Consider the following 57,671-nt stretch of genomic DNA (forward strand, 5'->3'; position numbering starts at 1 on the left):
CCTCTCCCTAGCCTTTCCTCTATTAAACACCTTTATTAAACACCTCACCCCAACCCTCTCCTGAAGGCGAGGGAGTTAGCCCGAAATGAAAATACTGCGCTGTGGTCATCCTGAACGGAGGAACGCAGTGAAGGATCTCATCCATTTTGATTTTTCGTCAGTGCTTGTTGAAACACCTCTCCCTAGCCTTTCCTCTATTAAACACCTTTATTAAACACCTCACCCCAACCCTCTCCTGAAGGCGAGGGAGTTAGCCCGAAATGAAAATACTGCGCTGTGGTCATCCTGAACGGAGAAACGCAGTGAAGAATCCCATCCATTTTGGCTTTTCGTCAGTGCTTGTTGAAACTGAAGGTGAGGGAGTTCAAATGTGCAATCAGAGGAATCTCCCTTTCTACTTTAGCTACTTTTTATACACAAATATTCGCTTTCCCAGACAATTGTTTAATTGTAAACATAAACACCCCTCTGCCTGTCGGCATCTCCCCTTAAAATGGGAGAATTCACTTCTTTAACTTTTGCATGTATTTTCAATCGGCTTCGTTGCCGAGCTTGCGGGATCACTGAAAGTAAAGACAGCATTGAATTGTATTGAAACAGATCCCTCTCCCGATTCTCGGGAGAGGGATGACAGCCCGACGGATGGAAGAATCTGAAGTTTGAGTCCACTCCGAAAAGTCTAAAACCCCTAAATCCCCTGAAGGGGACTTTGAGGAGCAGACTCAACTTTGATCCTTGGAATTTAGAATTTGGTTGTTGGTGGTAAATGGTCAGTGGTAAATGGTCAATGGTCAATGGACAATAGTCAGTGGTTGGGCTTTGGATTTTAGAATTTGGTTCCTTGAAATTTGGAATTTCTCCTTTCTCCTTGGAATTTAAGCACCCAACACCGCCGCCCGAAACTCTTTAATTCTTTGCTCTTCTTCCTTTTTACAAATCAACAAAACCTCATTATCTTCCACTACAATATAGTCGTCTAAGCCTTGAATGACCACTTTTTTATCCTTTGGCATGTTCACAATACAATTGTTCGATTCAAATACATGAACCCTATCGCCTACCACAGTATTCCCCTGTTCACAGCGTTCGCGTTTTTCCCAAAGTGAGCCCCAGGTTCCCAAATCGGACCATCCAAAATCAGCCGGCTGCACATAGATATTATCTGCCTTTTCCATCACCGCATAGTCAATGGAAATGTTGGTGCAAGTGGGGAACATTTCATCAATAAAGGCCTGTTCTTTTTCTGTATTGTAGAAGACCTCTCCTTTTTGAAAGATACCTGCGACTTCAGGAACAAAAGATTCAAATGCAGAAAGAATACTCTTAAGAGACCACAAGAAAATTCCTGAATTCCAGAAATAGTTTCCTTCTGACAAATATGTTTTTGCCGTTTCCAGATTTGGCTTCTCTCTAAACGAAGCAACTTTACAGATACCCCCTTCGGTTCCCTCTGAAGGGGAGAAGTTGCCACACTGATCATCAGAAATACCCCTCTCGGTCTCCCCTGAAGGGGAGAAGTTGGTAGGCACATCGGTCATTTTCACATAAGAATTACCTTCAGAACCAATTTGAGCTGAACTATTAATTCTTTCCCGATAGCTATCGGGATCATCATTATTAATTAAAGGTGAAGCCGATTGAATGTATCCATAACCCGTTTCCGGGCGATGAGGTTGTATCCCCAAAGTGAGTAAAGTGTCATTAGCAACAGTGAAATCCAAGCCATTTTCGATGATGCGAATAAACTCCGCCTCATTGGTAATCAAATGATCCGAAGGAGCGACTACCATATTGGCATTCGGATTTAATCCTTTTATTTTATAAGCTGCATACGCAATACAGGGCGCGGTATTTCGCATGCATGGCTCCAGCAAAATATTGCTTTCCAGAAGCTCAGGGCACTGAGCTATTACTAGTTCCTTATATTTCGAAGATGTTACGATCAGAATGTTTTCAGCCGGAGCAATTGTTTTGAAACGGGCTACGGTTTGCTGCAACAGCGTTTTGCCAATTCCCAAAACATCTAAAAACTGCTTTGGCTTTTCTTCTGTACTCATGGGCCAAAAACGGGAACCGACTCCCCCGGCCATTATTACGATGTAGTTGTTGTTGTTCATTGTCTGTTGCTGTTATTACTTTTTGAGACTTCTGTCTTTTTTAACCACGAGCTAAAGCATCTTGCAAGGAATCAATTTTCAACCACGAGCTAAAGCACGTGGCAATTGCTAGGCTGCAGTTCTCTTTTTTGTTTACTTTCTACTTTATCCTTGTTCCTTGTTCCTTGGAATTTGGAATCTTGTCCTTGTTCTTTGTATCCACGAGCTAAAGCACGTGGCAAAGGATCAGCTGCGGATTTCTTTCTTGTTACTTGATACTTTTTACTTGATTTTCTCACCTCACCCCAACCCTCTCCTGAAGGAGAGGGAGCCGGCTCCCGCACCAACTGCAGTGTTCCTTTTTATCTGTCTTTGCGAGGGAGCCTCCGCCAGTTTTTCTGGTTCCGAAAATCGGGAACTGAAGCAATTTGTCAACTATTGGTAGCCCCCTCCTTTTTTTGTTTGCCTGTATGCGAACAGATTGCCACGGCTTTCCCGATTCTCGGGACAGGCTGTACCTCAGACTCGCAATGACAGCATTGAATAGGGTAGTACGCCGAAGGTTTTATTTTTCACTCAATTTGAGCACCTGTTTTTTCAAACTTGCAAGATATAACTCACAAGCATCACTCTCTGAATGTTCCGGTGCCCAGGGAGCAAATTCCATACCTGCATTTGGTATGTAGGGTCCTTGCTTTATCTCGTAAATTACCGATCCTGACTCCTCTGCTAAAATGGTGTGCCAAACTCCTGTTGGAATTTCTACGCCATGGTTTCCAACTAATGGATCCAATTTCTGTGTTTCAATAATATTCCCAAAATCATCAAAAAATACCACTGTAAGCTTCCCTCTCAACAAAAGAAAAATTTCTACTTGTTTTGTATGCCTATGAGGAGGCAAATAAGTTTCAGGCTCCAAAGCATTGAGCATTCGTTGTAATAATTCATCACCAGTTTTGTGAAAATTGTAATTCATTCGCTTTCGGGGACTGTTTTTTGCCTCCGCAGTTAGCGTATTCAGTAAATCGGTATTGATGTATTTCATTCTAAAATAAGATGTATATCCAATAAAACCACGGAAGAAGTAAAAATTTCATCTCTCCCTCTTGTTGGCATTTTATCGGCTGATTAGTCCCTTTACGACAATTGGTGCAAATGAAAGTACTTTCGCTTTACTGCAGTATATACAAATGCCAGTAACAGAAGAATTCCAATCACAATTAGAACTGTTGTGACAGCAGAAAAATCAGATTGCAACAAATACAATGCTAAAAAATTTAAGCCTATCTGCACAAGCATATAGCCTGCAGAAACTATCAAGTGCGGAACTTTTGCCTCATTTGCCAGTATTTGATACAAATGTTTACGATGTGCCTGAAATATATTTTCTCTTAAAATCAATCGATGTACAATGGTTAAAACAGAATCCACGCCATATACGGCTAAAAGTAACAGCACAACAAAAGAAGGTTCCAACAAGATCAACTTCCCGATCATAAACAAGAGAATAAAGGCGATGGCGATGGATCCAACATCTCCGGCAAAACATTTTGCCTTTTTTCTGAAATTGTAGAAATTAAAAACCAAAAGCCCCAAAGCCGTACAGTAAATCAGTTCGTTCTCCACAAAATTTACATGATAGTTATTAATCATCCACAAACCAGAAAGAACAGCCAAACTGTAAGCTCCTGTTATGCCATTGATCCCATCCATAAAGTTGTAAGCATTGGTGATACCAATAAACAGAATGAAAGCGATTATAATCCAAACCCATTGCAAGTCAAACAAGTTCAACTGATAAAATAACAAGCCCATAGACACCAAATGGACAGTTAGGCGCAATTTATTGGAAAGCGTTATTACATCATCCAAAAAACTTACTAAAGTGATTAGTGTTAATCCCATAAAAAACCAGGGATAAACAAAACCTGAAGAAATAAAAAAGGCCAAAGCACCAAAATAAAAGATAATCCCTCCACCACGCAAAGTGATTGAAGTGTGAGAACTTCTTTGATTGGGTTTATCGATGATATTGAAGTGATCGGCAAGCTTAAAATAAAATACAATAATTATGAATAAGCTTATTAAAACAAGAAGATACTGAGAATAACACATTTGAGATTCAATTACGGTTTATGAACTTAAAGCTATTTTAGAAAATGTAAAAAATAGCTCTAAGTCACCCAATTACTTTCTATTTGGAATACATCTCTTCGTAGTACTTTTCGTACTCACCGCTGGTGATGTTCTCCATCCATTCCTTATTTTCCAAATACCATTTTACAGTTTTCTCAATTCCTTCTTCAAACTGAAGTGATGGCTCCCAGCCCAATTCATTCTTTAATTTGGTAGAGTCAATCGCATAACGCAAATCATGGCCGGCACGATCGGTAACATAGGTAATCAATTTTTCAGAAGCACCTTCTTCCCGACCCAATAATCGGTCAACGGTTTTAATCATCACCTTAATCAAGTCGATATTTGTCCATTCGTTAAAACCACCAATATTATAGGTATCTCCTTGCTTTCCCTTGTGGAAAATCACATCAATGGCACGCGCATGATCTTCTACATACAACCAATCGCGAACATTCTCCCCTTTCCCATAAACCGGAAGAGCTTTGTTGTTGCAAATATTGTTGATAAATAATGGAATTAATTTCTCAGGAAACTGAAAGGAACCATAGTTATTGGAGCAATTGGAAATTACGGTTGGTAATCCAAAAGTATCCTGAAAAGCTCTCACAAAGTGATCCGAAGAAGCTTTGGATGCAGAATAAGGTGAATGAGGATCGTAAGCTGTCGTTTCCAAAAAGAAACCTTCTCCCCCTAAAGAGCCATATACTTCATCTGTAGATACATGATAAAACAATTTTCCTTCGTAATTACCTTCCCAGGCAAATTTTGCAGCTTGTAATAGACTCAATGTTCCCATTACATTGGTTTGAGCAAAGGAAAACGGATCTTTTATGGAACGGTCAACATGAGATTCTGCCGCCAAATGAATAACACTTTCGATCTGATAATCTAAAAATACTTTTTGAACCTTTTCAAAATCACAAATGTCACATTTTACGAATTCGTAATTTTCTTTATTTTCAATATCTGTCAAATTAGCAAGATTTCCTGCATAAGTCAAAACATCCATGTTTACGATTCTATAATCAGGATATTTATTAACCAGCAAACGAACTAAGTGAGATCCGATAAACCCGGCGCCACCTGTAACTAATATACTTTTCATTGTTTATGTGTTTTTTATAGTTTAAATATTGTAGATGAAACATGGGTAAAGTTATAATAAGGATAAAGGAAAACAAGATGAAAGATGAAAGGAAAGACAAGGTTAAAAACCAAATTAACTGCACTTTATACTTATTCCTTTACACTTTCTACTTTACACTTTATACTTTTCTCCTTTAGACTTCCTCCTTTATCCTTGAGATACATTCCTTTAAAGAATCTCTCCAGTAAGGAACCTCTATTCCAAAATCAGCTTTAATTTTCGCCTTATTCATCACTGAATAATGAGGACGCTGAGCTGGTGTTGGATAATCTTTTGTTTCGATTGGCTTCACAAGACAATCCACCATCCCAATCTCCATAATAGCCTTCGAAAAGTCGTACCAGGAAGCCACCCCTTCGTTCGAGAAATGATAGATTTTCCCTTTTTGGTCTAATTTTTCTTCTTTAGAAAAAATTTCCAGACAAGCTTGTGCCAAATCTCTCGCATAAGTTGGCGTTCCCACCTGATCGAAAATAACGCCCAACTCATCTCGCTCCTTCCCCAAACGTAACATCGTTTTCACAAAATTGTTTCCAAAAGAAGAATACAACCAGGAAGTACGAATTACAATGGATTCTGATTCCGAATTAATCACATACTCCTCCCCTTTTCGTTTCGTAGCCCCATATACTCCAATTGGAGAAACCTCATAATCTTCTGTATAAGGAAAATGAGCAGTTCCATCAAAAACGTAATCAGTAGAAATGTGAATCAACTTCAAATTCTGCTCTTCAGCTACAAACACCAAATTACCAACTGCCGTAGCGTTCACTAATTCTGCCGTTTCAAAATCTTCTTCTGCTTTGTCCACAGCAGTGTAAGCAGCACAATTGATGATTGCTTCGATTTTATTTTCGCTTACGAACTGAGATAGTTTCTCTTTATTACAAATATCCAATTCCGGCAAATCAGAAAACACAAAATCCAAATTTGAATAAGAATCGGCTAGTCCATTTATTTCTGAGCCCAACTGCCCATTGGCTCCTGTTACTAATATTTTCATTTCCTTATTTTTTTCCACAAATTACTCAAATGACACAAATTTAAAAGTTTAACTGGGAGGTTAAGACCTTTAGATTATCATCATAAATAATTAGTGGTCATTAGTGAAAATTAGTGGTTCCTTATAATTTAGAAAGGGTTTTCAGTTTGTGACAATGGCTTCAGCTCCTTATCTTTTCCAGACAATTGAACTTCATTAATAGCAATTTGCCAATCCACAGCAATCTCTTCATCATTCCAGACAATGCCGGAATCATGATCGGGAGCATACCAATTGTCCACCTTATAGGCAAATGTTGCTTTTTCACTCAATACCACAAAACCATGTGCAAACCCTCGTGGCACAAACAATTGCCGTTTATTATCTCCGCTTAAGTTTACCGCCACATATTTTTTATAGGTAGTAGAACCTTTTCGAAGATCCACTGCTATATCCAAAACTTCACCTTCAATACAACGCACCAGTTTGGCTTGATTGAAAGGTGGTTTTTGAAAATGAAGACCTCGAAGCACTCCTCTTGAAGACTTCGATTCATTGTCCTGAACAAAATCGACTTTCCCAATGTTTTCTTCGAATTCCTTCTGATTGAAAGATTCAAAAAAGTAGCCCCTGTCATCCCCAAATACTTTTGGTTCAATGATGACTACTTCGGGTATTTCTGTTTTTATAAATTGCATTAATTATATTTTATTAACCACAGATGACACAGATTTTCACAGATTAAATTACAAAACGTTTATATTCTAGGCTTGTTGCTCCAAAATTGATCAGATAACCGACTTGCATTCCTGTCGCCTTTAAATAATTCATCAACTGTGCGATATGAACATCTTCAATTGCTTTAACTGATTTTAACTCTAAAATGATCTTATCATGACATATAAAATCGGCATAGTACTTCTTATCCAAGATAATTCCCTTATAATTGATATCAATTTGAGCTTCTCGTTCATAAGAAATACATTTTCGCGAAAACTCATACTCTAAAGCCTCTTGATATACTGCTTCTAGAAAACCACAACCTAATTCAGAATGTACTGCCATACAACAACCTAAAATAGCATAGCATTCATCTTTAAATAAGAAATTATCATAGCTCATCGCGATCATCTTTTATTTAAAATTATTAATCTGTGCAAATCTGTGTCATCTGTGGTTTTAATTTTTTTCTCCAATAAGATTTAACAAATACTGACCATATCCATTCTTCTTCAACGGCTCCGCCAATTTTTTCACCTGTTCGGCATTAATGTAGCCTTTAGCATAGGCAATTTCCTCTAGACAAGCCACTTTCAATCCCTGACGGGTTTCAATGGTCTCAATAAAACTTCCGGCAGCCAATAAAGATTCATGTGTACCCGTATCCAACCAAGCATAACCTCGGCCCATCAATTCGACTTTCAAGCGTCCTTGCGCCAAATATTCCTGATTTACCGTAGTAATTTCCAATTCTCCACGATGTGATGGTTTCACATTCTTTGCTACTTGAACCACATCGTTCGAATAGAAATACAAACCTACCACGGCATAATTGGATGCTGGATTCTCAGGTTTTTCCTCAATCGAAGTTACAGTTCCATTTTCATCAAAAGCAGCTACACCATAACGTTCCGGATCATTCACATAGTACCCAAAAACGGTAGCTTTTCCTTCCTCTTCCACATTTTTACGGGCATTTTTCAACATGCCGGTAAGGTTGTGTCCGTAGAAAATATTGTCACCCAAAACCAAACAAACCGAATCATCACCAATAAATTCATCCCCAATAATAAAAGCCTGAGCCAATCCGTCAGGACTTGGCTGCTCTTTATAAGATAATTTCAGTCCCAATTCTTCCCCTGTTCCCAATAATTTCTCAAAATTAGGAAGATCCTCAGGAGTCGAGATGATTAATATTTCCTGAATCCCTGCCAACATCAATACTGACAATGGATAATAAATCATGGGTTTATCGTAAACCGGTAATAGCTGCTTCGAAACTCCTTTGGTAATGGGATACAAACGGGTTCCGCTGCCTCCTGCTAAGATTATTCCTTTCATATTTTTCAAGGTAATTACCTGTATTTAGGTAAATTAAAAACTCATTTATAAACACATCCAATTTCTTTAACCAATCGATATACAATCAACCAATTATAAACAACATATTCGTTAAAGAAATATGCAATAATTAACGTAATCAATGCTTAACAGATTTCAATATCCTTTCTAGCTGATCAAATAACATTTTTTTGTCAAAAAAATCATTATAATGACTCAAAGCATTTTTCTCAAATATTTTCTTTTCCTGAGAAGAAAGTGACGCTAAAAATATAGCCTTCTCTGCCAATTGAATAAAATTACCAGCAGGTACTGAAAATCCACATTTTGATATTTTTATTAATTCAGCCCCTTCTCCATTCAACATTCCTAAAATAATCTTCCCGGAAGCCATATAAGCTTGAATTTTTGCAGGAACTGTTAAACTAAATATAGGTTCATCTTTCAAAGAAACTAACATAACATCCGCTTTTTTGAAGAAAGAAGGCATCATTTCTATTGGATGACGTCCTAGAAGGTAAACGTTAGATAATTGTTTCTCCTTTATTTCTTGTTTTACCCAAGACGTTTTTCTGCCCTCTCCTATAATTATCCAATTAACACCGGCAGTTTCTGTTATTTTTGCAGCCTTTAAGATTGATTCGAAGTCTTGCGATTCCCCCACATTACCAGCAAACATAATATTAAACCCAGAAGACAAACCTGAAATATTAGTTAACACTCCATTTTTGTTCGTAAATAGATCTTCTGCCCAATTGGGAAAATAGGTTATATCAATATTCTTTTTTACTTTTTCCTTAATGGATTTTTCAAAATTACGAGAACTTATTAATATATGATCTGAAGACGAATAAACTTTTTTAACTATACTATTAATCCAGTCTAATAATATGCCAGATTTAAAATTACTCGCCGCAGAAATACTTTCTGGCCACAAATCTAATACCCATAAAACCATTGGAATCTTATATTTTTTTTTCATCCAAACTCCAGGCAATGCAGAAAAAATTGGGGATAATTGTTGTACAAGTATTATATCATAATTATTTTTCAACTTAAATAAAAAAATGATAAAACTAAAAAAGACAAACGAAAAATAATTTAAAGCTAAATGAATTGCATTTCCATTTTTCCTTGGTATGATTGGAGTACGAATAATACGAACACCATTTACAATTTCTTCATTGGGCTTGAAAAATCCATACCCTTCGTAAAAATTTCCTTCTGGATAATTTGGCTTAGCAGTCAATACAGTAATCTCATGGCCTTTTTTTGCCAATTCAAAAACAATATCATTACCTTTAAAAGTCTCTGGCCAAAAATATTGAGAAACAAAAAGAATTTTCATATATAACTATTTACTCCAAACAACTCTGTTGATATAATCCGTATAGGATAAAATTATTCTCACAACTTTATCTGAAACATTGGGCATTGAATAATCAGATACAGGGCGCAAATTACGTTCCTCTCCTCGCTTTTGAGTATCAATTACAGCCAAGCCCTGCATGATTCTTTCAGGATTTAAACCGACCATCATTACCGAAGCTTCTTCCATTGCTTCAGGACGCTCGTGAGCTTCTCGAATGTTCAATGCCGGAAAATTCATGATAGACGATTCCTCTGAAATAGTTCCGCTATCAGATAGTACAGCTCTGGCATTTTTCTGCAAATGATTGTAATCATGAAAACCCAATGGCTTCATTAGTTGAATCAATGAATTAAATTCAGCTCCAGTTTCTTCAATACGATTGCGGGTCCGGGGATGAGTTGAAACAATAACCGGCAATTGATATTTTTCAGCTACCGCATTTAAAGAAATCACTAAATTCATGAAGTTATCTGAATTGATGTTCTCCTCACGATGCGCTGAAACAACAAAATATTCTCCCTTCTTCAAATGTAATCTTTCCAATACGTCCGATCCATCTATTTGCCCCTGATAGGCATGAACTACCTCGAATATAGGCGATCCTGTTTTTATAATGCGATCTGCAGGTAAACCTTCACGCAACAAATATTCCCTGGCAATATCACTATAAGTCAGGTTAATATCAGATATATGATCCACAATTTTACGGTTGGTTTCCTCCGGAACCCGTTGATCAAAACAACGGTTTCCTGCTTCCATATGGAAAATCGGAATTTTACGCTTTTTCGCTGCTATGGCACACAAACAAGAGTTGGTATCCCCCAATACCAAAAACGCATCAGGTTGTATCTCTTCTAATACAGGATCAATATTCATTAATATCTTACCAGCCGTAGTTGTCGCATTTCCTCCCGCAGCATTTAAAAAGTAATCCGGTTTACGCAAACCAAGATCTTTAAAAAATACTTCATTTAATTCGTAATCGTAATTCTGGCCCGTATGCACCAGAATGTGCTCGATACTTTCAGTTTCATCCAATTTCAACAAAACACGTGACAAACGTATAATCTCTGGACGGGTACCAACTACGGTAAGGACCTTTAGTTTAGTCATTGGTGATTTGTTATTGGTAACTGGTATGTTTTTATTTGACATTGTGTTATATCTATTTTTTTATTGATTTGATCAAACCTTGTAACATTTTGGAGATCGTATTTAGTTCTGATAAAAGTTTTTGTTGACTTTCTTTTTCTATAAAAGTCAAATTGCCAGCAATAATTAATTGTGTATCAACTTCTGCTGCACTTGATAAGGAAATATAGAGAAACTGAATAAATTCTGCCTTATGATTTCGACATGCTCCTTCAGCAATATTAGAAGGGATGGAAATTGATGCTCTTCGAATTTGTGATGTTAATCCGTATAATTCGGACTTTGGAAACTTACTGCTCACACTGTAGATCGCAGTAACAAAATCAATAGCTTTATTCCAAACCTCTAAATCTTTATGAGTTTTTACCATTTCAATTAATTTTCAGATAATGGTGACTTGTTATTAGTAAATAGTGATTAGATATTTTTGATTTGAAAACTAATTACTGCTCTACACCTATAAGTTACAAATAACCATTTACAGCTTACGAATCACAAACTACCAATCACTAACTACACTTCTAAATAAAATGTATCGGGAAATTCAGGATCAAACGGTTCATTCACCCACATCACGGTTACCATATCGGTTGCTGCCAAATTTTCTATATTATGCGTATATCCAACAGGAATATCAACGACCTCTAGTTGATCTCCTGAAACAAAATACTCATATACCTTTTCTTCATCTATTTTACGAAAGCGGATCACGCCTTTTCCACTCACCACCAAAAACTTTTCATTCTTGCTGTGATGCCAATGATTCCCTTTCACAATCCCAGGTTTGGATATATTCACAGACACCTGCCCCCTATCCTTACTTTTTAGCATTTCTGTGAAGGAACCACGAGGATCAACATTCATTTTTAATAAATAGGAAAACTTATCGCATGGCAGGTAGCTTAAATAGGTCGAATATAATTTTTTGGCAAAAGGATCATTCATATTGGCCACTGAAAGATCATTACGGCTATCTTTAAAGGAATAAAGTAGATCAGCAATTTCTCCAAGCGTTTTATGATGAACGATAGGAACTGCACAAAAATTCCCTTCTCTGTTTTCCTTTCCTTGCAAAGCAAAAATTAATTCTTTGACAAGATCATCAATATAAATCAGAGTCATTTTGTAGTTTCTATCCGAAATGCTAATATCCAAGTCATTGGCTATGTTATTGCAAAAAGTAGCAATCGCTGAGTTATAATTTGGCCTGCACCATTTTCCAAAAACATTTGGAAAACGATACACCATCACCTTTGCCCCGGTTTTATTCGCATATTGAAATAATAGGTCTTCCCCTGCTTTCTTTGATCTCCCATAGGGGTTATCCAAACTGGCCTGAGCAGATGAAGAAAGCATAATTGGACAGGTATTCTGATATTTTTGCAGTAAATCCAAAAGATCAGAAGCAAAATCATAATTTCCCTCCATGAACTCAGATTCTTTCTCCGGACGATTGATTCCTGCCAAATTGTAAATAAAATCAGCTTCCTGGCTGTATTGTTCCAATATCGCAGCATCCGTATCAATATCGCACTCTAATATTTCGAAATTTGGATCAAGAGTATAGGTTTTATCCTTCCCTTCTTGGATATTTCTCAAATGACTTACCAAGTTTTTACCTATAAATCCCTTTGCACCTGTTATTAATATCTTCATTACATTTTCTATTATATTTTTACAGGCTCACACTTCTCATCCAGTATATCCTTACTAATAAAATCTAATTTCAAAAGTAATTGTTTCATCCCCTTCACATCTAATGGAGTTGTATTGTGAGAATGATAATCTTCTATCCTTGATAATTTTTCATCTCCTTCATTAAAAAACTTATCGTAATTCAAATCTCTATTATCACAAGGAATTCGATAATACTCACCCATATCAATCGCTTTCGCCATTTCTTCCCGGGTTACTAAAGTTTCATATAATTTTTCACCATGACGGGTTCCAATTGTTTTTACTTCAGTATCTGCCTGGTATAATTGTTTCAGAGATTCGGACAAAACAGACAAAGTGGCAGCTGGAGCTTTCTGCACAAAGAGATCTCCATTTTCCCCATTTTGAAATGCATAAATTACCAAATCCACAGCATCATCCAGAGTCATCATGAAACGAGTCATATTCGGATCGGTAATAGTAATGGAATTTCCAGCCTTGATTTGATCCACCCACAAAGGAATCACTGAACCCCTGCTAGCCATTACATTTCCATAACGGGTACAGCAAATAATTGTTTTAGCATCTGCTCCTAATGCTCTACCGTGAGCAATGGCAACTTTCTCCATCATGGCTTTACTAATTCCCATGGCATTAATAGGATATGCCGCTTTATCAGTTGACAGAACTACTACATTTTTTACGCCATAAGCAATTGCCGATTGAATCACATTATCGGTTCCATCCACATTTGTTTTAACGGCTTGCATGGGAAAAAATTCACAAGAAGGAACTTGTTTTAAAGCAGCAGCAGAAAATACGTAATCCACCCCCCTCATTGCCATATCCACCGAACGCTTATCTCTTACATCTCCAATATAAAATTTCACCTTTGGATTTTGCAAACGGTGACGCATGTCATCCTGCTTTTTCTCATCCCGGGAAAAAATACGGATTTCTTTTATATTAGAATCTAAAAAACGATTTAAAACAGCATTTCCAAAGGATCCTGTTCCTCCCGTAATTAAAAGAATTTTATCTTTAAACATTATTTATTTATTTTTAATATATTGTTTCAAATCTAAAGGGTTTATAAGCAAAGAGGACATTATTTTAAACCTTTTAAATTTCGTATCACTAGATGTTTCAAAAGCAAGCAAATTCCCCTTTACCATGTATCTAGCAGTTTTTATAGAAACTGTGCAATAATAGAAGAAAATAACGGGCTCAAGAAAGAATAAAAAAACGCGCCATAAAAAAAACACATTAGGTATATTTTTATTTATTACATATCTTCTATTTCTAAAAATCCTGATTTGATAATCTCTAGATTTAGATATTAAAGATTTATTCTCATTATCAGAACCAGAGCCTACATGCCAAGCTTTGGCATCTGGAATAAAATAAGTTTTCCAATTTCTAAAAAAAAGCCTAAATCGAACATCAGTATCTTCCCAACCTGTTTCAAATGCTTCATCGAAAAAATGACCAGAAACATCAACTAAATCGTCTATAGCTGCTCTTCTAAAAATGGGAAAACTACCCGAGACACCAAAACATTCTTGAAGTTCATTAGCATGACCCATTTCCTTTAATTGCAATCGATACTTGATAAATAGAACACCCTGTGAAACTTTAATATTAGTTAATTCAGATTTATTCCATAAAAATTCTGAACCTGCAACACATCCAACATTAGAGTATTCTGGTTTCTCAAGAAATTCAACACATTGACTAACATAAGAACTGTCTAGATAAACATCATTATTCAAAAGCAATATATATTTCCCTGTAGAAACAGAAATTCCTAAATTCATACCCCCCGTAAAACCTAAATTAACATCAGATTCACAAAATATCGCATCAGAACATAAAACTTTAGCTTTATTTAAAGAATCATCGGTAGAATTATTATCAACTATAACAGTTTCCAAATTAGAATAATCCTGACACAATACAGACTTAAGACAATCATTTATATACTTATCTCCATTCCAGTTTAATAATACGATACTAACTATGGGTAAACTCATAAGGCAATTTTTGATGATTTTTAACTAAATAAACTAAAACGATACTTAGAAGAAGCATACCATTAGAAGAAAAAAAGAAGGGATTTGTATTAATCATTATTAAATAACAAAAATAAGAACATAAAATCCACGCTGTCCGTTTATTAATATACACAAACGGAATAAACAACATTAAGATATACACAAAACCGATAATAATTCCAAATCGTCGTAGTAACTCAAAGTAGCTTAATTCCGTATTATCAACCCAATCGCTATGCACATTCACATAGAATCTTGATCCAAGCCCTTGTCCAAAAATTAGATTATTCACATCATCAAAAACTTTTACATAGTCAGGGATATAGGCTAGTTTCGTTTGATTTGAAACTTCTTTTTTTGATAATAACTCAGAAATAACTCCAGAATTTACAAGAAAAAGTAATGAACTAAAGCAGGCTAATAAAATGCCTAATTTTATCTTTCTTGAACCATAATATAAGAATACAAGTGCAATACTAAATATACTCATAAACATATTATTACGAGTTCCAGATAAAAATAAACCCAAAACATTCAGTAACAAAAACAATAAATCACGTTTTTTTCTTTCCTCAATAAACTTATATCCATAGAAAGTTGTCGCAAAAACTATCAAAGGAGAAGTGTGAAAATACATCGAAAATAATTTAAGAGATCCGAAACTTCTATCTTGAATTGTAAAAATCCCATATTTATTTCCAAATAAATACAATGCAGATGTATTTAAATCAAACAACTTACATAAAAGAAATACAAAAACAATTATCCCGGATAAAACAGAAAGAACCTCGAAAAGTATTTTAACTACATCTATTTTAATATTATATAACGAAAATGTTAAAAAAAGAAACAAAAATGGTTTAATCCAAAAAATTCCATTAGAAATATCCAGTTTATCGTAGGAAAAAATCACAGATAATGTGATTGACAACAATGGTAATAATAGACTAAATACTAGAACATATATTAATATCTTCTTTTCAAAAATAATTCTTCCTCTTTGCAAAAAAAGAAGAATCATTATAAGAATAAAAAGAGGCATCTTTAATCCCAATAATTTATTCGCTGGATCAAAAATACAACTTCCAATAAACAATACATATGCATACTTTGTTAAATTATCCATAATCACTTGTAAGGCGAAAAAATCTTTATATCACTCATATACACTATAGTACTTTTGTTAATGAAAGAAATGTTAATTTTCCATACTCTTTATTATCTAAGAATAATAACTGATACAGTCCTCTAAAAATTAATCGTATTACAAAAACGATATTACTCAAATAATGTGAGTAGTTTTTATGAAATCTGATTTCTGAATTAATTATATTCTCATATCTACCAACACTCATTTCCGAATCATAATTATATATCGACAAGCTATGCTCAATAAAAACATCTAAAATAAATATTTTTTTCTGTTGTTTATTAATCATATTGAAATACCAATGATCCAACATGTCTAAGTGGAAACTCTCTTCAAACCCACCTAGAGACTCAATATAGCTAACAAGTAGCATTGTACATGAATTAATACCTGTTAATTTATCAACATAAGTAAAAGTTCCTTTTGTACTTAGATCAATATACCTTTGGACACCTCCTAAGAAGCTCCTTGTTGGAGAAACAATTCTATTTTGACATCTCACTTTTGGAACAATAGCAACAATGTCATCTAGATTATCCTGCTCTACAAAAAATGACATTTCTCTGAAATATTCTTCTGTAAGTTCAGTATCCTGATCAAGCAACATTAACCATCTAGAAGATGTTTGCACAGCATATTTGAGTGCAACATTATAAGGTTTAGCAATCCCTGGATTTTTTAAATCGTGACAATAACGTATACTAAAAGGAAGATTAGATTCAATATTCTGCCTTATTTCGCTGTTATCGTAAACAATTAAATTGAGGTTTTTAAACAGATCTGTATTCTCATAGTAAATTGCACTTAAACTCGTTAAAGTCTTAGAGCAAAATACGTCAGAATTATAAAGAACAATTACTACCGTTATCTTATTCATGCTTTTGTAGAACTTTAAAACCATTCTGCATTAAATATCGATCCTTTTTCATTAATTCAACATCAGAAGATATCATGTCTTTTATAAGGCCATCTAAATCGTACTCAGGAGTCCACTTTAGTAATTTATTCGCTTTTGCAGGATCACCAATAAGCAAGTCAACCTCTGTAGGCCTAAAATACTCTGGATCAACAACAACAACTTCTGTTCCCTCAGCTACAGAATATTCATTATTATTACATTTAGAAATGTAACCTTTTTCATTTACTCCCTCACCTCTAAATTCAATTTCGATACCCAATTCGAAAAAAGTCTTGGTTACAAAATCTCTAACTGAAGTCGTAACACCCGTGGATATAACAAAATCCTGGGGTTCATCTTGTTGTAACATAAGATACATTGCTCTGACGTAATCCTTAGCGTGCCCCCAGTCCCTTTTTGATGATAAATTTCCAAGATATAACTTTGGTTGTAAACCAAGTGCAATTCTGGCAACAGCTTTGGTAATTTTTCTAGTTACAAAAGTCTCGCCACGTCTAGGTGATTCATGATTAAATAAAATCCCGTTACAAGCAAACATATTATATGCTTCTCTATAATTAACTGTTATCCAATAAGCATATAGTTTAGCACAAGCGTATGGAGAACGTGGATAAAACGGAGTCGTTTCTCTTTGTGGTATTTCTTGTACCAGTCCATATAGTTCACTAGTAGAAGCTTGATAAATTTTGGTTTTTTTTGTTAATCCCAAAATTCTTACTGCTTCAAGTAATCTTAGAGTGCCTATACCATCAGTATCAGCAACATATTCAGGGGTTAAAAAACTAACGTGAACATGACTCATTGCTGCCAAATTATATATTTCATCAGGCTGAACTTCCTGAATTATACGAATCATATTTGTCGAGTCAGAAAGATCCCCATAATGCAGAATCAAACTTCGATCAGCAATATGTTTATCTTCATACAAATGATCAATTCTATCTGTATTGAACATAGAGCTTCTACGTCTAACTCCATGAACTACATAACCTTTATCAATTAACAATTCAGCTAAATAACTACCATCTTGTCCGGTTATTCCGGTTATTAATGCAACTTTCGATTTTTTCATAAACTAAGTACCTATTGTTTTTTTAATAAATAATCATTCACTAATTCAAGTCTCTTGATATTATTTTCAGGAGTTAATAGAGCCGTGTATTTAATACCATTCTCACCAAAGCGACTACACAAGTCACTATTATTTAATAGCTGATAGAGTTTGGTTCTTATTTCCAGCTTATTTTTACCATCAATAATATAACCTGTTTTCTGATCCAATATTGCATCACGAACACCTCCTGATTTACCTCCAATAACTGGTAAACCATGAGAACTGGCCTCCAAAAACACAGTGGGACACCCCTCTGTGTCGCCATTATCCAACTCACGATGTGGCATAATAAATAATTTTGCCATACTGTAGAGTGCCGCGAGGTCGGCATTATCAATTCGCCCTGTCATAATAACATGATCCTCAATTCCATTTTTAGTGATACATGCTCTTATTTCATTCTCGTAATTTCCTGTGCCTACAATGACATATACCAGATTCTTATTACAAGTAATTAACTCTGGCATTGTATTTAAAACAGCAACATGACCTTTTCGTTCTTCTAAACGACCAACAGTTAATATAATTTCTTTACCTTCCAAGTCATACTTAAGCTTTAGCATCTCAACAACGTCTCTACCAACTACAAGCTTATTAGAACTTACAGATGGTAATATTTTAAAAATTGTTTCCTGCTTCCCACCTAGGTCAATTAAAAGACTTTTAGTATAATCTGAAACAGTAATTATGGCATCAGACTTACGTATCGTATATCTCAATAATTTACTATGCCAAGATGTATTTATTAGCTGTGTTATTTCTTCTGCATAAGTAAATAATACAAGAGGAATCTTAAAAAACCTCTTAACAAGCCAAACTCCCAATAAAGATATATTGTATTCGCCTACATAGATTATCTTCGGCCTAAGTTTTAAAATGATCCAAATAGAATAAAGAGGCCATAATAAATTACAAACTATCTTTTTTAATACATTAACTCTTGCACCTTCTAATACATGAATAATAAACCTTTTCCTAATTAGTTTTTGAGAAAACTCATCATCAAACTTCTTACAATCATCTTTTGACAAGTGCGAAGTGTTAATTACGACAGTATCCTTTGGAAAACACTTTATCAAATTATGAAGATATTCTACAGACCCTCCTGCAAAAGGAGGAGGGAAACTTCCTGTGAATAATAATATTTTGTTTTTATAATCCATTAATAATTTTTTCTAATCCTTTTTCTAGTGAGAATCTTGGCAAGAAACCTAATTCTTTTAATTTCGACGTATCAGCATACATGCTAGTTACTTCACCAGCATTTGCAATATTGTTAGGAGAAATAATAATTTCATTTTTATTTAACAACTCAGTAAGTAGTTGAGCCAATTCAATAATTTTAATTGGTCTTCCATTTGCTAAATTATAATCTTCACCAATTATCCCTTTATCGGCAATAAATATTAAACCATTAACAATATCTTGAATATAGGTAAAATCTCTAATTTGTTTTCCGTCCCCAAAAAGCTCGATTACCTTGGGATTTGCCTTAATTTTTTGAATTAGATCGTAAATAACAAACCTATTTAAATCATCACCATAAATACTGAAAATTCTAGCGATTTTAATATCTAAATTATATGACCTAGCATAGGCCATACAATATGCCTCACAAGCTAATTTAGAAGCCCCATAGGGTGATGTTGGCTTCTTGTACGATTTTTCAGTTAAAGGTGCTTTATTAGACAAATCGAAAACAGAGGACGTTGATGCAAATACCATACTGCCATTTTTCTTTCTTAACGACTCCAAAACATTGATCGTTGAAACTACATTTGCATTAAAATCGTTAAGGGGATCAATTAGTGACTCACCAACATTTGCATGAGCAGCAAGATGAATAACAATACTGTTTTCATCAATTAAATAATCCAAAGCTCCAATACGATTAAGGTCTTTCTGATAGAATTCACATTTAAAATCATCTTTTTTAACATCTACCGCAATAACTTTTTCACCCTTAGAAATAAGTTTCTCAACCACTTTTTTTCCAATATAACCACAAGCTCCTGTTACAATATATTTCCTTCTAGTCATTCTCAATAATCATTCTTTATAATCAAATTATGTTGATCTAAACAAAAGGGTAAAGCCAAAATAATAACAATTATTATTATTAGCAAAACCTACAATTTATTTTGTAATATCTTCAATATTAGCCTTAACAATTTTTGCAGGATTACCAGCAACAATAGACCAAGCTGGCACATCTTTAGTAACAACGCTACCAGCCCCAACTATAGCACCTTCTCCAATTGTAACCCCCTTAAGAATTATACAGTTCATACCAATCCAAGCGTTTTTCTTAACTGTTATAGGAACACTATCAACAACATCCCATTTTTTGCTTTCAATAAAACTACTTCTGCCATTTCTAATATCATCTAATTGCCTTTTTTGATCATTTATTCTTTCTTTAAAATCTAAAGAATGTGAATTATGATCATAAAAATACGTACCCCAAGCAACTGTAACATTATCTTCAAAAATAATTTTAGAACGACAAATAATCTTACTTCCACCAATATAGACTCCATCTCCAATAGATACGTTGCCTTCTGAAGATTCAAAAACAATAGAGCACGATAATATACAATCATCTCCTATTGTTAAATACTTTCTATGAGGTTCTGGATTAATTAAACACAAATTAAATTCAGACATCAAAATACTATTTTCAGAGATGCACCCAAATTTTCCTAAATTAAGGTTTAATCTATATTTCTGATAATGTCTTTTAATATTAAAAAAGTAATATAGTTGTTTTATAAATTTCATAATCCTCATAAATTTAAGCTATCGTTTTTATTAACTTAGCTGGAACCCCACCTACAATAGAGTAATCAGGTACATCTTTAGTAACGACAGCATTAGCAGCAACAACAGAATTCAAACCAATGGTTACCCCTGGCAGTATTACAACTCCACATCCAATCCAAGCCCCCTCTTTAATGACAATATCACCTTCATAACGGCAATCTTGTTTAATGATAGGTAAATCGTTATTCTCATAAACATGTGTTGTATCGCTAATGTACACTCTATCAGCAATCAGAACATTACTATGTATATAAACATTAATTTTTGCATTAATATGACAAAAACGACCGATATATACTCCATCCCCAATAGTCAATGCATTGCCTTCTTTATTTTCAAATACATTTAACCAGCAATGCTCCTTGATAACAACATTTTCGCCAATCTTAATCATTTTTGGATTGAGAATAGTTGAAGGATAATTTATTCTCAAGCCAATAGCTTTATTGGCGAATAAATCGCCAATTATTAGAGAGTATACTCTCACCCATATACGGTTAAGTAATTGAAACAAGCTATACATTAATTTCTATTTAATTTAAGTGAGCCTAATAATAACTTTATCTTTTTCTTTTCTTCTATCTCCAAGAAAAAAAACATTGGTAAAAGCAAACAAGTTAAAGATAAGGCCGCAAATAATATAAAACTCATCCAATTATTAAAATCTAAATAAAAGTTACTAACTGTATACAATAATAAAAACAAAGGTGTGGATGCCAAAACAATCTTGTAAGATGTAAAAAACATATCTCTCCAATGCAAATTCAATATCTTACAATAATGAAAGAAAGAAGGTATAGTAACAGTAATACTAGAAATTAAAGTCCCCAATATAGGACCTCCAATACCATATTTTGGAATCAATAGAATACTCAATGTTACATTTATAATAACACTAAGCATAAAATAAGAATTAACTTTCTTTGTATGCCCCAAAGCAAAAACAATATTAGATATAACCCCAAAACCAGGAGCTATAATATAAATCAGCATATATATTTGAGCCCAAACTACCAAATTTGTATATTCGCTACCAACCCATAATAAAAAAAAAGGCTTAGTAAGTACAATACCAGCTAAAGCCATGGGTACACTACAAATAGCAAAGTATTTAACGCCTATTATGGCCATCCTATTTATTAAAGCTCTATTATTATTAGCATCAGCAGCAAAAATAGTTGGCATAATAACACCTGATATCATACCTAAAAACGATTCGGACATAATAAAAGGTGTCGAAGTGATTTTATAGTGCGAAACTTCTCTTACTGATAGCAAACGCCCAATAATGAGATTATCGAGCTGTACACTTAGCATTCTCATCAATTGTAGGAAGAACATTCCCATACTAAATGAAAATATTTCTTTAAAAACAGATTTTCTTACAAACGAAAACTTGCACTGAATATAATTGACCGATTTTCTAACAGAAAATATTGTTGGTAGCCACATAAGAACACCGACCATGTTATAGATTAGGGCAATTGTAACTATATCCAATGAAATATAGACAGACAAAAGAAGAACTAATGTTTTAGTAAATGAGACATACGCTTTTAACTTACTGTCTAATTTATAATCTAATATAGCAGGAAATACAGAACTAACCATCTTCATTGGCCAAATAAGAACAGAAAATATTCCAGCAATCAGAAGAACTTGTTGAGCCTGTACAAGTAAAGTAGCCTCAATATTAAAAAAAGAAACAATATTGTGATTAAAATAAACAACCAAAATGGCTATTAAAATACCAATAAATAGATGTAAAGCTATTCCTGTACTAAATACTTGATTAAAATATAATTTTTGATTTCCAATATATGCTTTTGATAAATATTTTTGAACACCTATACCAAAACCAAAATCCAGAACTCCCATATACCCAATAATAATATTGGATAATATCCAAATACCATATAATTCAGCTCCTATATTATTTATAAAAAGGGGAAGAATAAATAGATTTAGTAACTGTGTAATCACTAAAAAGAACACATTATAAAAAGTATTCTTAAAAAAAAGCTTCCTTTGGGACATTATTTACATTTTTCTGATTGAAAATGCTCATGCATGACGTATGCGTAAGGCTTATTCTCATCTAAAGATTCCAACAATTTAGAAACTTCAACTTCCTCGCTTAAGACCATAAAGTCTTTAACAACCCATTTTTCAAAATCAACAAATAGTGGTGTAAAATCAGTCCATGCTCGATTACATATTTGAGTTAAATAGTACGTAACCCAAGCATTCCTTTCTTGAAATTCAAAATTATTTAATTTATCATTCAATGCTTCTTCAATTTTTTGAAAATATTCATCTTTGGTTTCAGAATGATGTAAAAATCCAAGATTTTGATAGTAACAATTACCAGCGATTATTACACTTTTACCCATTGCAGCAGCTTCTATTGCCATTGTTGAAGTATAAGCTAACACAATCTTACATTTGTCCATCAAATCATAAGTGTTAACTTTATCATAAGCTGATATAAATTTAAATCTCGGATTCTCACCAAACTTTTCATCCAAGATAGTCTTCAATGAATAATTTGATTTGTCACTATCACACCTCTCCGCTGGATGTTGCCTAATTGCAATTTTGTAAGTTGAATGACCTAAAATATACTGAACAGTTTCAGTTATCCAATCTATCGTATTCTCAAATTTATTATGCAAACCAACAGCAGATGAGTCCCAATCGATATTAAGAATAAAAACGACTTCAAAATCGTAACTTTTCCCAGTTTTCTTTACAAGTTGATAATTAAATATATCTTCGCCACGCTGTCTTAGAAAAAATTCTTTTTTTGCTCTATTATATATTGAATCTATTTCTGATTCATCATTAGACATTAATAAATCAAATGCTTCTTCAATATCCTGTTGTTGTGATGCAATACCATTACGAGTAAACGTAATGCATCCATATGTTGAATCAAATGTAAAAAAAGGAATTTGATGTTTCTTTGATTCGATTACGAAAATTGAACTATAAGCCCAGACACCACCAGGTGTAATTAATTTATCGATATCAATTGTTTCAAATAGTTTTATTGCCCGTCTCTGTACAGTCTCAAGATGCTTTTCAATCTCAGCATAAAGTATATCATTCTCTTCAATGAAACATTTAGCTTTTGTATAGTGAGTCATATTATTCTTAACAAACTGATCAAGGTGATCAATCTCACCTTCAAACTCGTGAACATCGCTTAATGTAATAACATTAAAGTTTTTATTTATTAATTTTAATAACTTACTAATAAAATACTGGTCAATAAAATAAGCATAATCATACTTAGGAAATGGTATATCCACATAAATAAAAGAAATATTACACTTTTTCTTAAACAACATTAAAAAACTTAATGTAATAGTAAACCAAGGAGTACTCGTCCCTCCCCATGGCCCTATAATAAAACAAATTTTCTCCCCTTCTTTGTTATTTTTAAACTTCGACAAATTATCTTTAAAATATTTACTATAGTCATAATATGAATTTCGCATATTATTATTACTAATACTCACCTTTAAAAAGTATGCTATTTTGCGCATACTCAAAGGTAAAATATCAATAATCTTATTTGTGATAAAACTTTTCATAATCTGTAATTAAATTGATCAACGCAAAAATTCTTTTTTAATGAAGTAAAAGGTATAACTGTACTAGCCTTCACCTAAAATTATTTCTGCAATCATCTTATCAATATTAGTATCAATATCAATAGATCTCTCATTAGACATAAGATATGCATAAGAATTAGTATTAAAGCTAAACATTTTTTCTTCAAGTAATCTATCTACCTGTGTAATATAAATTGCACCATTGTATTGATAATAAGTAGGCAAATCTTGAGATCGGACATTTTTAAGTTCATCTCTTTCAAAATTATTAATACTATTATCTTCTGGTAGTATATTAGTCCATAATGGAGAATGTTTACACTCACACATTGAAATAACAGAATCTGCCTTCTTCTCCAGAAGCAATTCAACAGCACCATTAATATCTTCAACAGTCCTCAACGGAGATGTAGGTTGTAAAAGCATAATGTAGCTGTACTCTTTCCCCATCTGTTTGTAAAAATCGATACTGTGTTTAACTACATCAACAGAAGTTGCAGTATCGTTGGACAAATAATCAGGGCGCACAAATGGAACTTCGGCACCATATTCTTTCGAAATTTTAGCTATCTCATCATCATCTGTACTAACAACAATATCAGTTATATATTTTGATTGTTTTGCAGCTTCAATAGTCCATGCGATTAGAGGTTTTCCAGCCAAATTCATTATGTTTTTTCCTGGTAAGCGTTTACTCCCACCTCTTGCTGGAATGATAGCTAATATCCTTTTATTAATGATCATCTATCTCGGTATGAATTAATTGTTTTATTAATATCACTAACTACACCATTATTAACTGTAATCTTAACAATAATATTATTGCCATAATTATCATTTGAAGAAACACATATTGTATCTACCAAGTGTAAAGGAACTGTTAGTCGATCAAATGTATAATAATAGTTTTCCTTAAATTTTCCAAAATCAAAATTATCATGATAATATTTACCGTATACTGTTTTAATCGCAAGATAAGGTTGTGGTCCAAAAAAAGCACCATTAGTTCTTTTTATATCTAAAACATTTTCTCTAAAAGAAGCCTCAAAGTCCAGATTATCATTTTCAATATCTTTTGTTTCAAAACCAATTACATCTCTAAAAGCTTTTATTGAGGTACTGTTCTTTACTTTAACATTTGGATATTTTTTTCTTATAATATTCAATTTTGACTGAAATTCATCAATTTCTAACTCCATATCACGAAAGTCATGATTGGTAATTCCGAGATAAGTATTACCTGTTTTATCAGCAGTTAAAAATGCTTTATCAATTTCTTCAAGACTTACATTTCTAAATCGTGTTTTCATATTCAACACTCTTGAAATATATCTATTTGAATTACCTTTTTTTCTCCAATCGTATATATCAGGATTATAAATAGTCCAATCAGATGGAGCTCCTGCCCAATCTCCATATCTTCCATTAATAGCATCAACCTGAGTAGATATATTATCATCTAATACAGATTGATTAGATGCGTCAAACGGCATCCACTGCTCTAGGAAAAATGCAGAATCAGGACGTACAGTATGAAACCCAGCCCGATTAACAACAGGAAACCAGTTTTTATCAATCAACCTTCTTGATAATATTTGGTGAAGCTCATACATAGAGTTATCATACGAGGTCGCAGTTATATGAGCCTCTTTAAAAAAGGAAATCGGATGAAAATGCCATTGAATATCATCTTTTGAATTAGTTTCTTTTAATATTTGCTCGTAATGATTAAAAATATTCAAGTATCCAATATCTCTTCTTCTCTCATTTGTTTCAAAACCAACATGATCTATTATATGCCAATTGTAAATCAATCCATTACCAAAATCATCTAAATACAGATTTCGATACTCTTTAGATAGTATTTTATACAACATTACATCTATGCTATCCCAAGTAGACTTAAAGTTAATCAAATGCGGATCGAGAACTTTAGCGATATCATTCTTAAGTTTACTATCACAAAATTCTATTTTACGTTCTTGTAATTTTATTAAATTCTTTATAGAAGGAATAATGTCTAATTTAATTCCAAATGTATTTTCTATACGATTAAACACTTCACAAACAGGCTCATGTAATGGACCTTCGGTATCTATATGATGAACAATATGAACAATTTTCTCCATAGCTTAATATTTTATATGCTTAACAAATTCCTGAGCTTTTTTATAATCTTCATGTTTTCCGATGTCTATCCAATAACCATAAATGGGATTCTGTATCACCTTACCTCCTTGATCTAAGACATTCTGAATTAAATCCGTAATATTATAAAATTCATTTGAAGGTATTCGTTCAATCAATTCTCTTTTGATAATATAAATACCCGCATTGGCATAATGTGTATTATTAGGCTTTTCTTTAAAAGATAAGACTCTGTTATCTTCTCTTTCTAAAATAGCGTAGGGAATATTAACCGTATATGGTATTGATGCAATTCCAATTTCAGCATCAGCATTAAGTGTATTCAAGTATAAATCTTCAAAGTCAACATCAGTAAACAAATCACTATTCATAATAAGAATATGTTCAGACTCAAATTTTTCCACTAATCTAATAGCCCCACCTGTACCCAAAAACTTTTCTTCTTCAATGTATTCAATCAAAATGCCTTTTGCTGAACCATCTCCAAAATAATCCTTTATTTGTTCACCTAAATATTTAATAGATATGTAAATTTTTTCTATTCCATATTGAATCAAACGATCAATATTGTGTTCAATAATTGGCTTATCAGCCAATTTCAACATAGGCTTAGGCGTATTATCTGTTAATGGTCGTAGTCTCTCCCCTTTTCCACCAGCCATGATCATACATTCCAATGGCAATACAGATTTAAGGCGAACTAAATCATAAACTTTGCTAATCTTACCTTCATTTGTGAGACATGGTAACAATTTCACACCTTTTTTTCTAAACTTTTTTATTTCAAAAACATCTACCCCATGAGAATTTACAAAGGAAAAATCTTTAGCCATAAATTGAGATACAGCAACACTAGTATCAAGGCCTTTAAGCAATCCTCTTCGCACGTCGCCATCGGTAAGAGTTCCAAACATCCTATCATCTTGGTCACACACAAATAGAGTTAGATTTTCAGAAGAAATAATATCTAATTTAGCTATCGCTTCTAATATTGAAGCAGTTTTTTGAATTATATGTTTACTGAAATTCTTCATCTAAAAGGAAATATTATAAAATTGTTTTTTTAAAGAAATAGTTGCAGACCCCTTAATTACCTCAAAGATTCTTTCTGATGCTTTCCCATCTCCATAAGGATTAACTGTTGCAGTATAATCTTTTAATAAAGATTTATTAATCGCATCAAAAATCTTATCAGACTGATTTCCACAATGGATGACTGATTGAGCAGCAACACGTCCTTTTTGTCTGTCACCTATATTTATAGTTGGAATACCAAAAGATGGCACCTCAATAATACCACTGGAAGAATTCCCAACAACAGCATCAACATATTGTAGAGCTGACAAGTAACGTAATTGACCCAGTGAGATAAAAGCAATTGACTTCTCTGTATTTTGAGCAACATAGTCATCAATCATTCTAATAATTACTCTACCATTTTTATCCGAATTGGGCTTGGTAAAGATTAGTAAAGTATTCTCCAACTTATCTAATGTGGTTAATAAGTATTGAAATTGCTCTTCTGCTGATGAATCTTCCAGAGTCACAGGGTGAAAAGTAATCAAAAGATTTTTTTTCAATAATTTTCGTTCAATAGAAACTTCAAATTCTTCTTTCGAAAGCAAGTTCATTAAACGAATGTTATCTAATCCCGGTGCACCTACATTGTAAACTGTAGATGGCTGTTCTCCTAACTGTATAACCCTTTTTCGATATTCTTCAGTTGAAACAAAGTGAAGATGACTCATTTTTGTAATTGAATGTCGAATCGCATCGTCATATGCACCTTCAGTCAATTCACCACCGTGAATATGCGCAATTGGAATACCAGCAATTAGTGCCACATTGGCAAGAGCAAAAATCTCAGTTCTATCTCCCAACACGACTATCATATCCGGTGACAAATCATCAATCGCTTCAGCAAAAGAAATATGAGCCAGTCCAATCGTTTTTGAAATTCCTACAGCTGTATCTGAAGATAAGAGTATCTCCACTTTTTTATCGATCCTAAATCCGTCAGCTTCAATTTGCTGGTAGGTCAAACCAAACTCAGGTGATAAGTGCATACCGGATGCAATAATTTGCAATTGCAATTCATCATCTGCTTGAATCATTTTCATCAGTTGAAAAAGCAAACCATATTCGGCTCTAGTACCAGTTACTACACAAATTCGCTTCATAAACTCCTAAATTAAATCATCAGCCTTATAATCCCGATCAGCTGTTTTTCCTAATATTTCATTCCACAACATTGGACTAATCCCGTTACCAGGTCTTTTTACAGATAAATTAGTTTCACTAAAAACATCACCTTTCTTAATAGCGCAATCAGCAACAATACTTTTTCTAGCTGCTATCTTATTTTTCATTTCGCTTGCCGAAGGTCTTTTCACCCCATCACCCATAGCGTTCTCGATATTTCGTATACACTTTACCATTTGTTTCAACTCGTCAGGCTCTAAAGAAGCTTTATGATCAGGTCCCTCTAAGTTTCGATCCAAAGTAAAATGCTTTTCAATAACAGTAGCACCCAAAGCTACCGCAGCAATAGCGACTTCTATACCTAATGTATGATCCGAATAGCCAATTTTAGTTTTAAAAGCTTCTTGAATAGTAATCATTGCTTTTAGGTTAACATCACACATAGGCGTAGGATATTCAGTATTACAATGTAAAATTGTCATGCGCGATCGATCAGAACCATTTTTTTCTAAAACATTTATTGCAGCTTCAATTTCTGATAAATCTGCCATTCCTGTTGATAAAACGATGTCTTTATCAAGGCTTGCTATTTTCTGCAAATAAGGCAGATTAGTCAATTCGCCTGAAGGTATTTTCCAAAAAGGAATATTAAGACTATTTAAGTAATCTAAACTCATCATATCGAAAGCTGTTGAAAGAAAACCCACACCCTTTTGATGGCAATATTCTATTAACTCATCATGATTTGTTTCACTCAACTCCAAAGCCTTTAACATCTCATATTGTGAATCATTCTTTCCACCCAAATTTTTAGTCTGGTATTCAGCTTGTTTGGCACCTTTAGAAACTAAAGCTTCAGCCTTAAATGTTTGAAACTTGATATAATCAACACCAGCTATAGCTGCCACATCAACCATCCTCTTAGCCCTCTCCAAGGATCCGTTGTGATTAACACCAGCTTCAGCTATGATAAGAGTTCTATTCATATCCATTAATATTTACTTTAATACAGCAGGATTTCCAAAATAAATCCCTTTTTCCTTAAGATTTTTATTAACTGTTGTACCAACAGCCACAACACAATCAGAAGTAATTGTAATATTGTTTGCAAGTACCGACTGACTACCTATAAATGATTTGTTCCCTATGACACAAGATCCATTGACCATAACACCAGTCGAAATATGGCAAAAATCACCAATTATAGAATCATGTTCAACATTTGCAAAACTATTAATAATGCAAGCCTCACCAATTTTAACATCCGCATTTACAAATGCATTGTGCATAATAACCGTTCCTTGTCCTATAACAGAATATTTTGAAACATAAGCTGTAGAAGCAATGATTGTTGCTAATTTTCCACCAGCAGCTAATATTTTATCATGTAATCTAATTCTTAAACTAACATCCTTAATTTGTCCTACAGTTACAAGGAATTCAGCTTCATCAACATATTTAACAATATCATCATCATTTCCTATAACTTCATATGAGAGTACTTTATTCCCTATTTGTTCAGGAGTATCCAAAATTCCAAGAATATTGTAGCCTGAACTTTCAGCAACATCAATAACTGATTTGCAATGACCTCCACCTCCGACAAGTACTAAATTCCTTTTCATATGTTTATAATTTGTTTTTCATTTGCCATATGGAACTTACCATGAACTGATAATCATACCCCTGTGTGTCACTATTGTTTGTCTTGGACGTTTCATAATTAGATAACACTACTCGGTATATTAACAACTCTTTCTTCAAACCAAATCGAATTAATCAAACCATCTGTCTGACAATTTGTAAACATTGGTAAGCGATTCATCAATTGCCATATAGGTCTTGTCATTACTCCATTATCATTTGTATATTTTAAGAATTCATCACGTTCTTCCTTACTACGCAATAGAACTGCATTTAGCCAATAATTTGATTTACAATCTTTAGGCTCAGTAAAATATTTTATTACAGTATCAGCAAAATACTCTTGATAAGCTTTAGCTGTTTTGTGTTTACTTTCTAAAATGACATCGATTTTCTCTAACTGAGCACAGCCAAGAGCCGCATTCAAGTTTGGCATTCTAAAGTTATAACCAATATCATCATGAGCAAATTCCCATACATGCGGTATCTTAGCCTGAGTTGTCAAATGTTTGGCACGTTTCGCTAAATCCTCATCATTAAATAGCAACATCCCCCCACCTCCGGTAGTAATGGTTTTATTACCATTGAAACTCAAGATACCAATCCTAGCAAAGGTTCCTGTATGTTTCCCTTTGTAAAAACTACCTAAACTCTCAGCTGCATCCTCAACCAATTCAATCTGATATTTTTCACAAACTGTGATCAATTCATCAATACGCACTGGATGACCAAAAGTATGCATAGGCACACAGGCCTTAATTCTTCGCCCTGTCGTTTTATTATAACAAACTCCGTCCTTCAAAACTGCATGACTCTCAAGCCACTTTTCAACAGAATCAGGCGAAAGCCCCATAGTTTCTTTATCAACATCTAAAAAAACAGGGTGAGCTCCACAATATGATATAGCATTGGCTGTAGCTATAAATGTTAAGGCTTGTGTAATTATTTCATCCTCCCTTTCTACACCAACCAAAAGCAGAGCCATCTGTAAGGCATTCGTTCCATTCACACAGACTACCGCTTTTTTCGCACCCGTATAATCAGCCATCATCTCCTCAAAACGATCTACAAATTGACCAACACTCGAAACGAATGTTGAATCGATACATTCTTCGAGATACTTTTTCTCATTTCCGAAGAACACAGGAGCGTGCAAAGGAATAAATTCTTTTGTTTGATAAAGCTCTTTTATAAAATCTACAGTTTTCTTATACATTACATTTTAGAATCTAAAGTTTTACCCATTTCAACATGGTCAAAATTCACCAAGAATTTCTTCATAATATTCACTATTTCGGCTTTCGTTGTTAACGAATTATCAAAAGCTTGTACCAAGGAATCCAACAAAATTTTCAACTCTTCTTTCGGTCTAGGCTTTAGATTAGTAACAACGCCTAAAGAAGTGTATCTAACCATATCGGTAGATTCTTCCTCCGTATAGAATTCTTCGTAAGCTTTTTCACCAGTTGTATCACTCCCTGAATAATAAACCGGGTATTTTTTATAATTACTAACTAATTTTTGAGCTTTACAAATTGCCTCTTCATCAGACTCACATCTCTCGACTTCATAACCTAAATCTTTCAAAAGCAGATCAGCCATTTCAGAAAAAGTCATCACCTGCTCTTTCTGCAGCTTAGGAAAATATATCTCACCACTATTACCCAAAATACATGCCAATAAGCAAATCTGTCCACTCTCTTCCGGAGAAACAAAATAACGTGTCACATCAGATGGTGCTGAAATAGGTTGCTGCTTTGCCAATCGTTCTAAAAAACCCGCTGGTAACGAACCGTTTGAAAAAGCCACATTTGCAAATCTAGCTGTCGTTACAGGATAAGAAGTCGAATAAGTCATAATCATGTCTTCCATAATCTTCTTACTCCCTCCCATGATGTTTACAGGATTAGCCGCTTTATCGGTAGATACGCAGAAAAAATGTTTGGGCTTATAATCTTCCAGTAAATCAAGCAAGGCTTTTGCATTAATAACATTGTTTCGAATCAGTGCCTCAACTGAAAAGCGATCTTTCTCACTACGAACATGTTTGTGTGCAGAAAAGTTAGCAACAATATCAAAGCCCTCATTTGCCACAAACATCTTAGTAAATACAGAGTCTGCATAATTCATAGGATAAGTCACAAACTCACTGGGGACAAACATCCCTTTTGTACTTCTCAAATCTCTCGTCAATTCGGTTAATCCATTCTCGTTGATATCAACAACAGTCAAAGATTTTGGGTGAAATGGCAACAAGGCTCGAATAAACGAACTACCAATCGTACCCGCTCCTCCAATTACTAAAACCGATTTATCCTTAATCTCATCTTGTAATTGAATTTTATTTTTTTCAATATCATCATTAAACATGCTTGTCTCACGTTTAGTAACATATTTCGATATAAAATCATTAATATTTATCATCATTTTTCTAATAATCAAGTATTACAAATTTAGACAAGGTCTTTAGAAAATTAAACTTGCTTCCACTGCCTCTTTATCACACCTAGAAACTCGCGCCCAAACACCATTCCCACACCCACAATTCCCCCTAAGAAAGTCCAAATCACTAAAATCATTGGTCGTTGGGGTTTTGATTTATCCATTGGTATTGAAACCGGTTCGATGATGGTGAAAACAGGGGTATCTTCTTTTACTTGTATTTTTTGAGTTTCCAACTGTTTGGCCAATTCGGTGTAGACCGATGAAGCCATGGAAAAATCGGATTGCAGACGTTCCAATTGGGTTTGAGCCACAGCGGTGCTTACGTTCTTGTTTTGATCGCGAAACTGGGCCAATTTATCCTGTACTGCGTTAAAAACAGCTTCTTTTTCGGCATAACGCTCCTCAACAAAGACCAATTGATCTTTTGCCTTTTGAATTTTAAAAGCCGTAATGGCTTCCTGTAATAATTCCTGAGCCTTTTTTGCCAATTGAGCGGCTGCTTTGGCCTCGGGCATACTCGCTGATAGGGATACATAGCCATCTTTGTCGTTTACTTCCAGAGATAATTGAGCTGATAGGATGCTAATTAGTTGCTTTTCGTCTTGAGTGATGCTTAGCAATTGGTCATTGCTTTGAGACGCAAGCATAACGTCTGTACGTTCGCCTTTAATGGCTTTGATGGTGGCTCCAATAATAACACCTGGTAATCCTATGGTATATCTTTTAATATAGCCCAATAAATTTGGCTTTTTGATTTCCAAATAGTAGTCTGCAAATGTAATTGGTTGCTCTTGCCCTTCAATATCCAAAGGCGTTTGCATCAGCTCTTTTTGAAAGGGAATGCTGCTGATTATTTTAGGATACAATGATGGGGGAATGGTAGAACCACCACTCATGCTTCCCAGATTGATTCCTGCCATAGCGGCGAGTCCGCCCAGACTACCCCCCAGTTTAGATCCTCCTTCGGATGACTGTGGCACCATGGTGGTTGATGCGGTGTATTCTTTCGCTGAAAAAATGGCGATGAACAAACCCAGCACCATAAAAATAAGGGTGGTTCGGATTACGGTGCGGCGGCCGTTCCAGAGGGTCTTTGCGAGGGCGATTAAGTCTATTTCGTCGTCGGTGTGTTGTATATCAGTGTCTTTTATTTCTTTCATTGCTCTATTAATAATGACGCTAATTAAGGCCAATTACGCTAATGCGTCTATTTGCACTTCATCAGCTATTGTGATGTTCTTTTATTTCATTTTAATTTTCACTAATTATAACTAATTATAACTAATTACACTATTACTCCATTTTATTGAGATCCCTCGACAAGCTCGGGATGACCTGCAAAATAAAGCTGTCATTCTGAACGCAGTGAAGAATCTGTCCCTCTACGGTTAAGATCCCTCGACGAGCTCGGGATGACACTCCCTTATTTTTGAGATCCCTCGACAAGCTCGGGATGACGTTCAACTGTAAGGATCTGTTCAAACAAAGAACTCACCCTCTAAAAACTTCCATTCTGGATTGAATTCCGAAATTAAGATATTCTTTTTCTCTCGTCGCCATCCTTTTAATTTCTTTTCTCTCTCAATCGCCAAATTCACATCATCGTGCTCTTCAAAATAAATCAAATGATGACAATTATAGCGTTTTGTAAAAGCGTTTATGTGGTCTACATGACTCACATGCTCACTTAATCGTCTTTGTAAATTATTCGTAACACCTACATATAAAACAGTTTTGTTTTTGTTTGTTAATATGTAGACGTAATATGTTTTCACATTCTCTTTTTATTGTTTAGATCCCTCGACAAGCTCGGGATGACGTTCCGTTATTGTTGAGATCCTTCATTGTGGTCATCCTGAACGGAGGAACGTAGTGAAGGATCTGTTCACTTTCATTGCTTACCTTTATTGCTGAGATCCTTCTCCCGATTCTCGGGATCGGGATGACAATCCTCCAACCTGTCATCCTGAACGGAGGAACGCAGTGAAGGATCTCCTCCTAACAATTTCGTCCCTTTTATCATGAGATCCCTCTCCCGATTCTCGGGATCGGGATGACAATCCTCAAAACCGTCATCCTGAACGGAGGAACGCAGTGAAGGATCTGTTCCTTTTTGTACGGCTCCTTTTGAATGAGATCCTTCGACAAGCTAAGGATGACAATGCTCAAAACTGTCATCCTGAACGAAGGAACGCAGTGAAGGATCTGTTCACTCATATAATTAGATCCTTCGACAAGCTCAGGATGACGTGCATCCTTTGGCATAACTATTGACATCGAAAAACTACACTCACAATCTCTTCCCTTTTTCATCAATATGCTTTTTCAATTCTTCATTCGTAATTTTCTCATAATGAATTACGTCAAAAAAATAGGGTAGTGAATACTCTTCCTCTAATAATTCCCGCAAAAATAGTACTATTTGACTATTTATCTTCTCCCCTTTGATGCACAGATCGACATCAGAAGCTGTTTTATAATTTCCAATTGCTCGAGAACCAAACAAAATAGTTTCCTGAATTTCGGGCAATTTCATTACGGCCTCTTTAATCCATTTCATATCTTGTTCTGTTAGTCCGTACATACAATTTATTTACCAATTACATTTCACTTTAAATATCCTCTTCCGAACTTTTGGAAGGACAATCCTTTTTGATGAGATCCCTCAATCATTGCTGTCATCCTGAACGGAGGAACGTAGTGAAGGATCTCCTCCCTAACAACTTCGTTCCTTTTATTATGAGATCCCTCTCCCGATTCTCGGGATCGGGATGACATCTTCTAGTGAACTACAGCCACTCTTTCATTTTTACATATAAGCTTTGAATAGCCGGATAATAGTTATTTTTTATTTTTAGTCCCATTTCCTTTGCAAAGGCCTCATCGTAGGTATGCACAGTTAAATTTCTATCTTTTAAAGCATCCATCCAAACATGACCATCCTCCACCAGTTTTACCTGAAAAGCATGTTTTATCGTTTCACGGGGAGATTTCGGGTCAAAGCCTTCCGACTCCAGATAATCCTTCATCACCTTCCATGCCAATTCAAAACTCAATTCGAAGGCCTGAATAATCGCCATGATCTCTATATCCGAAGGAGAAATAATCTTCATGGTTTTGTCCAGCACGGTATACGCTTTTTCAAAATTCTGAAAACGCTGCCTCCATCGTATGTCTTTTTCCTGGTTCATTATCTGTTTTTCTTTTTTTACTTCATCTTTTTTTTGAGATCCCGATCTCGATTCTCGGGATCGGGATGACAAATCCTGCTCGGGATGACAATGCTCAAAACTGTCATCCTGAACGGAGGAACGCAGTGAAGGATCTCCTCCCTAACTCACTGAGATCCTTCTCCCGATTCTCGGGATCAGGATGACCTGCAAAATAAAGCTGTCATTCTGAACGCAGTGAAGAATCTGTTCAAACAAAGAACTCACTCTCTAAAAACTTCCATTCCGGATTGAATTCCGAAATTAAGATGTTCTTTTTCTCCCGTCGCCATCCTTTCAATTTCTTTTCTCTCTCAATCGCCAAATTCACATCATCGTGCTCTTCAAAATAAATCAAATGATGACAATTATAGCGTTTTGTAAAAGCGTTTATGTGGTCTGCATGACTCACATGCTCACTCAATCGTCTTTGTAAATTATTTGTAACACCTACATATAAAACAGTTTTGTTTTTATTTGTTAATATGTAGACGTAATAAGTTTTCACATTCTCTTTTTATTGTTTAGATCCTTCGACAAGCTCAGGATGACTACCCACACCCGGGATGAGGTTCTTCATTTATAATGACAATGCTCAAAACTGTCATCCTGAACGGAGGAACGTAGTGAAGGATCTCCTCCCTAACTCACTGAGATCCCTCGACAAGCTCGGGATGACACTCCTTCATTGTTGAGATCCCTCTCCCGATTCTCGGGATCGGGATGACTACCCTCACTCGGGATGACGCCTACCTCGTAGCCACCGCAATGGCGGTAATTAATGTTGCAAAGGTAGATGCTATAGCCAGCCATTTGCTTGCCTGTCCGGCTTTGTCAACCTCTGGTTTTTCGGGCACAATGATCTCGCAACCCGGTTCTACCTTCGGAAAACGACGGCCGAATAGTCCTCCTTTTGTTGCCTGAGTGGTTCCATTGGCATACAGAACATATACCTTTCCTTTTTTTGCCCGTTCGGCGAAACCACCACTGCTGTACACGTAATCTTTTAATTTTTTCTTCTTTGTAAAAGTATGCGCCACCGGACTCAATACAGAGCCGGATACCATTACCGTCTCTAATTTAGAGGGAACCAAGATCTGATCTCCTGCTTTTACCTGCAAATCTTCCACGCCACCGGGATGACCTAAAATGGCTGTCAAATCGATTCCAACAATCTGATAAGCTACCTTTTCAATATCCGCTTCGGTCATGGTGGTATCCTGAGCCGCAATGGCCACTTTGGCCTGATATTCAGCTTCGCTCAATTCTATTCTTCGGCGCAAGGAAGCCCCTTTCACATAAGCCTCTGAAGTGATCCCTCCTGCTCTTCGAATGATATCTGATATTTTTTCGTTCTTATGAATAATCCCGTAATCCCCCGAATATTTAACCTCTCCCTGAATGTTGGCAGCTCCCTGCGGACGAAAACCCGGAGCGCGGCGCACATATACTTTATCGAAAGGTTTCAATAAAAAGGCTTCATCTTCCAAATTCAATTTTAAATTCCGGTCCAACGAAAACTGAAAGGTATGCAGCAACGACTTTGTCAACTGGCTGGTTTCGTTGTAATCCAGCACGCGGCTCACTTCCAAACCTGCCACTTCAGCATCCTCTTTGAAGCCTCCTGCCTGAAAAATCAGATCTCCTATCCGTAAATTTTCTGCCCAGGCATAAGTTCCTTCGAACTGAACTTCTCCCACAATTTCAACCGTTCTGGCTTCGCGCATATCAAATATGGATGAAATCTGAATCCGGTCTTCTTTCTGAAGCTCAAAATCTATTTTTCCATTCACCACATCCCGGACCGAAAAGGAAATGGCTTTCAAGCTCATGTCCTCCAGCTTTCTTGTAATGACTGCCCGTTCCATAAATGCTTCTTCTTTGAGTCCTTCCGCTTTTTGAATCAATTGGGACAATTGTAAGCCTTCCGTCAATTCGTAATTGCCCGGACGGTACACCGCGCCATCTATGCTTACCCTGTTTTCGAAACGTTCGGTGAGCATTCCTGCAACCAATGAGTCACCGTTCATCAGTTGAACCTGATCGTATTGATCAGCAGCAACCCCTTTAAAACTAAGAGTTCTGGTATTGTTGCGATACAATTCCAAACGATGAGTATAAGCTTTATCCGTAAAGCCTCCGGCAAAGCGCAGTAAATCAGCCACTGTTTCATCGGCCTGAGCCTCAAACAATCCGGTCCGTTTAAATTCTCCTGCTACTTTCACTCTTTTTGCGTAAGGACGCACCAAGACCACATCCTGATCGCGCAACTGTATGTTGTTTTGCGTTTTTCCATCAATCAGATAAGCGTAAACATCTATACTGCACACCAATTTACCATCTCGCTGCACGTCGATACTTCGGAAAGATCCATTTTCATTGGGTCCCCCTGCAAGGTATAAGGCATTAAAAGCCGAAGCCGTTGCCGGTAAAGAATAAGTACCCGGCAAATTCACCTCCCCAATCACATTCACTTTAATCCCTTTTAAGCTTCCCATACTTACATCAGCAAAGGTATTTGGCCGATCGCCACCCATGCCATTGTAAATGGAAAGCAATCTGCTTTTAATTTTTGCCTGTGCTTTGGCAAACGAAATGCCATACACGTGAACCGGCCCTAAATCAGGAATGGTTATGGCTCCGCTTTTTTGAACTGTTAACTGATAATTTTGCTGAGAAGCACCATAAACGGATATATTAACTTCATCGCCTATTCCTAAAGAGTAAGATTCTGACACAGGCACATCGATTGCCGGTTCGAAACTTAAATTTTTTGAGTTGAAAAATTGAAACCCAAAAATCTCTTTGTTTTTTTCTGTGGCTTTAAATTCCTCTTTCTCAGTGAACACTTCCTCCTTTGGAGCTTTTAAACCTTCCTTCAGGTCTTTCTCCTGAGCTTCCCCGTTTCGTTTACCGCTTTTGTACTCGTTGATTTTTTTCACCATTTGATCGATCTGCAACTGAGAAGCTCCTCTGGCCCGTGCCAGTGCCATTGCCTCTTCCAGACTCATGCCGTTTTTTTCCATTTCGGAAATCAGCTTTTCAATCTGAGCATCACTCAAGGCTTCCACATTTACACTCGCTGGATTGATATTTGTGTTTTGAGAGTTTGCTGTCCCGATGAATAAAACCGCAAACAAACAAACCAGAAACATTTTTTTTACCGACCAAATCATAATTTCAATAACATTTATATAGTATGTACCTTTATTCCTATCATCTATACCCGTTTTGTTGTGACAAAACCCTATTTCAATAAGACGAAAGATTTTTTTCGCAGCACAAAAATAAGGAACGAATTCACAATTCCCTAATTTCAGAGCATTTTACTTCCCTTATTTTATGAACACATTGCATACAGAACTGCAATTCCCTGCAATAGTACAATTTCTCAATCATTTATTTGCCTGTCAAACCTGCCAAATAAAAAAACCGTGTCAATAAATTCGATACGGTCTCCTTATAATAATAGATCGTTAGATTTTAGCTGTGAGATATTAGACTGATTAACAATGCGCTTATTTTCAAACCTTAGGTCAGGATGCCCATTAATGAAATCTCTCTAAAAATAAAGCACTTACAAGAATTTAACAAGCTGTTGTATAATAATTTCCATTTCTCCGGATAATTATCGCAGCATCTCTTTGATTTCGGCCAAATCAATCAATCCAATCTGCTCTTTCCTGCGGATAATTTTTGCATCCAACTGTTCATAGATTGAATTCATTGATTTAAATTCAGGTACAATAGCCTTCATATGCGCAACAATCTTAAAATTATCATTTTCATCAAGCAATTCACAAAAATGGTTAATCAATAGTTCAACCTCTTCCCGTTCATAAGCCCGGACTTTTGCAATCATAATTCTAGGATGTTTAGTAGGTACTGTATTCTCTTTCACATTCAACAATTCCTCATACAATTTTTCACCCGGACGCAAACCGGTAAACTGAACATTTACATCAACACCTACCTTCAGTCCGCTTAATTTGATCATTTTGTAGGCCAAATCAACAATTTTCACAGAACGACCCATATCAAAAATAAAGATTTTCCCTCCTTTACCTATTGCACCAGCCTGCATCACCAACTGACAAGCTTCAGGAATCGTCATAAAATATCTGGTAATATCAGGATGAGTAACCGTAATAGGGCCACCTTTTTCAATCTGAGACTTAAACCGGGGAATTACAGAGCCATTTGAGCCCAGCACATTCCCAAATCTTGTTGTAATAAAATGTGTTTGTCCACCCGGGAAATTCATGCTTTGAGTATAAATCTCAGCAATTCTTTTCGATGCACCCATTACATTGGTTGGGTTCACAGCCTTATCGGTCGAAACCATTACAAAACGCTCCACACCATATTCCAATGATAAATCAGCAATGTTCCTGGTTCCAAACACATTTGTTTTTATGGCCTCGGAAGGATTGTTCTCCATCATTGGCACATGCTTATAAGCCGCTGCATGATAAACCAATTGAGGCTTGAAGATTTCAAACATTTTACGCGTTCGTTCCAAATCACGCACGTCTCCAATAACAATCTCAAAATCATAAAAATTGAACTCTTCCTTTAATGACAATTCAATATCGTATAAGGGTGATTCTGCCTGATCAAACAAAATAATGCTCTTGGGACGAAAACGTGCTACCTGACGCACCATTTCACTCCCAATAGATCCGGCAGCACCGGTTACCAAAACCGTTTTGCCACTCACCTGACTGTCTATTTCATCCCAGTCTAATTTTATGGGTTCACGCTCCAACAAATCCTCTATTTTAATGGCCCGGATCTGCTTCACACTCAACTCGCCGTTCACCCAGCTTTCAAATTTAGGAACCTCCCAAACTTTCACATTTTTATTCAGGCATTTTTCAATCACATCCTGACGTTCATCAACACTTAAATCTTTTTTGGCAATAATAACCTTATCGATTTCCTGCTTTTCCAACAATCTATCTAAGTCATTCGGACTATAAATTTTTATGTTTTCTAATTTACTCCCGACTTTTTTGTTGTTGTGATCGATAAATCCAACAATTGTACTATTGATATCTTTTCCACTATCCAGTGCGTGTTTTGCCATAATACCAAACTCATCGCTGCCATAAATCAGTATGTTTTCCCGAATTTTAGAATAAGTTAAGTATCTAAAATAAAGAGCCTTAAAAATAATACGACTGCTGGTCATCAAAAAAACCATTGATATGTATTCTATAATCAAAATAGAAAACGGAAGCAGGTAAACGCCGTTCAGAAAATAGTAGCTCAATCCGTTTGTAAGAACAAACAGTAAAGATCCCAGGGAAATCACCATGAAAATACGTTCGGCATCTTTAGCACTTGTGTACCGGACAATTCCTGCATAAGTTCCCCCAATCAGAAAACTAATAGCTCTCACCAACAAAACCAAAGGAATAACAAACTTCGCGGAACTCAGATTAACACTCTCAATATTAAAGTTGAAACGTAATAAGTAAGCGGCAGAAATTGAAGCCAGCCCGATAAACAAATCAATTAGAAAAACGATCCAACGAGGAGTGTTGTGATCGAAGACACTAATTTTAGATAAATTCATAGATATTGGTTTTATATGTAGTAGTGTGTACAATAAATACTGAGTACAAAAATACTTCCTTATTTTACTAAAAGCAACTGTCAAAGTTGCCATTTTTACTTTTTATCATTTTTTACAGCCCATTCACATGCAATTATAATCTTTTAATCCATAGCCCCTCAAAACTATATGATTACATAAAACGCAAAGGGTTGCGTAAAAGTTTCAAAAAAAAACGCAATACATTCATTTTAAATCCGTTAAAACAACACCCGGTAATATTTACAACATGACGATTGTACCATCCCTTCTTTTGACCGTTTTGCCATTCATTTTCCCTGCTTCACCTTCCCTGCAACAGCTAAAGCAGTTGACAATGCATTCGATTAACATGGACAAAAGCCACATAACATTTAAAACCATAAAACTGCAATTGGCTTTTTTTGACCTTTCAAGACCTTTCCAGACTTTTGAGACCCTTCCAGACTTTTCAATCCTCAGACACCCCTCTCCCTGTCGGGATCTCCCCTTAAAATGGGAGAATTGCTGCAATAAACCTTTTCAGACAACATTGGGATACTGTCCTCTTTTTTATTTAATCTAAATGGTATACTTTTCAATTGAAATAAACAACTAAAACCATAAAACTGCAATTGACTTTTTTTTGACTTTTCGCCCCTTCTACTTTTCAAGATACTTCTTCTCCAACCGCAAAATCCGAGAGGTAATTCAATCCCATGCTTCTTTTTACATTACATCTTGTGGCGCAGAATAAGATCTTGTTTCAAAGAATGATTTTCACCTGCGCCAATTTGTTATGTCCCATTCTTATCCCGGGGTGGCATTCGCTTCGGTCATTTACCCCGGGCTATTCATATTTGAGCCCTTCAGGCTCCGATAAAATAAGCAATCTCTTTATCTATCTCACTCTTGTTGACCTTTTTCACTTTTCAAGACTTTTGAGACCTTTCCAGACTCTTCCAGACTTTTTCAATCCTCAAACACCCCTCTCCCTGTCGGGATCTCCCCTGAAAATGGGAGAATTGCTGCAATAAATCTTTTCACACCACAGCTAAAGCAGTTGGCAATACATGAATTCACAAAGCACATATCTTCCCAAACGGTGGATCAAAGCCACACAGCATTTAAAACCATAAAACTGCAATTGACTTTTTTTCGACTTTTCGACCTTCGACTTTTCAAGATACTTCTTCTCCAACGGCAAAATCCGAGAGGTAATTCAATCCCATGCTTCTTTTTACATTACATCTTGCGGCGCAGAATAAGATCTTGTTTCAAAGAATGATTTTCACCTGCGCCAATTTGTTATGTCCCATTCTTATCCCGGGGTGGCATTCGCTTCGCTCATTTACCCCGGGCTATTCATATTTGAGCCCTTCAGGCTCCGATAAAATAAGCAATCTCTTTATCTATCTCTTGTTGACCTTTTTGACTTTTCAAGACTTTTGAGACTCTTCTATCCCCTCATCAGTAGCGAGCTGTCACCATAACTCAGGAAACGAAAATCATTATCCAGCGCGTACTGATATATTTCCTTCCATTTATCACCAACAAGCGCCGAAATTAAAAGAAGCAAGGTACTTTGTGGTTGATGAAAGTTTGTCACCAAACCCGAAATAACTTTAAATTCATATCCCGGAGCGATAATAATCTGAGTCGCGACATTAAATAAAGTCAAACCTTTCTCCTGCATATAGCTGCAAATTGCCTGATACGATTCCTGCCTGCTGTAATTAGCCGGTAACTGATAAGCCTCCCACTGTCCCAGCAAATGAGGATTTTCCTTTTGGGTCAGAATTTTAACACCCATCCAATACAAACTCTCCAAACTTCGCACAGATGTTGTGCCCACCGCAATAATTTGTCCGCTAAGCTTTATTATATTTTGAATACTCTCAAGGGTAACCTGAATATGTTCTGTGTGCATTTCATGATCGCCTATCTGCTCCGATTTTACAGGCTTAAACGTTCCGGCTCCAACATGCAGTGTCAATTCTTCCCGATTTATTTTTTTTGCTTCCAGGTGGGAAAACACATCCTCAGTAAAATGCAGTCCTGCTGTTGGCGCCGCCACCGAGCCTTCGTATTTTGAATAAACGGTCTGGTAGCGAAGCAAATCTGTTGCTTCCGTGTCACGATTTAAATAGGGGGGAATTGGAATTTTACCGGTTTGTTCCAACACTTCACTAAAACTCAGATCCGGATGATTCCACGAAAAAAAGATCTCCTGAGCTCCTTCCAATGCCTCCTGCTTCTCTGCTTTCAGAAAATACTCCTTATCCTCAACATAGAAAGGCATTTTTAATACCCCGGACTTCCATTTTCGCGCATTTCCTACTATACATTTCCAGGATGAAGAACCACATGCCTGAAAAGCCAGGTTGTAATCAGCCGGCTTCAAGGGCTCCAGGCAGAATATTTCAATTCGTGCTCCTGTTTCCTTATGAAATATCAATCGGGCCTGAATCACTTTGGTATTATTAAATACCATCGTAGTTCCAGAGGCAATCTCCGAAGGTAAATTCTCAAATACAGATTCCGAAATCAATCCGTTTTTGTAAATCAGTAATTTTGACAAATCCCTGTTCGCTAAAGGGTGTTTGGCAATTCTTTGATCGGGAAGATCGTAAGTGAAATCTGAAATTTGAATTTGCCTGGCATCCAAACTATTTATATTGATATTACAATCCATCTATTTCTTAATTAATCAAGCTTTATTCCTAATAAAAAGGGGGCTTTGCCTTTTGATCGGCAAAAATAGCTAACTTTGTCGGGAATCAAAAACCTGTTGACTATTTTAGATTTCTAAAGTCGAAACGAATGCTCAAACAGTCAACTCAAATTAGATAATCTGATGCAAATAAATACAGGAGATAAAGTCCGGTTTTTAAATGAAACAGGTGGTGGTATTGTCACCCGAATAATTGATGCTAAAACTGTTATGGTTTTAAACGACGAGGATGAATTTGAGATTCCAAGTCTGAAAACCAATTTGGTTGTGATTGAATCGGTAAATACAGGAACTTCCCCTCAATCCAAACAAAGTAATTCTTCAAGTTCAGGTTCCTCATTACCATCAAAGAAACAAGCACTATTTGTTGAAAAAGAGGAAGTTTACGCTGCTTTTGCCCCCAAGGAACCGGCCACCCAATCGGAAAGCCCGTTGGAACTATTTTTAATTAACGATACCAATCAAATTCTTTTGTACACTTTCTGTGATGAAAAAGGAAATGGACTGGAAGGGATAACCGCCGGAACTCTTGATCCTAAATCAAAAATTCTTTTATCAGAATACGAAATAAAAGACCTGAACGTATTGACCTGCTGTCATTTTCAAATCATTTTTTATCAGCAAGGAAAATGCTCTCCTAAAAAACCTTTGGATCGTACGCTCAAAATTCAGGCTGTAAAATTCCACAAATCTTCAAGCTATAAGGATACTGCATACTTTCATCAGGAAGTGATACTTTACAAACTTACAGGTGAAAATCTGGAGCAAAAAATAAAAGAACTAAGCAATAAAGATTTCCAACAGGCAATTCGTGAAAAAGAAGATTCAGAAAAAGTAAAACCAACACCAAAAAACAATAATTCTGATGATAATTTAATCGAAGTTGACTTACACATTAATGCATTAATTGACTCTGTAACAGGATTATCAAATGCTGACATCCTTGAATTTCAACTTAATAAATTTCATGAGGTATTGCGTCAGAACCAATATGAGAAAGGCAAAAAAATTGTATTTATTCATGGTATCGGCAATGGTACATTAAAGCAGCATGTTCATAATGAACTCAAAAGAAAATACAGAAAACATTATTCTCAAGATGCCTCTTTTAAAGAATATGGATGGGGAGCAACCATGGTTACAATAAGATAAAAAGTCTTAAAAGGTCTGGAAAATCCGAAAGATCGAAAAGTCTTGAAACCAAAAGCTTATTGTAATAATAAGCTCAGAATTAAATTGCCGCGTGGCTTTAGCGGGGATAGTATTGAAAGGGAAAATATTTTTTCACTGCCTCTTTACCTGTGGATTAAAAAAAGAACTAAATAAAAAAAAAGACGCAAATGCGTCTTTTTTTTATATTCTGATACCGCCTTGAGTAATTTTAAGTATGTATAAAGGATTTGATTGGCTCGAAACAGGCCAGAAAAGCAAGAAATCCTAATGCCGCAATTACAATTCCCGAAATTTTATTGATCCAAAATAATTGTTTTAACCTGAATTTCTTGCGGAAAATATTAATAATGGTCGACAAGGTATACCACCACAAAGCTCCTCCCAACAGCACACCTAAAATCAAGAACAATTCAATTCTCAAAGTCGGATTGCTTCCAAAGATAGATGCTCCGGCAAAAACTGCAACAAAAACAAAAACTGCAATCGGGTTCGATGCTGTAAGAAAAAATATAGAAACAAAGTCACCCAACATTCCCTTTTTACCCGTTTTCTTTGCCCCTCTAATCTGCTTTATAGGGTTTGTAAGGAAGATTCGCAACCCTACATACACCAGAAAAATACTACCGATTAACTGCAGGTAGAATTCCTGTGTTTTAATAAAACTAAGCACCATTCCCAAACCAAAAGCGGCAACTGTAGCATAAAACATATCTGCAACAGCAGCACCCAGACCCGAAATAAAACCGGCCAAGCGACCTTTCTGAATGGTTTTTTGAATAATTAACACCCCTATCGGGCCTAATGGTATCGAAACCATTAATCCCACAACTATTCCTTTAAATAAATATTGAAAATCCAACTACTAAATCTTTTTCAGTTAACAAAATTGCTTGCAAAGGTGGTAAAATATATGCTAAAATCTGACATCTTCCGATGAAAATCTTTTCATAATGGTGTCATCATTGAATTCCTTCGACAATGATTCAATCACTTTAATTGGCACATCAAACAAATCAACTACGATTAAACCATCCAGACAATCATTAAAATTTGGGTCTATATTAAACCCCACAATCCTGGCGTTCAGAGAAATATATTTTTTAAGAAGTACCGGCAATTTATCATTCGTTATCTCAAAATCACCAATTAACTTATCTAGCTTATTAATATCATTCTTAGCCATTTCCAATAAAATATCCACATCCAGATCTTTTATTTTGACCTTAAACTTCTTTCTTGATTTAATGTACTGTCCTAAATCGTAATTGAAATAATTCCGCATAATAAATTTAATGATCAAATCTTTCGACAAATCAGAATACTTATTGCTGATACTCACAGGTCCTATCAAATAACGTGACTGAGGATTCTTGAGTAAGAAATACAAAATCCCTTTCCAAAGCAAAAATAAAGGCATTGGCTTTTTTTGATATTCCTTCACAATAAATGAACGCCCCAACTCCAATGATTCATGAAGAATAGGCTGGAATTTTTTGCTCATACGGAACAGGCTCTGCAAATAAAAGCCTTTCAATCCATACTCCGAAAGAATTTCATTTCCCTTGCCAACACGATAGGCACCTACTATCTTTTTCAGTTCCTCATCCCAAATAAAAAGCTGATGATAATACAAATCATACTCATCAACATCAATCCCCAGATTTGTTCCTTCACCAACTTCCCGAAAGGTAATTTCCCTTAATCGCCCAAGTTCGGTCAACACATGTGGCAACTTAGAAGAAGGTGCACAATACACAGTAAAATTACTGCTTTTAAACAGCAAGTATTCCTGAGGAAGACTCTCCACCTCACTTTGAATAATCTCCGGGTTTACAGGAGGTACAATATCTTCAACCTTTGCAATTTTTTCCTTGCGTTTGAATTGATAAAACTTTTTTACCTCAATTGGAGTCCCCAGCATATAAGTCTTTGCGCGCAAAAACCGACCATACTGATTGATATCTGTAAATCCTTTCTGATCTTTTACCGAAATTGGATTTCCAATACGGATCCGAACCGTTTTATTCTTTTTATTTAATAACTCTGATGGCAATTTCACTGTTCGAAGTGTAGGATGAATCATTCCCAGCAAATGGAATATCAAACTATTGCTTCCCTGAAAATAAATAGGCACAACAGGTACTTCAGCTTTCTTAATAAACTTAAGAATAGATGGCTGCCATTGCTTATCGGTAATATTATTTGTGTGGGACTGATAAGACGAAACCTCTCCTGCAGGAAATATTCCCAATGGAAAACCACCGCTTAGATGACGAAGCCCTTCTTTAATACCTCCGGTACTGGAAGCTACACCCTTTCTTTCCTCAAAAGGATTTACACCCAAAAAATAATCTTTTATGGGCTCAATCTTTTTCAGTAAGAAATTAGCCATTGCCTTAAACTCAGGGCGTACCATACAAATCAGCTTAATCAGAATTAAGCCGTCAATTCCTCCAAACGGATGATTTGATATTGTAATGAACGGACCTTCTTTGGGAATACGCTTTAATTCTTCCTCGTCAAATTCGAATTTAATCCCTAAATCGTCTAGCAACGCATCAATAAAATCAATGCCATCCTTACCACAATTTGCCGAATACAAATCATTCAATTTATTCAATCGAAGAATATACATCAACAATTTGGCAAAACTTTCCCCACCAAACCAGCTAAGGCTCTCATTTGCCTTTAATAAATCTTTTGGATCAACCAACTTCATATGTCAATACGTTCTAAAAAGGTTGTCCCGACAAATATCGGGAGTGACAAACTAAATCAATTAACATCTTTAACAAGACTGTATCATGAATCAGTATTTATCTATGTTTTTTTGTTTCAAAGTCATTACTGTTTTCGAAAAAGCCCGCATTATTCAGACCCGCTAACCAAACCAAAAGTATCAGACCTTTTCAACCGGATAAAAATAGTATTATTTATCAATACTCCAGTCCTATATTCAATTAAAAAACTTAATAATTACTGTTAATTACAAAGTCTGATCGAACCAGCCCCCATTAACAAAAACACGAACCGACTCAAATCCAATATCTTTGAGCAGACTCACAGCTAAATCGAATCCTGAAACTAATTCATCCACATGATGAGCATCGGTACTGATTGTAACAGGTACCGCATATTTTTTACATTCTCTCAAAAAATACAAACCGGGAAAAAATGAATCACACTTTTTCTTGTAAATCCCTCTGGTATTGACTTCAACAATAGTACCGGAATTCTTAATCACTTTAATTGTCTCATCCAGTAAATCAACATACCATTTTTCATTTTCAGAAAAAAAACGGCCTTTATTGTTCATTTTTACCTTATCTACATGCCCAACAATGTCCGGCTTTTGAGTTTCAATCATTTCAATTACCTGATTGTAATAGGCAGTAACTGCTTTTTGCGCATCCCCGTCAAACAAAACCTCAATACCATGAATATAATTTGTATCCGGTCCATCGAGAAACCAATATTCAGAATCAGATTTAGCTTTCACCAAATGTACTGAACCGATTGTATAATCTAACCCAGCCTCTTTTTTCAGCTCCTTAAAAGATTTTATCACTTCAGGAATATAGTCAATCTCCAGAGACAGGTAAATTTGTATTTTAGACCGGTACTTTTGCTTCAATCCCTCCACTTCAGCTGAATACTTCTTTAAGCTTTGCAATGGCATACTCCATGGTTCATTTTGCACCAATGGCGCATGAGAAGAAAAACCAACTGCACTCAACCCAAGATCTATAGCTCGTTCAACAAATTCTTCCGCTGTGTTTTTACCATCGCAAAAGATCGTATGAGTGTGGTATGAAAAATAATTCATTTGTCAGATTTTAGTAAGGCAAAGATACTTCAAGACACCAATATCACAAAATCCCTTTTCAAATATGCATCAATTGTCCGGCTTTAATCAAACAACAAAAGAAGCTTTTTATTATCCGTTGAAAATTTATTATTTATTGGGATGAGAATCCTTCTTTAAAATCTTTATAAATAATACTATCTTTGCAATAATTTAAGACATATGACTGAGAGCAACAAATTACACATAGATAAATGGCTTCCTACATCAGCTAAGGAAGTAAAAGAAAGAGGTTGGGAAGAATTGGATGTAATTCTATTCAGCGGTGATGCCTATATTGATCATCCTTCGTTTGGAGCGTCTGTTATAGGAAGAGTTCTGGAAAACGAAGGCTTGAAAGTTGCCATCGTACCACAACCAAACTGGCGTGATGATTTGCGCGACTTTAAAAAACTGGGACAGCCTAAATTATTCTTCGGTGTAACCGCGGGGAATATGGATTCGATGGTGAATCATTATACTGCCAACAGAAGATTACGGCATGATGATGCGTATACTCCCGATGGCAGACACGGCCAAAGGCCTGATCGTCCCACAATAGTTTATTCTCAGATTCTGAAAAAACTATACCCTGACACCCCCATATTAATTGGAGGAATTGAAGCTTCGTTAAGGAGAGTAACTCATTACGATTACTGGGATAACGAACTGAAACCAAGCATCCTTTGCGAAAGCAATGCCGATTTACTGGTTTATGGAATGGGCGAAAAGCCATTAAAGGAAATTGTTCGCCTGACAAAAAAAGGTGTACCATTTTATTCTTTGACTAATATTCCACAAACGTCTTTTCTTGTTGCCCAGGATGAAGTTTATCCTACAAAAAAAACATGGCAGGATCAGAAACTCTATTCACATGAAGATTGCCTGAACGACAAGAAAAAATTCGCAAGTAACTTTCGCTACATTGAGATGGAATCGAATGCTATGATGGCAAAGAAACTCACTCAGGACTATAAAGATCAGACCATTGTTGTGAATCCTCCGTACCCGGTGATGAACGAAAAGGAAATGGATGAAGTTTACGATCTTCCCTATACCCGATTGCCGCATCCGCGATACAAAGACAAAAAGATTCCTGCTTTTGATATGATTAAATTCTCGGTAAACATGCACAGAGGATGTTTTGGAGGCTGTTCATTCTGTACCATATCTGCTCATCAGGGAAAATTTATTGCCAACCGATCTGAAAAATCGATATTGAAAGAGGTTGAAAACATTACAAAGATGCCCGATTTCAAAGGTTATCTTTCTGATTTAGGAGGCCCTTCTGCCAATATGTACCAAATGAAGGGGATTTTCGAATCTATTTGCAAAACCTGCAGAAGACCTTCGTGCATCCACCCGGATGTTTGTCCAAACCTGAACACCAATCATCAGGCAATGCTTGACATTTACAAAAAGGTTGATCAAGTTCCAGGAGTTAAGAAATCGTTCGTTGGCAGCGGAATTCGTTATGATCTTATTCTACATCAAACTAAAGATGATAAAATAAATAAATCGAACCGGGAATATGCCACCGAATTGATTAAAAATCATGTGTCGGGAAGATTAAAAGTTGCTCCGGAGCATACTTCCGATGATGTTTTGAATATGATGAGAAAACCATCCTTTAATTTATTTTACAAACTGAAGGCTTTGTTCGATGACATCAACAAAAAAGAAGGTTTGAACCAACAATTAATTCCATACTTCATTTCAAGTCACCCGGGAAGTCAACCAACCGATATGGCCGACCTTGCCGTGAAAACAAAAGAACTTGATTTTAAACTGGAACAAGTTCAGGATTTCACCCCTACACCAATGACGGTTGCTACAGTAATCTACTACTCGGGTTATCACCCTTATACTTTAAAGAAAGTATTTACGGCAAAAAGTGAAAAGGAGAAGTTATCGCAGCGGAAATTTCTATTCTGGTATAAAAAAGAGTATCGGGAAGCTATAAAAACTGAATTAATAAAAATGGGCAAAAAAGATATGCTGACCAAACTTTTCAAATAGTTAAGCAACTATTAACAGATATTCATAACAAATATGAAGAGGTTTGAAAACCTCTTCTATTTATTTGCGTATATTGGAGAAACCAACTCTAACTACTTTGCATGACTAAATTTTACTTACGAACTACTGCAGTTGTCATTCTGGTCATTCTCGTTTTTATTGTCTTCGGATGCAACAAAAACAGGGAAGACAGAGCTAATGAGAATGCCATTGAATTAATGGGAAAACAGAAATACGCCGAAGCAATTAAAGAATTTTCCACAATTGTTAAAGGCGATAAAAACTACCTTCCAGCCTATTACAACAGAGCAATATGTTACTCTTTTCTTAATAAGAACAGAGAAGCAATTAATGATTTGAATTTTGTAATCTCGAAACAAAAATTCGATGAGGAGGCCTATTTAAACAGAGCAATTCTCTTTGAAAACCAAAAGAAATATGAGGATGCTATTAAAGACTACACTCATCTGCTCACCATAAATCCCCGAAATAGTAAAGCACTGCATTTTCGAGGCATTTGCAAGTACTACATTAAAGATTACTCCGGAGCAGTAACTGACTATAATCTAGCAATAAAGTACGGACTAAACTCTTCGGGTGTTTACTACAACATAGCTGTTGCGCTTGATTGTTTGGAACAATACCCTAAGGCAATAAAATATTACGACAAAGCAATAAAAATTGACGCAAAATTGGAGCGGGCCTACTTCGCCCGGGGAATTGCCAATTTGAAAAACGGCAACAAAGAAGCAGCTATCGCCGACATTAAACAATCAGAAAAATTAGGTTTCAAGAAAGCTGCTCACGTGCTCAAGGAAATTATTGGTTGATTATTCAATCTCCTTAAATAATTTTCCCTGCCAAGAATCTCTTTCCACCAATCTCTTGTCCAGTTTATCTACAAATTCGAAATTTTTGACCCCCCATTTAGGCGCGATCAGCCATCCTTTTGGTGCCTGATTTATAAATCGTTCCAAACTCACTCCTGGATTGATTCTCTCAATTACATCGACAATAAAATCCAAATACTCTTCCATTTCGAACAAGTGGAATTTCTCAGGTTCCACTTCATATTCTTTGGCCATTATTGTATTATTTAGAATTTGCAGCTGATGCATTTTAAGCGTATCAACCGGTAAATTTGACAACTTCACAGCATGCTCAATCATCATCTGAGGTGTATCGAACGGAAGGCCGTTTACCAAATGAGCACCAATGTGAATTCCACGACCCGAAGTTCTCATTATGGTTTTCTCTGCCTCCTGATAGGAATGTCCGCGATTTATAGCTTCCAAAGCACGGTTATTCAACGATTCGACACCATACTCAATACTGATATAATTATCTTTTGCCAATTCTTCCAAATAACTTAAAAGAGAATCAGAAACACAGTCGGGACGGGTACCAATAACCAAACCAACTACTTTCTCGTGAGACAAAGCCTCCTCATAAATTTGTTTTAAATGATCAAGTGATCCGTAGGTATTTGAATAAGCCTGAAAATAAGCCAGATAATACTGAGCTTTGTATTTGGTATTGAAGAAGTCTATTCCCAGTAAAATCTGCTCTGTAACTGTTTTTTTAGGACTACAGTAAGCTGGATTAAAACTATTGTTATTGCAATATGTACAACCACCTACACCTTTGCTCCCGTCGCGGTTGGGACAAGTAAAACCAGCATCTATTGATATTTTTTGAATTCGTTCCGAAAACCGTCTTTTAAATGAACTTGGGAAATCATTATATCTCTTATTGTTTCCCCACTTAAATTGCTTATTTGTCATACCTCTTCGAATTTATCGTAAAAATACAAAAGAAATTGATTCCAGTAAATTGATTGACATTAATTGGAATTCATCAAGATAAGCTGCAGACTTAAAAATCAAACAGAAAACAAAGTTAAAATGCAGTTGTATAGGTTTTTTACAAATATTACTATAATATTGAAACAGTAAATCTCCCACTATATTTGTATTTTTACATGCAAAACTGCAAAGCATTGCATAAGTATTTTTTTTATTTAATAGAATGAGCATTTCATTTATTGAAAGTATTCTTTATATTGCCTTTGACACTTTATTAAAACTTTAAACATGTTTTCAAAACAAGACCAATCTCAATTCAAGGCCAAAGCCATTGATATTAAAACCATTGAAGAACAATTAAATAACTTCAAAACTGGTTTTCCTAAAATGAAATTGAAGAAGCCTGCCACAATTGATGACGGAATAATGCAAATTTGTGATGATGAACAGGATATTTATCAAGAAGTATTTACGGCACATGCCAAAAGCCTTTCATTGCTAAAATTTGTTCCTGCTTCGGGTGCAGCTACAAGAATGTTTAAATCGCTGTACGATTTTTTGAACACTTATCAGGACACGGAAGACGAATATCTAAAATTCCTTTGTAACAAGGGACCGGAAACCATGTTTAACTTCTTTGACAGAATTGAAGATTTTGCTTTCTATGGAGATCTTCGAAATATTGTTTCGGAAAACAATATGGATTTGGAAAAGATGATTGATAAAAATCAATTCAAACAAATCCTGGCCATGCTCCTAACAAAAAAAGGGCTTAATTATGCCAGTCTTCCTAAGGGACTGCTGAAATTCCACAGGTACAAACATTTTTCCAGAACAGCTTTTGAGGAACATTTGGTTGAGGCGCTAAATTACGCTAAAAACTCCAAAGGAGATGCCCAAATTCATCTTACCGTATCAGAAGATCACAAAGAACTATTTGAAGATCGTTTAGACAAAACCAAGGAAACTTTTGAAGAAAAATATAACGGCAAACTAAATGTTGCTTACTCTGTTCAGAAATCCTCTACCGACACCATTGCTGTTGATACAAACAATGAACCTTTCCGAAACGAAGATGGTACAATACTATTCCGTCCGGGTGGACATGGTGCTTTAATTGAAAATTTAAACGAGCTGAATGCTGATATTGTTTTCATTAAAAACATTGATAATGTTGTTCCTGATCGTTTAAAGGAAATTACTTACAAATTCAAGAAGGTTTTAGCAGGTATTTTATTGGAACGCCAGTCATTTATTTTTGACTATTTAAAAATTTTGGAAGAAGACAAAGACATTTCGCAAAATACTCTTGATGAAATGCTTGCCTTTTTAGAAGATAAACTTTGCACAAAAGCGCCTGCAAGTCTTAAAATTGAAGATCCTGAAAAACTGAAGAAATACCTGTTTTCCAAATTCAACCGTCCTATTCGTGTCTGCGGAATGGTTAAGAACGAAGGTGAACCTGGTGGAGGACCATTTTGGTCAAGAAATTCAGATGGATCTGTATCTCTTCAAATTGTTGAAGGATCGCAAATTGACAAACAAGACGTTCGACAAACAAATATTTTTGAACGTTCTACGCACTTTAATCCGGTAGATTTGATATGCGGTATTAAAGACTATAAAGGAAATAAATTTGATCTTCCTTTGTTTGTTGATAAGCAAACTGGTTTCATCTCTCAAAAATCACACAATGGCAGTGATCTGAAAGCAATGGAATTACCAGGTTTGTGGAATGGTGCCATGTCTGATTGGAATTCTGTATTTGTTGAAGTCCCAATTGCAACTTTTAATCCTGTGAAAACAGTATTTGACTTACTTAGAATTGAACACCGCAATTTATAATTAACAACGGCCTCCTTGCAAGAGGCCGTTTGTTTTGGGCAAAACCCAATAAAAACAGAAATAAGGATTAACTTTTGTTAATATCTTACATCTTGAATATTTTAAAATTAATCCTATTTTTGCAGTGCAATAATCATTTTAATTTGATAGATGATAGAGAATACAGAAAACTATCTTGATGATGATGCGCTTACTTTGGTAGGCCGGTTCGAAGAAATGATTAAAGCTGAGACGCTTTACTACTTCGATGTTCATGAATTTGAAAGCATTATTGATCACTATATTGAGAAGGGCAATCTGTTGGAAGCTGTTAAAGTTTCTAACATTGCTAACAGACAGCACCCCGGTGCTATTTCTCTCCAAATTAAAAAAGCTCAGATTTTAGTTGATCGGGAACAGCATCTCGAAGCACTTTCCATTTTAAAGAATATACAGGGTATTGAATCTTCAAACAAGGAGATTCTTCTACTTAAAGGGAACATATATAACCATATTGGAAAACCTGAGCTTGCAAAAAAACAATTCGATAAAGCTCTGCAGGTCAGTTACGAAAATCGTGAAGATTTACTTTTCAGAATTGCGCTTGCTTTCGAGCAATTGAGTCAATTCGGCCTTGCGATAGAATATTTGGAAGAAGCACTGGAATTAGATGAAGAAGATTCGGAAGTTCTTTTTGAATTGGGTTATTGTTATGAGAAAATTGGCGAGGATGATCAAAGTATCATGGCTTATGAGCAATTTTTAGAGCTAAACCCATTCTCCGACAACGCCTGGTACAATCTGGGAATCATTTTTAACCGCATGGGGAATTTCCCAAAAGCTGTTGAGGCCTACGAATTCACACTGGCAGTAAATGATCAACATAGTAAAGCCTATTTTAACAAAGCCAATGCTCTGGCTAATCAGGGACTTTTCGAAGAAGCAATAAAATGCTACACCGAATATCTTGAGTTTGATGATGATCATGCTTCAACCTATTCCTATATTGGCGAATGTTTTGAGAAAATGGACGAATACGAACAAGCCTTAATCAATTACGAAACAGCCATTAAAACGGATGAGAATTTAGCAGATCCCTGGTTTGGAATGGGATTAATTCTCATGTATCAGGATAAAATTGATGAGTGTTTGGTTTATCTTGAAAAAGCTAAAAATCTGGACGATACAAATTCAGACTATTGGTTTGCCTTGGGATCGGCTTACGCCAGAGCCAATTCGCCTCAAAAAGCAGTTCAGGCATTTAGAGAGGCTATTGATCTGGATCCTTACGATACCACTTATCCAATAACTCTCGCTGAATATTATCATCAAAATGAAAATGAAGAAACCGCTATTGATGTGTTGTTGGAAAGTCTTGCCCAGACCCCAAACTGTCCTCAATTACTAAGTAATTTAGCTGCTTACTATGCAATTACGGGTGACATCAAATCTTCGGAACATTATATCAGACAAGCCATCGATATCGATTCTGAAAACATTAACGACATCTTTATTCAGTTTCCTGAATTGAAGAAAAATAAAATCTTCACCAAACTAATCAAAGCAAATCAATAATTGTATTTGAAACCAGTAAAGTAAGCGCAACAAAATTATACTATGCCCAGAAAAATGAAAGACTACCTTCTTATTGCCTTTAAAGGAATGGGAATGGGAGCAGCAGATGTTGTACCAGGAGTTTCCGGTGGCACAATCGCATTTATTACCGGTATTTACGAGGAATTAATTAACAGCATAAAATCCATTAACGGAAATGCGGTAAAACTTCTCTTTCAATTTAAATTCAAAGAATTCTGGCAGGCAATTAACGGAAACTTTCTATTGGCATTGATCTTCGGAATTTTCCTAAGCTTTTTATCATTGGCTAAGCTGATTAAGTATTTTCTCGCCGAACAGCCTATTTTAATCTGGTCTTTCTTCTTTGGGTTGATTGTTGCATCTGCAATTGTTATTGCCCGTAAAATAACGGAGTGGAAACTACGCACTATTATAGCAATGCTTATTGGTATCGGAATTGCCTACATGGTAACTGTTGTTACTCCGGCAGAAACACCCACTTCCTACTGGTTTCTTTTTCTTTCGGGAGCATTGGCAATTTGTGCGATGATTTTACCTGGAATATCAGGCGCCTTCATATTGCTCCTTTTGGGAAAATATGAATACATCCTAAATGCCATCAGTTCTTTTAAACTGGATGTTGTTGCAGTGGTTGGTGCGGGAGCTGTGATAGGCCTCTTAAGTTTCTCAAATCTGCTAAGCTGGCTGTTAAAAAAATACCACAACATGACTATCGGTTTGCTTTCCGGATTCATGATCGGATCTTTAAATAAAGTTTGGCCTTGGAAAAACACAATCTCCACCTTTATTGACCGGCACGGAATTGAAAAACCATTGCTGCAGGAAAATATACTGCCAAATACATTCGCAAATATTTCTGAACAAGATTCACAATTGATATTTGCAGTTCTTTTGGCCATTGCCGGATTTCTATTAATTTGGATGATGGAAAAATTTTCTCCGGAATCTAAAACAGAATAATATGGATACATTCGGAATTCTTGGTTTCCCTTTGGGACATTCTTTTTCAAAAAAATACTTTACGGATAAATTTACGGAAGAAAACATAGATGCTTCTTTTTTAAATTTCGAACTTTCCAATATTCAAGATTTCCCTGCTATATTGGAGCAACATTCCGACTTAAAAGGATTCTGTGTTACCATTCCTTACAAACAGGATGTAATT

50 protein-coding genes (1 of these 50 only partly in view) are annotated in these 57,671 nt (G+C 35.5%); 7 read left to right on the forward strand and 43 right to left on the reverse strand.

Annotated elements, in window-relative coordinates:
* Positions 1 to 875 precede the first annotated feature (875 nt).
* The 39 genes from BZG01_RS03175 to BZG01_RS03375 form a co-directional block, all read right to left on the reverse strand.
* The gene (locus tag BZG01_RS03175; protein ID WP_143470819.1) at positions 876 to 2,117 is read right to left on the reverse strand and encodes a mannose-1-phosphate guanylyltransferase; all 1,242 of its coding nucleotides are present in this window, start codon (positions 2,115 to 2,117) and stop codon (positions 876 to 878) included.
* A gap of 544 nt (positions 2,118 to 2,661) precedes the next feature.
* Positions 2,662 to 3,141 carry a WbuC family cupin fold metalloprotein gene (locus tag BZG01_RS03185; RefSeq protein WP_101308386.1) on the reverse strand — a complete coding sequence of 160 codons (480 nt, stop codon included), beginning with the start codon at positions 3,139 to 3,141 and terminating at the stop codon, positions 2,662 to 2,664.
* 92 nt (positions 3,142 to 3,233) lie between these two features.
* Complete coding sequence (locus BZG01_RS03190) at positions 3,234 to 4,211, reverse strand: MraY family glycosyltransferase (protein WP_101308387.1); 978 nt, start codon at positions 4,209 to 4,211, stop codon at positions 3,234 to 3,236.
* A 79-nt stretch (positions 4,212 to 4,290) separates the two neighbouring features.
* Positions 4,291 to 5,340, reverse strand: coding sequence for a dTDP-glucose 4,6-dehydratase (gene rfbB / locus BZG01_RS03195; RefSeq protein ID WP_101308388.1), 1,050 nt, complete (start codon positions 5,338 to 5,340; stop codon positions 4,291 to 4,293).
* Between the two features lie 175 nt (positions 5,341 to 5,515).
* A complete protein-coding gene (gene rfbD, locus BZG01_RS03200; protein ID WP_101308496.1) occupies positions 5,516 to 6,385 on the reverse strand; it encodes a dTDP-4-dehydrorhamnose reductase in 870 nt (289 codons plus the stop codon).
* Between the two features lie 128 nt (positions 6,386 to 6,513).
* Positions 6,514 to 7,062 carry a dTDP-4-dehydrorhamnose 3,5-epimerase gene (gene rfbC, locus BZG01_RS03205; protein WP_101308389.1) on the reverse strand — a complete coding sequence of 183 codons (549 nt, stop codon included), beginning with the start codon at positions 7,060 to 7,062 and terminating at the stop codon, positions 6,514 to 6,516.
* A gap of 43 nt (positions 7,063 to 7,105) precedes the next feature.
* Positions 7,106 to 7,486, reverse strand: coding sequence for a GxxExxY protein (locus tag BZG01_RS03210; protein WP_101308497.1), 381 nt, complete (start codon positions 7,484 to 7,486; stop codon positions 7,106 to 7,108).
* A 57-nt stretch (positions 7,487 to 7,543) separates the two neighbouring features.
* Positions 7,544 to 8,425, reverse strand: a complete 882-nt coding sequence (gene rfbA / locus BZG01_RS03215; RefSeq protein ID WP_101308390.1) for a glucose-1-phosphate thymidylyltransferase RfbA — start codon at positions 8,423 to 8,425, stop codon at positions 7,544 to 7,546.
* A gap of 139 nt (positions 8,426 to 8,564) precedes the next feature.
* Positions 8,565 to 9,773, reverse strand: a complete 1,209-nt coding sequence (locus tag BZG01_RS03220) for a glycosyltransferase family 4 protein (RefSeq protein ID WP_101308391.1) — start codon at positions 9,771 to 9,773, stop codon at positions 8,565 to 8,567.
* Positions 9,774 to 9,779: 6 nt separating this feature from the next.
* Positions 9,780 to 10,910: a non-hydrolyzing UDP-N-acetylglucosamine 2-epimerase gene (gene wecB / locus BZG01_RS03225; RefSeq protein WP_101308498.1), complete on the reverse strand. Its 1,131-nt coding sequence runs from the start codon at positions 10,908 to 10,910 to the stop codon at positions 9,780 to 9,782.
* Between the two features lie 52 nt (positions 10,911 to 10,962).
* A complete protein-coding gene (locus BZG01_RS03230) occupies positions 10,963 to 11,319 on the reverse strand; it encodes a four helix bundle protein (RefSeq protein WP_101308392.1) in 357 nt (118 codons plus the stop codon).
* A gap of 143 nt (positions 11,320 to 11,462) precedes the next feature.
* Positions 11,463 to 12,605 carry a capsular polysaccharide biosynthesis protein CapF gene (locus BZG01_RS03235; protein WP_101308393.1) on the reverse strand — a complete coding sequence of 381 codons (1,143 nt, stop codon included), beginning with the start codon at positions 12,603 to 12,605 and terminating at the stop codon, positions 11,463 to 11,465.
* 11 nt (positions 12,606 to 12,616) lie between these two features.
* Positions 12,617 to 13,654: a polysaccharide biosynthesis protein gene (locus BZG01_RS03240; protein ID WP_101308394.1), complete on the reverse strand. Its 1,038-nt coding sequence runs from the start codon at positions 13,652 to 13,654 to the stop codon at positions 12,617 to 12,619.
* Positions 13,655 to 13,657: 3 nt separating this feature from the next.
* On the reverse strand, positions 13,658 to 14,638 hold the full coding sequence (locus tag BZG01_RS03245) for a glycosyltransferase family 2 protein (RefSeq protein WP_101308395.1): 981 nt from the start codon (positions 14,636 to 14,638) through the stop codon (positions 13,658 to 13,660).
* Positions 14,619 to 15,785 carry a hypothetical protein gene (locus BZG01_RS03250; RefSeq protein WP_101308396.1) on the reverse strand — a complete coding sequence of 389 codons (1,167 nt, stop codon included), beginning with the start codon at positions 15,783 to 15,785 and terminating at the stop codon, positions 14,619 to 14,621. The genes BZG01_RS03245 and BZG01_RS03250 overlap by 20 nt, the downstream gene beginning before the upstream one ends.
* A gap of 43 nt (positions 15,786 to 15,828) precedes the next feature.
* On the reverse strand, positions 15,829 to 16,686 hold the full coding sequence (locus BZG01_RS03255; RefSeq protein ID WP_180327189.1) for a glycosyltransferase: 858 nt from the start codon (positions 16,684 to 16,686) through the stop codon (positions 15,829 to 15,831).
* A complete protein-coding gene (gene gmd / locus BZG01_RS03260; protein ID WP_101308398.1) occupies positions 16,679 to 17,800 on the reverse strand; it encodes a GDP-mannose 4,6-dehydratase in 1,122 nt (373 codons plus the stop codon). The genes BZG01_RS03255 and gmd overlap by 8 nt, the downstream gene beginning before the upstream one ends.
* An 11-nt stretch (positions 17,801 to 17,811) precedes the next feature.
* On the reverse strand, positions 17,812 to 19,005 hold the full coding sequence (locus BZG01_RS03265) for a glycosyltransferase family 4 protein (RefSeq protein ID WP_101308399.1): 1,194 nt from the start codon (positions 19,003 to 19,005) through the stop codon (positions 17,812 to 17,814).
* Positions 18,995 to 19,882: an NAD-dependent epimerase/dehydratase family protein gene (locus BZG01_RS03270; RefSeq protein ID WP_101308400.1), complete on the reverse strand. Its 888-nt coding sequence runs from the start codon at positions 19,880 to 19,882 to the stop codon at positions 18,995 to 18,997. The genes BZG01_RS03265 and BZG01_RS03270 overlap by 11 nt, the downstream gene beginning before the upstream one ends.
* A gap of 96 nt (positions 19,883 to 19,978) precedes the next feature.
* Positions 19,979 to 20,623 (reverse strand): acyltransferase, encoded by a 645-nt coding sequence (locus tag BZG01_RS21955; protein ID WP_101308401.1) that lies wholly within the window; start codon positions 20,621 to 20,623, stop codon positions 19,979 to 19,981.
* 13 nt (positions 20,624 to 20,636) lie between these two features.
* The gene (locus BZG01_RS21960) at positions 20,637 to 21,152 is read right to left on the reverse strand and encodes an acyltransferase (protein ID WP_281256411.1); all 516 of its coding nucleotides are present in this window, start codon (positions 21,150 to 21,152) and stop codon (positions 20,637 to 20,639) included.
* 35 nt (positions 21,153 to 21,187) lie between these two features.
* Positions 21,188 to 22,702 (reverse strand): oligosaccharide flippase family protein, encoded by a 1,515-nt coding sequence (locus BZG01_RS03285; protein ID WP_101308403.1) that lies wholly within the window; start codon positions 22,700 to 22,702, stop codon positions 21,188 to 21,190.
* Complete coding sequence (locus tag BZG01_RS03290; RefSeq protein WP_101308404.1) at positions 22,702 to 24,264, reverse strand: capsular polysaccharide export protein, LipB/KpsS family; 1,563 nt, start codon at positions 24,262 to 24,264, stop codon at positions 22,702 to 22,704. Before BZG01_RS03290 ends, BZG01_RS03285 begins: the two co-directional genes overlap by 1 nt.
* Before the next feature lie 63 nt (positions 24,265 to 24,327).
* On the reverse strand, positions 24,328 to 25,029 hold the full coding sequence (locus tag BZG01_RS03295; protein WP_180327191.1) for an acylneuraminate cytidylyltransferase family protein: 702 nt from the start codon (positions 25,027 to 25,029) through the stop codon (positions 24,328 to 24,330).
* Positions 25,026 to 26,414, reverse strand: coding sequence for a 14-3-3 family protein (locus tag BZG01_RS03300; protein ID WP_101308405.1), 1,389 nt, complete (start codon positions 26,412 to 26,414; stop codon positions 25,026 to 25,028). The genes BZG01_RS03295 and BZG01_RS03300 overlap by 4 nt, the downstream gene beginning before the upstream one ends.
* Positions 26,415 to 26,417: 3 nt before the next feature.
* Positions 26,418 to 27,467, reverse strand: a complete 1,050-nt coding sequence (locus tag BZG01_RS03305) for a nucleotidyltransferase family protein (protein WP_101308406.1) — start codon at positions 27,465 to 27,467, stop codon at positions 26,418 to 26,420.
* Complete coding sequence (gene neuC / locus BZG01_RS03310; RefSeq protein WP_101308407.1) at positions 27,468 to 28,613, reverse strand: UDP-N-acetylglucosamine 2-epimerase; 1,146 nt, start codon at positions 28,611 to 28,613, stop codon at positions 27,468 to 27,470.
* A gap of 6 nt (positions 28,614 to 28,619) precedes the next feature.
* Positions 28,620 to 29,621, reverse strand: a complete 1,002-nt coding sequence (gene neuB / locus BZG01_RS03315; protein ID WP_101308500.1) for an N-acetylneuraminate synthase — start codon at positions 29,619 to 29,621, stop codon at positions 28,620 to 28,622.
* Positions 29,622 to 29,633: 12 nt separating this feature from the next.
* Positions 29,634 to 30,260 (reverse strand): acetyltransferase, encoded by a 627-nt coding sequence (locus BZG01_RS03320; protein WP_101308408.1) that lies wholly within the window; start codon positions 30,258 to 30,260, stop codon positions 29,634 to 29,636.
* A gap of 98 nt (positions 30,261 to 30,358) precedes the next feature.
* The gene (locus tag BZG01_RS03325) at positions 30,359 to 31,495 is read right to left on the reverse strand and encodes a LegC family aminotransferase (RefSeq protein WP_101308409.1); all 1,137 of its coding nucleotides are present in this window, start codon (positions 31,493 to 31,495) and stop codon (positions 30,359 to 30,361) included.
* A complete protein-coding gene (locus BZG01_RS03330; protein ID WP_218972992.1) occupies positions 31,495 to 32,721 on the reverse strand; it encodes a UDP-N-acetylglucosamine 4,6-dehydratase in 1,227 nt (408 codons plus the stop codon). The genes BZG01_RS03325 and BZG01_RS03330 overlap by 1 nt, the downstream gene beginning before the upstream one ends.
* A 32-nt stretch (positions 32,722 to 32,753) precedes the next feature.
* Positions 32,754 to 33,884, reverse strand: a complete 1,131-nt coding sequence (locus BZG01_RS03335) for a GNVR domain-containing protein (RefSeq protein ID WP_101308411.1) — start codon at positions 33,882 to 33,884, stop codon at positions 32,754 to 32,756.
* A 318-nt stretch (positions 33,885 to 34,202) separates the two neighbouring features.
* On the reverse strand, positions 34,203 to 34,499 hold the full coding sequence (locus tag BZG01_RS03340; RefSeq protein ID WP_101308412.1) for a GIY-YIG nuclease family protein: 297 nt from the start codon (positions 34,497 to 34,499) through the stop codon (positions 34,203 to 34,205).
* Between the two features lie 515 nt (positions 34,500 to 35,014).
* Positions 35,015 to 35,284: a nucleotidyltransferase domain-containing protein gene (locus tag BZG01_RS03350; protein WP_218972993.1), complete on the reverse strand. Its 270-nt coding sequence runs from the start codon at positions 35,282 to 35,284 to the stop codon at positions 35,015 to 35,017.
* A 229-nt stretch (positions 35,285 to 35,513) separates the two neighbouring features.
* Positions 35,514 to 35,915, reverse strand: coding sequence for a nucleotidyltransferase substrate binding protein (locus BZG01_RS03355; RefSeq protein ID WP_101308501.1), 402 nt, complete (start codon positions 35,913 to 35,915; stop codon positions 35,514 to 35,516).
* A gap of 229 nt (positions 35,916 to 36,144) precedes the next feature.
* Entirely contained in the window at positions 36,145 to 36,441 is a 297-nt protein-coding gene (locus BZG01_RS03360) for a GIY-YIG nuclease family protein (protein WP_101308415.1), read from the reverse strand.
* A 241-nt stretch (positions 36,442 to 36,682) separates the two neighbouring features.
* Positions 36,683 to 39,109, reverse strand: coding sequence for an SLBB domain-containing protein (locus tag BZG01_RS03365; protein WP_101308416.1), 2,427 nt, complete (start codon positions 39,107 to 39,109; stop codon positions 36,683 to 36,685).
* A gap of 452 nt (positions 39,110 to 39,561) precedes the next feature.
* Positions 39,562 to 41,514: a polysaccharide biosynthesis protein gene (locus BZG01_RS03370; RefSeq protein WP_101308417.1), complete on the reverse strand. Its 1,953-nt coding sequence runs from the start codon at positions 41,512 to 41,514 to the stop codon at positions 39,562 to 39,564.
* A gap of 1,456 nt (positions 41,515 to 42,970) precedes the next feature.
* Positions 42,971 to 44,206, reverse strand: a complete 1,236-nt coding sequence (locus BZG01_RS03375; protein WP_143470820.1) for an S-adenosylmethionine:tRNA ribosyltransferase-isomerase — start codon at positions 44,204 to 44,206, stop codon at positions 42,971 to 42,973.
* A 162-nt stretch (positions 44,207 to 44,368) separates the two neighbouring features.
* Between BZG01_RS03375 and BZG01_RS03380 the strand changes: the two genes are divergently transcribed.
* Entirely contained in the window at positions 44,369 to 45,397 is a 1,029-nt protein-coding gene (locus BZG01_RS03380) for a Smr/MutS family protein (protein ID WP_101308418.1), read from the forward strand.
* Between the two features lie 229 nt (positions 45,398 to 45,626).
* Here BZG01_RS03380 and BZG01_RS03385 read toward each other — a convergent pair whose 3' ends face one another.
* From BZG01_RS03385 to BZG01_RS03395, 3 genes are all read right to left on the reverse strand, one after another.
* Positions 45,627 to 46,277, reverse strand: a complete 651-nt coding sequence (locus BZG01_RS03385; protein ID WP_197092799.1) for a LysE family translocator — start codon at positions 46,275 to 46,277, stop codon at positions 45,627 to 45,629.
* Between the two features lie 54 nt (positions 46,278 to 46,331).
* Entirely contained in the window at positions 46,332 to 48,137 is a 1,806-nt protein-coding gene (locus tag BZG01_RS03390; protein ID WP_101308419.1) for a bifunctional lysophospholipid acyltransferase family protein/GNAT family N-acetyltransferase, read from the reverse strand.
* A gap of 267 nt (positions 48,138 to 48,404) precedes the next feature.
* Positions 48,405 to 49,244 (reverse strand): histidinol-phosphatase HisJ, encoded by an 840-nt coding sequence (locus BZG01_RS03395; protein WP_101308420.1) that lies wholly within the window; start codon positions 49,242 to 49,244, stop codon positions 48,405 to 48,407.
* Positions 49,245 to 49,445: 201 nt separating this feature from the next.
* Between BZG01_RS03395 and BZG01_RS03400 the strand changes: the two genes are divergently transcribed.
* Entirely contained in the window at positions 49,446 to 51,281 is a 1,836-nt protein-coding gene (locus BZG01_RS03400) for a YgiQ family radical SAM protein (protein WP_101308421.1), read from the forward strand.
* 101 nt (positions 51,282 to 51,382) lie between these two features.
* Complete coding sequence (locus BZG01_RS03405; RefSeq protein WP_101308422.1) at positions 51,383 to 52,111, forward strand: tetratricopeptide repeat protein; 729 nt, start codon at positions 51,383 to 51,385, stop codon at positions 52,109 to 52,111.
* Here the strand turns inward: BZG01_RS03405 and mnmL are convergent, their stop codons facing one another.
* Positions 52,112 to 53,065 (reverse strand): tRNA modification radical SAM protein MnmL/YtqA, encoded by a 954-nt coding sequence (gene mnmL / locus BZG01_RS03410; RefSeq protein ID WP_101308423.1) that lies wholly within the window; start codon positions 53,063 to 53,065, stop codon positions 52,112 to 52,114.
* Between the two features lie 309 nt (positions 53,066 to 53,374).
* Here mnmL and BZG01_RS03415 point away from each other — a divergent pair, with 309 nt between their 5' ends.
* The 4 genes from BZG01_RS03415 to BZG01_RS03430 form a co-directional block, all read left to right on the forward strand.
* Positions 53,375 to 54,931, forward strand: a complete 1,557-nt coding sequence (locus BZG01_RS03415; RefSeq protein WP_101308424.1) for a DUF4301 family protein — start codon at positions 53,375 to 53,377, stop codon at positions 54,929 to 54,931.
* Positions 54,932 to 55,081: 150 nt separating this feature from the next.
* A complete protein-coding gene (locus BZG01_RS03420; protein ID WP_101308425.1) occupies positions 55,082 to 56,485 on the forward strand; it encodes a tetratricopeptide repeat protein in 1,404 nt (467 codons plus the stop codon).
* Between the two features lie 42 nt (positions 56,486 to 56,527).
* Positions 56,528 to 57,466, forward strand: coding sequence for a polyprenyl-phosphate transporter (locus BZG01_RS03425; protein ID WP_101308426.1), 939 nt, complete (start codon positions 56,528 to 56,530; stop codon positions 57,464 to 57,466).
* A 1-nt stretch (position 57,467) separates the two neighbouring features.
* Positions 57,468 to 57,671, forward strand: the beginning of a protein-coding gene (locus BZG01_RS03430) for a shikimate dehydrogenase family protein (protein ID WP_101308427.1). It continues 537 nt past the right edge of the window; 204 of the gene's 741 nt are visible here — the first part of the coding sequence; the start codon lies at positions 57,468 to 57,470; the stop codon falls past the right edge of the window.

The sequence above is a fragment of the Labilibaculum manganireducens genome (genome assembly GCF_002843385.1).
Taxonomy (GTDB): Bacteria; Bacteroidota; Bacteroidia; order Bacteroidales; family Marinifilaceae; genus Labilibaculum; species Labilibaculum manganireducens.

Excerpts from the sequence above, each read along its gene's own strand:
- BZG01_RS03175 (WP_143470819.1), bottom strand. The coding sequence starts at position 2,117 with ATGAACAACAACAACTACATCGTAATAATGGCCGGGGGAGTCGGTTCC.
- BZG01_RS03185 (WP_101308386.1), bottom strand. The coding sequence starts at position 3,141 with ATGAAATACATCAATACCGATTTACTGAATACGCTAACTGCGGAGGCA.
- BZG01_RS03190 (WP_101308387.1), bottom strand. The coding sequence starts at position 4,211 with ATGTGTTATTCTCAGTATCTTCTTGTTTTAATAAGCTTATTCATAATT.
- rfbB (WP_101308388.1), bottom strand. The coding sequence starts at position 5,340 with ATGAAAAGTATATTAGTTACAGGTGGCGCCGGGTTTATCGGATCTCAC.
- rfbD (WP_101308496.1), bottom strand. The coding sequence starts at position 6,385 with ATGAAAATATTAGTAACAGGAGCCAATGGGCAGTTGGGCTCAGAAATA.
- rfbC (WP_101308389.1), bottom strand. The coding sequence starts at position 7,062 with ATGCAATTTATAAAAACAGAAATACCCGAAGTAGTCATCATTGAACCA.
- BZG01_RS03210 (WP_101308497.1), bottom strand. The coding sequence starts at position 7,486 with ATGAGCTATGATAATTTCTTATTTAAAGATGAATGCTATGCTATTTTA.
- rfbA (WP_101308390.1), bottom strand. The coding sequence starts at position 8,425 with ATGAAAGGAATAATCTTAGCAGGAGGCAGCGGAACCCGTTTGTATCCC.
- BZG01_RS03220 (WP_101308391.1), bottom strand. The coding sequence starts at position 9,773 with ATGAAAATTCTTTTTGTTTCTCAATATTTTTGGCCAGAGACTTTTAAA.
- wecB (WP_101308498.1), bottom strand. The coding sequence starts at position 10,910 with ATGACTAAACTAAAGGTCCTTACCGTAGTTGGTACCCGTCCAGAGATT.
- BZG01_RS03230 (WP_101308392.1), bottom strand. The coding sequence starts at position 11,319 with ATGGTAAAAACTCATAAAGATTTAGAGGTTTGGAATAAAGCTATTGAT.
- BZG01_RS03235 (WP_101308393.1), bottom strand. The coding sequence starts at position 12,605 with ATGAAGATATTAATAACAGGTGCAAAGGGATTTATAGGTAAAAACTTG.
- BZG01_RS03240 (WP_101308394.1), bottom strand. The coding sequence starts at position 13,654 with ATGTTTAAAGATAAAATTCTTTTAATTACGGGAGGAACAGGATCCTTT.
- BZG01_RS03245 (WP_101308395.1), bottom strand. The coding sequence starts at position 14,638 with ATGAGTTTACCCATAGTTAGTATCGTATTATTAAACTGGAATGGAGAT.
- BZG01_RS03250 (WP_101308396.1), bottom strand. The coding sequence starts at position 15,785 with ATGGATAATTTAACAAAGTATGCATATGTATTGTTTATTGGAAGTTGT.
- BZG01_RS03255 (WP_180327189.1), bottom strand. The coding sequence starts at position 16,686 with ATGAATAAGATAACGGTAGTAATTGTTCTTTATAATTCTGACGTATTT.
- gmd (WP_101308398.1), bottom strand. The coding sequence starts at position 17,800 with ATGAAAAAATCGAAAGTTGCATTAATAACCGGAATAACCGGACAAGAT.
- BZG01_RS03265 (WP_101308399.1), bottom strand. The coding sequence starts at position 19,005 with ATGGATTATAAAAACAAAATATTATTATTCACAGGAAGTTTCCCTCCT.
- BZG01_RS03270 (WP_101308400.1), bottom strand. The coding sequence starts at position 19,882 with ATGACTAGAAGGAAATATATTGTAACAGGAGCTTGTGGTTATATTGGA.
- BZG01_RS21955 (WP_101308401.1), bottom strand. The coding sequence starts at position 20,623 with ATGAAATTTATAAAACAACTATATTACTTTTTTAATATTAAAAGACAT.
- BZG01_RS03285 (WP_101308403.1), bottom strand. The coding sequence starts at position 22,702 with ATGTCCCAAAGGAAGCTTTTTTTTAAGAATACTTTTTATAATGTGTTC.
- BZG01_RS03290 (WP_101308404.1), bottom strand. The coding sequence starts at position 24,264 with ATGAAAAGTTTTATCACAAATAAGATTATTGATATTTTACCTTTGAGT.
- BZG01_RS03295 (WP_180327191.1), bottom strand. The coding sequence starts at position 25,029 with ATGATCATTAATAAAAGGATATTAGCTATCATTCCAGCAAGAGGTGGG.
- BZG01_RS03300 (WP_101308405.1), bottom strand. The coding sequence starts at position 26,414 with ATGGAGAAAATTGTTCATATTGTTCATCATATAGATACCGAAGGTCCA.
- BZG01_RS03305 (WP_101308406.1), bottom strand. The coding sequence starts at position 27,467 with ATGAAGAATTTCAGTAAACATATAATTCAAAAAACTGCTTCAATATTA.
- neuC (WP_101308407.1), bottom strand. The coding sequence starts at position 28,613 with ATGAAGCGAATTTGTGTAGTAACTGGTACTAGAGCCGAATATGGTTTG.
- neuB (WP_101308500.1), bottom strand. The coding sequence starts at position 29,621 with ATGAATAGAACTCTTATCATAGCTGAAGCTGGTGTTAATCACAACGGA.
- BZG01_RS03320 (WP_101308408.1), bottom strand. The coding sequence starts at position 30,260 with ATGAAAAGGAATTTAGTACTTGTCGGAGGTGGAGGTCATTGCAAATCA.
- BZG01_RS03325 (WP_101308409.1), bottom strand. The coding sequence starts at position 31,495 with ATGTATAAGAAAACTGTAGATTTTATAAAAGAGCTTTATCAAACAAAA.
- BZG01_RS03335 (WP_101308411.1), bottom strand. The coding sequence starts at position 33,884 with ATGAAAGAAATAAAAGACACTGATATACAACACACCGACGACGAAATA.
- BZG01_RS03350 (WP_218972993.1), bottom strand. The coding sequence starts at position 35,284 with ATGAAATGGATTAAAGAGGCCGTAATGAAATTGCCCGAAATTCAGGAA.
- BZG01_RS03355 (WP_101308501.1), bottom strand. The coding sequence starts at position 35,915 with ATGAACCAGGAAAAAGACATACGATGGAGGCAGCGTTTTCAGAATTTT.
- BZG01_RS03365 (WP_101308416.1), bottom strand. The coding sequence starts at position 39,109 with ATGATTTGGTCGGTAAAAAAAATGTTTCTGGTTTGTTTGTTTGCGGTT.
- BZG01_RS03370 (WP_101308417.1), bottom strand. The coding sequence starts at position 41,514 with ATGAATTTATCTAAAATTAGTGTCTTCGATCACAACACTCCTCGTTGG.
- BZG01_RS03375 (WP_143470820.1), bottom strand. The coding sequence starts at position 44,206 with ATGGATTGTAATATCAATATAAATAGTTTGGATGCCAGGCAAATTCAA.
- BZG01_RS03380 (WP_101308418.1), top strand. The coding sequence starts at position 44,369 with ATGCAAATAAATACAGGAGATAAAGTCCGGTTTTTAAATGAAACAGGT.
- BZG01_RS03390 (WP_101308419.1), bottom strand. The coding sequence starts at position 48,137 with ATGAAGTTGGTTGATCCAAAAGATTTATTAAAGGCAAATGAGAGCCTT.
- BZG01_RS03395 (WP_101308420.1), bottom strand. The coding sequence starts at position 49,244 with ATGAATTATTTTTCATACCACACTCATACGATCTTTTGCGATGGTAAA.
- BZG01_RS03400 (WP_101308421.1), top strand. The coding sequence starts at position 49,446 with ATGACTGAGAGCAACAAATTACACATAGATAAATGGCTTCCTACATCA.
- BZG01_RS03405 (WP_101308422.1), top strand. The coding sequence starts at position 51,383 with ATGACTAAATTTTACTTACGAACTACTGCAGTTGTCATTCTGGTCATT.
- mnmL (WP_101308423.1), bottom strand. The coding sequence starts at position 53,065 with ATGACAAATAAGCAATTTAAGTGGGGAAACAATAAGAGATATAATGAT.
- BZG01_RS03415 (WP_101308424.1), top strand. The coding sequence starts at position 53,375 with ATGTTTTCAAAACAAGACCAATCTCAATTCAAGGCCAAAGCCATTGAT.
- BZG01_RS03420 (WP_101308425.1), top strand. The coding sequence starts at position 55,082 with ATGATAGAGAATACAGAAAACTATCTTGATGATGATGCGCTTACTTTG.
- BZG01_RS03425 (WP_101308426.1), top strand. The coding sequence starts at position 56,528 with ATGCCCAGAAAAATGAAAGACTACCTTCTTATTGCCTTTAAAGGAATG.